36 protein-coding genes and 1 rRNA gene (1 of these 37 cut by a window edge) are annotated in these 43,832 nt (G+C 72.0%); 26 read left to right on the top strand and 11 right to left on the bottom strand.

Annotated features, from left to right (window positions below):
• The 9 genes from rrf to ACZ7LY_RS16000 form a co-directional block, all read left to right on the top strand.
• Positions 1 to 70: ribosomal RNA gene (gene rrf, locus ACZ7LY_RS16040) — 5S ribosomal RNA — on the top strand; the annotation flags it as partial.
• Positions 71 to 150: 80 nt separating this feature from the next.
• Positions 151 to 795, top strand: a complete 645-nt coding sequence (locus ACZ7LY_RS16035) for an HAD family hydrolase (protein WP_471625184.1) — start codon at positions 151 to 153, stop codon at positions 793 to 795.
• A 90-nt stretch (positions 796 to 885) separates the two neighbouring features.
• Positions 886 to 2,109 (top strand): MFS transporter, encoded by a 1,224-nt coding sequence (locus ACZ7LY_RS16030; protein ID WP_471625183.1) that lies wholly within the window; start codon positions 886 to 888, stop codon positions 2,107 to 2,109.
• Positions 2,060 to 3,235 carry an acetoin utilization protein AcuC gene (locus ACZ7LY_RS16025; protein ID WP_471625182.1) on the top strand — a complete coding sequence of 392 codons (1,176 nt, stop codon included), beginning with the start codon at positions 2,060 to 2,062 and terminating at the stop codon, positions 3,233 to 3,235. The genes ACZ7LY_RS16030 and ACZ7LY_RS16025 overlap by 50 nt, the downstream gene beginning before the upstream one ends.
• Positions 3,236 to 3,311: 76 nt before the next feature.
• Positions 3,312 to 4,127, top strand: a complete 816-nt coding sequence (locus ACZ7LY_RS16020; protein ID WP_471625181.1) for a phosphatase — start codon at positions 3,312 to 3,314, stop codon at positions 4,125 to 4,127.
• A 129-nt stretch (positions 4,128 to 4,256) separates the two neighbouring features.
• Complete coding sequence (locus tag ACZ7LY_RS16015) at positions 4,257 to 4,469, top strand: helix-turn-helix domain-containing protein (protein ID WP_471625180.1); 213 nt, start codon at positions 4,257 to 4,259, stop codon at positions 4,467 to 4,469.
• A 173-nt stretch (positions 4,470 to 4,642) separates the two neighbouring features.
• Positions 4,643 to 4,741, top strand: a complete 99-nt coding sequence (locus ACZ7LY_RS16010; protein ID WP_003948845.1) for a 30S ribosomal protein bS22 — start codon at positions 4,643 to 4,645, stop codon at positions 4,739 to 4,741.
• Between the two features lie 203 nt (positions 4,742 to 4,944).
• Positions 4,945 to 6,021 (top strand): NAD-dependent epimerase/dehydratase family protein, encoded by a 1,077-nt coding sequence (locus ACZ7LY_RS16005; protein ID WP_471625192.1) that lies wholly within the window; start codon positions 4,945 to 4,947, stop codon positions 6,019 to 6,021.
• 14 nt (positions 6,022 to 6,035) lie between these two features.
• On the top strand, positions 6,036 to 7,085 hold the full coding sequence (locus ACZ7LY_RS16000; protein ID WP_471625179.1) for a lysophospholipid acyltransferase family protein: 1,050 nt from the start codon (positions 6,036 to 6,038) through the stop codon (positions 7,083 to 7,085).
• Between the two features lie 145 nt (positions 7,086 to 7,230).
• On the opposite strand, the gene ACZ7LY_RS15995 is transcribed toward ACZ7LY_RS16000, so the two are convergent.
• The 3 genes from ACZ7LY_RS15995 to ACZ7LY_RS15985 form a co-directional block, all read right to left on the bottom strand.
• Positions 7,231 to 8,448: a DUF5667 domain-containing protein gene (locus tag ACZ7LY_RS15995; protein WP_471625178.1), complete on the bottom strand. Its 1,218-nt coding sequence runs from the start codon at positions 8,446 to 8,448 to the stop codon at positions 7,231 to 7,233.
• Positions 8,449 to 8,723: 275 nt separating this feature from the next.
• On the bottom strand, positions 8,724 to 9,524 hold the full coding sequence (locus ACZ7LY_RS15990) for an ECF subfamily RNA polymerase sigma factor, BldN family (protein WP_471625177.1): 801 nt from the start codon (positions 9,522 to 9,524) through the stop codon (positions 8,724 to 8,726).
• A gap of 301 nt (positions 9,525 to 9,825) precedes the next feature.
• Positions 9,826 to 10,761 carry an HAD family hydrolase gene (locus ACZ7LY_RS15985; RefSeq protein WP_471625176.1) on the bottom strand — a complete coding sequence of 312 codons (936 nt, stop codon included), beginning with the start codon at positions 10,759 to 10,761 and terminating at the stop codon, positions 9,826 to 9,828.
• 104 nt (positions 10,762 to 10,865) lie between these two features.
• Here ACZ7LY_RS15985 and ACZ7LY_RS15980 point away from each other — a divergent pair, with 104 nt between their 5' ends.
• The 6 genes from ACZ7LY_RS15980 (at position 10,866) to hemB (ending at position 17,718) form a co-directional block, all read left to right on the top strand.
• Positions 10,866 to 11,144 carry a glutaredoxin family protein gene (locus tag ACZ7LY_RS15980; RefSeq protein ID WP_471625175.1) on the top strand — a complete coding sequence of 93 codons (279 nt, stop codon included), beginning with the start codon at positions 10,866 to 10,868 and terminating at the stop codon, positions 11,142 to 11,144.
• 333 nt (positions 11,145 to 11,477) lie between these two features.
• A complete protein-coding gene (locus tag ACZ7LY_RS15975) occupies positions 11,478 to 12,284 on the top strand; it encodes a redox-sensing transcriptional repressor Rex (protein WP_471625174.1) in 807 nt (268 codons plus the stop codon).
• The gene (locus ACZ7LY_RS15970; RefSeq protein WP_471625173.1) at positions 12,281 to 13,933 is read left to right on the top strand and encodes a glutamyl-tRNA reductase; all 1,653 of its coding nucleotides are present in this window, start codon (positions 12,281 to 12,283) and stop codon (positions 13,931 to 13,933) included. The genes ACZ7LY_RS15975 and ACZ7LY_RS15970 overlap by 4 nt, the downstream gene beginning before the upstream one ends.
• Positions 13,930 to 14,892 carry a hydroxymethylbilane synthase gene (gene hemC / locus ACZ7LY_RS15965; RefSeq protein ID WP_471625172.1) on the top strand — a complete coding sequence of 321 codons (963 nt, stop codon included), beginning with the start codon at positions 13,930 to 13,932 and terminating at the stop codon, positions 14,890 to 14,892. Before ACZ7LY_RS15970 ends, hemC begins: the two co-directional genes overlap by 4 nt.
• Positions 14,889 to 16,568 (top strand): bifunctional uroporphyrinogen-III C-methyltransferase/uroporphyrinogen-III synthase, encoded by a 1,680-nt coding sequence (locus tag ACZ7LY_RS15960; protein WP_471625171.1) that lies wholly within the window; start codon positions 14,889 to 14,891, stop codon positions 16,566 to 16,568. Before hemC ends, ACZ7LY_RS15960 begins: the two co-directional genes overlap by 4 nt.
• Positions 16,569 to 16,725: 157 nt before the next feature.
• Entirely contained in the window at positions 16,726 to 17,718 is a 993-nt protein-coding gene (hemB, locus tag ACZ7LY_RS15955) for a porphobilinogen synthase (protein WP_471625170.1), read from the top strand.
• Between the two features lie 201 nt (positions 17,719 to 17,919).
• Here the strand turns inward: hemB and afsS are convergent, their stop codons facing one another.
• Together afsS and afsR are read right to left on the bottom strand one after the other, a co-directional pair.
• Entirely contained in the window at positions 17,920 to 18,099 is a 180-nt protein-coding gene (gene afsS / locus ACZ7LY_RS15950; protein ID WP_471625169.1) for a regulatory protein AfsS, read from the bottom strand.
• 193 nt (positions 18,100 to 18,292) lie between these two features.
• On the bottom strand, positions 18,293 to 21,283 hold the full coding sequence (gene afsR / locus ACZ7LY_RS15945; RefSeq protein ID WP_471625168.1) for an SARP-family global regulator AfsR: 2,991 nt from the start codon (positions 21,281 to 21,283) through the stop codon (positions 18,293 to 18,295).
• Between the two features lie 232 nt (positions 21,284 to 21,515).
• On the opposite strand from afsR, the gene ACZ7LY_RS15940 reads away from it, so the two are divergent.
• From ACZ7LY_RS15940 to ACZ7LY_RS15910, 7 genes are all read left to right on the top strand, one after another.
• The gene (locus ACZ7LY_RS15940; protein WP_471625167.1) at positions 21,516 to 22,775 is read left to right on the top strand and encodes an amidohydrolase family protein; all 1,260 of its coding nucleotides are present in this window, start codon (positions 21,516 to 21,518) and stop codon (positions 22,773 to 22,775) included.
• Between the two features lie 148 nt (positions 22,776 to 22,923).
• The gene (locus ACZ7LY_RS15935) at positions 22,924 to 23,850 is read left to right on the top strand and encodes a TIGR03619 family F420-dependent LLM class oxidoreductase (protein WP_471625166.1); all 927 of its coding nucleotides are present in this window, start codon (positions 22,924 to 22,926) and stop codon (positions 23,848 to 23,850) included.
• 12 nt (positions 23,851 to 23,862) lie between these two features.
• On the top strand, positions 23,863 to 24,645 hold the full coding sequence (locus tag ACZ7LY_RS15930; protein ID WP_471625165.1) for an SDR family NAD(P)-dependent oxidoreductase: 783 nt from the start codon (positions 23,863 to 23,865) through the stop codon (positions 24,643 to 24,645).
• 154 nt (positions 24,646 to 24,799) lie between these two features.
• On the top strand, positions 24,800 to 25,924 hold the full coding sequence (locus ACZ7LY_RS15925; protein ID WP_471625164.1) for an LLM class flavin-dependent oxidoreductase: 1,125 nt from the start codon (positions 24,800 to 24,802) through the stop codon (positions 25,922 to 25,924).
• Between the two features lie 206 nt (positions 25,925 to 26,130).
• The gene (locus ACZ7LY_RS15920) at positions 26,131 to 27,870 is read left to right on the top strand and encodes an N-acyl-D-amino-acid deacylase family protein (protein ID WP_471625163.1); all 1,740 of its coding nucleotides are present in this window, start codon (positions 26,131 to 26,133) and stop codon (positions 27,868 to 27,870) included.
• Entirely contained in the window at positions 27,867 to 29,348 is a 1,482-nt protein-coding gene (locus ACZ7LY_RS15915) for an aldehyde dehydrogenase family protein (RefSeq protein WP_471625162.1), read from the top strand. Before ACZ7LY_RS15920 ends, ACZ7LY_RS15915 begins: the two co-directional genes overlap by 4 nt.
• A 304-nt stretch (positions 29,349 to 29,652) precedes the next feature.
• Entirely contained in the window at positions 29,653 to 31,212 is a 1,560-nt protein-coding gene (locus tag ACZ7LY_RS15910; protein ID WP_471625161.1) for an APC family permease, read from the top strand.
• Between the two features lie 16 nt (positions 31,213 to 31,228).
• On the opposite strand, the gene ACZ7LY_RS15905 is transcribed toward ACZ7LY_RS15910, so the two are convergent.
• Entirely contained in the window at positions 31,229 to 32,761 is a 1,533-nt protein-coding gene (locus ACZ7LY_RS15905) for a CehA/McbA family metallohydrolase (protein ID WP_471625160.1), read from the bottom strand.
• Positions 32,762 to 32,997: 236 nt separating this feature from the next.
• On the opposite strand from ACZ7LY_RS15905, the gene ACZ7LY_RS15900 reads away from it, so the two are divergent.
• Complete coding sequence (locus tag ACZ7LY_RS15900; RefSeq protein ID WP_471625159.1) at positions 32,998 to 35,598, top strand: bifunctional FO biosynthesis protein CofGH; 2,601 nt, start codon at positions 32,998 to 33,000, stop codon at positions 35,596 to 35,598.
• 8 nt (positions 35,599 to 35,606) lie between these two features.
• Here ACZ7LY_RS15900 and ACZ7LY_RS15895 read toward each other — a convergent pair whose 3' ends face one another.
• Positions 35,607 to 36,728 carry a tyrosine-protein phosphatase gene (locus ACZ7LY_RS15895; protein WP_471625158.1) on the bottom strand — a complete coding sequence of 374 codons (1,122 nt, stop codon included), beginning with the start codon at positions 36,726 to 36,728 and terminating at the stop codon, positions 35,607 to 35,609.
• Between the two features lie 171 nt (positions 36,729 to 36,899).
• Between ACZ7LY_RS15895 and ACZ7LY_RS15890 the strand changes: the two genes are divergently transcribed.
• Entirely contained in the window at positions 36,900 to 38,018 is a 1,119-nt protein-coding gene (locus ACZ7LY_RS15890) for an ADP-ribosylglycohydrolase family protein (RefSeq protein ID WP_471625157.1), read from the top strand.
• Between the two features lie 326 nt (positions 38,019 to 38,344).
• On the opposite strand, the gene ACZ7LY_RS15885 is transcribed toward ACZ7LY_RS15890, so the two are convergent.
• Entirely contained in the window at positions 38,345 to 39,142 is a 798-nt protein-coding gene (locus tag ACZ7LY_RS15885) for an SDR family oxidoreductase (RefSeq protein WP_471625156.1), read from the bottom strand.
• A 123-nt stretch (positions 39,143 to 39,265) separates the two neighbouring features.
• On the opposite strand from ACZ7LY_RS15885, the gene ACZ7LY_RS15880 reads away from it, so the two are divergent.
• The gene (locus tag ACZ7LY_RS15880; protein WP_471625155.1) at positions 39,266 to 40,102 is read left to right on the top strand and encodes a hypothetical protein; all 837 of its coding nucleotides are present in this window, start codon (positions 39,266 to 39,268) and stop codon (positions 40,100 to 40,102) included.
• Positions 40,103 to 40,243: 141 nt separating this feature from the next.
• Here ACZ7LY_RS15880 and ACZ7LY_RS15875 read toward each other — a convergent pair whose 3' ends face one another.
• The 3 genes from ACZ7LY_RS15875 to ACZ7LY_RS15865 all read right to left on the bottom strand — a co-directional run bounded on the left by ACZ7LY_RS15875 (position 40,244) and on the right by ACZ7LY_RS15865 (position 42,637).
• Positions 40,244 to 40,444, bottom strand: coding sequence for a DUF397 domain-containing protein (locus tag ACZ7LY_RS15875; RefSeq protein WP_471625154.1), 201 nt, complete (start codon positions 40,442 to 40,444; stop codon positions 40,244 to 40,246).
• A gap of 272 nt (positions 40,445 to 40,716) precedes the next feature.
• Positions 40,717 to 41,574 carry a helix-turn-helix domain-containing protein gene (locus tag ACZ7LY_RS15870; protein ID WP_471625153.1) on the bottom strand — a complete coding sequence of 286 codons (858 nt, stop codon included), beginning with the start codon at positions 41,572 to 41,574 and terminating at the stop codon, positions 40,717 to 40,719.
• 325 nt (positions 41,575 to 41,899) lie between these two features.
• Positions 41,900 to 42,637, bottom strand: a complete 738-nt coding sequence (locus tag ACZ7LY_RS15865) for a GOLPH3/VPS74 family protein (RefSeq protein ID WP_471625152.1) — start codon at positions 42,635 to 42,637, stop codon at positions 41,900 to 41,902.
• Positions 42,638 to 43,500: 863 nt separating this feature from the next.
• Here ACZ7LY_RS15865 and ACZ7LY_RS15860 point away from each other — a divergent pair.
• Positions 43,501 to 43,832, top strand: the 5' end (the start) of a protein-coding gene (locus ACZ7LY_RS15860; protein ID WP_471625151.1) for a D-alanyl-D-alanine carboxypeptidase. The gene runs 1,486 nt beyond the window's last position; only the first 332 of its 1,818 coding nucleotides appear in the window; it begins with the start codon at positions 43,501 to 43,503; its stop codon lies beyond the right edge, outside the window.

The following is a 43,832-nucleotide window of genomic DNA, read 5'->3' as shown; positions in this document are numbered from 1 at the left end:
GGAAGCTAAGCCTCACAGCGCCGATGGTACTGCAGGGGGGACCCTGTGGGAGAGTAGGACGCCGCCGAACTATTGTTGAGAGAAAGCCCTGGACGAGTAACCCGTCCAGGGCTTTTTCGCGTTTACGGGACCTCCCGTAGGGTCCATTCCATGCGCTTTGACCTCGTCATCTTCGACAACGACGGTGTCCTCGTCGACAGCGAACCGCTGTCCAACACCCTCCTCGCCTGCTATCTCACCGAACTCGGCCACCCCACCACGTACGAGGAATCGCTGCGCGACTACATGGGCGCCGCCATGCACCGCGTCCACGACCTCGTGTACGAGCGGACCGGGGAGCGGCTGCCCGGCGACTTCGACGACGTGTTCCACCAGCGGGTGTTCGCCGCCTTCGAACGGGAGTTGAAGCCCGTCCCCGGCGCCGTCGACGTCCTCGAACAGCTCCGGGCGGCTCATGTGCCGTACTGCGTGGCGTCGTCCGGGAGCCATGAGCGGATTCGCGTCGGACACCGGACCACCGGGCTCGACGCCTACTTCGACGACGCGCGGATCTTCAGCTCGCAGGACGTCGGCCGTGGCAAGCCCGCCCCCGACCTCTTCCAGTACGCCGCCCGGCACATGGGTGTGCCACCGGAGAAGTGCGTCGTCGTCGAGGACAGCCCGCTCGGCGTCCAGGCCGCCCGCGCCGCCGGCATGACCGTCTACGGGTTCACCGCCATGACCCCCGCCGACCGCCTGACCGGCGCCGACGCCCTCTTCCACACCATGGACGAGCTGCCCGCGCTGCTGCGCTGAAAGCCCGTACGCACCCCGTCACTCAAAGTTGAGGAAAATTCATGTTTGGTGGATCTACCCACAGGTAGCCGGGGGCCCTACGCTCACGCCATGACAGATGCGCTGCGGCACGGCCGGGCCTCGCTGGCCTTCAGCTTCTTCGCCCAAGGAGCCGCCTTCGCCCTCCTCGTGACGCGTATTCCGGCCATCCAGGACCGGTACGGCATCTCCGACGGGCTGCTGCCCGTCTTCCTCGCCGCCGTGCCGATCCTCGCCGGTGTGGGCAGCGTGACCACCGAGCAGCTCGTGAAGCGGATACGCCCGAGCATGGTGCTGCGGTGGTCCCAGCCCGTCGTCCTGCTGGCGCTGCTCGGCGCGGGCGCCGGGGACTCGATGGTCGAGATCGCCGTGTGCCTCGGCGTCTTCGGCCTCGCCGTCGGCGCCCTGGACGCGTCCATGAACATGCTCGGGGTGAGCCTGCAACGCGCGTACGGGCGCAGCATCATGCTCGGCTTCCATGCCGCGTACAGCCTCGGCGGGATCGTCGGCGCCTCGCTCGCCTGGGTGGGGGCGCACTGGAGTCTGTCGCTGTTCGTGTCCTACCTGCCCGTCGTGGCCGTGCTGCTGCCGGCCACGCTGATCGGCAGCCGGTGGTACGTGGACGCGGGCGCCGGTGAGACGGGCGCGGAGGGCGCCGGGCAGGCGGCGGGCGGCGGCGGGCTCGTCTTCAAGATGCTGCTGCCGCTGTGCCTCGTGATGTCGTTCGCGTACATCGGCGACTCGACCGTCTCCAACTGGAGCGCCAAGTACCTCCAGGACGTGCTGGGCAGCTCCGAGCAGCTGTCGACCGTCCCGTACAACGTCTACATGGTCATGACGCTCATCGGGCGGGCCGTCGGGGACGTCGGGGTGCGGCGGCTCGGCGCGGTCGCCGTGGTGCGGCTCGGGACGCTGGTCGCGGCCGCCGGGTTCGGGGTCGTGGCGGTCGCTCCGGGGCCCTGGGTGGGCATGCTCGGATTCACGCTGCTCGGGCTCGGGCTCTGCGTGATCGTGCCGCAGACGTTCGCGGCGGCCGGGCGGCTGTTCCCGAAGGCGTCGGACGCGGCCATCGCGCGGCTCAATATCTTCAACTACGTTGGCTTTCTAGTCGGTTCGCCGCTTGTGGGCGCTTTGGGTGACGCGTGGAGCTACCGGGGCGCGATGCTCGTACCGATGGCGCTCGTCCTGGTGACGCTCGTGTACGCCCCTTCGTTCGGCGGGGGAGAGGACCGATACGGTGACACGCATGAGCGGGCGCGCACGGCTGATGTGGGACGAGGCAGTAACGGGGTATGACTTCGGGCCTGGCCACCCGATGGACCCGGTCCGGCTCGACCTGACCCGGCGGCTGGTCGCCGCCTTCGGCCTGGAACGGGACCTGGACGTGGTCGCGGCGAAGGCGGCGGGGGAGTCGACCCTGCGGCTCGTGCACCGCGAGGACTACGTGGCCGCCGTCAAGGCCGCCTCCCTCGACCCCGGCGCGGCCGACCAGGCGTACGGGCTCGGGACGCTCGACGATCCCGCGTTCGCCGGGATGCACGAGGTGTCCGCGCTGATCGCCGGGCAGTCGGTGGGCGCGGCCGAGGCGGTGTGGCGGGGCGAGGCCCTGCACGCCGTGAACTTCTCCGGCGGGCTGCACCACGCGATGCCGGGCGCCGCCGCCGGGTTCTGCGTGTACAACGACGCGGCGCTCGCCATCGCGCGGCTGCTCGAACTCGGCGTCGAGCGGGTCGCGTACGTGGACGTGGACGTGCACCACGGCGACGGCGTGCAGGCCGCGTTCTGGGAGGACCCCCGGGTGCTGACCGTGTCGCTGCACGAGCACCCCCGCACGCTGTTCCCGCAGACCGGATGGCCCGAGGAGACCGGCGCGGAGGGCCTCGCCGAGGGCACCGCGGTGAACGTGGCGCTGCCCGCGGGGACCGGTGACGCGGGCTGGCTGCGGGCCTTCCACGCGGTCGTGCCGGAACTGCTCGCCGAGTTCCGGCCCCAGGTCCTCGTCACCCAGCACGGCGCCGACACGCACTTCGAGGACCCCCTCGCCCATCTCGCGGTGTCGCTGGACGCGCAGCGGGCCGTACAGGTGGCCTGTCACGACCTGGCGCACGCGTACGCCGACGGCAAGTGGGTCGCCCTCGGCGGCGGCGGGTACGCCGTCGTGGACGTCGTGCCCCGGTCCTGGACGCACCTCGTGGCCGTCGCCGCGGGCCGGGAGATCGCGCCCGAGACGGTGATCCCGGAGAGCTGGCGGCAGGAAGCGTACGCCCGTACGCGGGAGTTGGCGCCGGCGCGGATGACGGACGGCCGCCGGCCCGTGGCCCACCAGGAGTGGGAGGCCGGGTACGACCCGGCGGACCGGCTCGACCAGGCGATCCTGGCGACCCGCAAGGCGGCGTTCCCGCTGCGGGGCCTGCTGCCATAGCGGCGCGTTACTCCGACTGTGGGGTGTTCGGGGGTTTTGCGGGCGCTTTCGGCGGCAATGGGCCAGCATCGCAAAGGTGTTGAGCACCGGCGCCCTGCGAGCGCACCTGTTGGCGGCTCGGCTGGCCGGGCCTGTGGCGACCTCCCGCGAGGAGAGTCTGCGCAGTTACCGGCTGTTCGAGGCGCGGGACCCGCGTGTGCTGCTGGGGCTCGACCCCGAGTGGCCGTGGCGGCAGCGGGAGTTGCTGGCGCTGATGGCGGACCGGTGCGGGGTCTCCGCCGACCCGGAGCACCGGTTCGGGCCTGACGTCATCGATCCGGAACGTACGCTGGTCGCGCTCGACGCCTTCGCGGACCGGATCGGCGCGGCCGCCGAGCGCCGCGAGCCGGTGCTGTTCGGCACCGGGCATCCGCATCGACTGCTGGGTTTCTACGCCGAGTTGGCCGACGCCCTGTCGGCGGCGGGCTGTGTTGTCCTCACCCCGGCGCAGGGTCGCAGTGTCGACATAACGACCCGGTTCGGTCTACGTACGTACAACCTCGACTACGTACGGGGAGTCGCGTTGGTGCGTGAACCCGGCGTGTGTGTGCCCGGGAGCGCGACCGGCGCGCACACCCACTCGCCGCTCCCGGTTCGCACGGTCCTCGGGGCGCTCGCGGACGCCGGCGGGCCGCTGCCGGAGCTGGTCGTCGGGGACCATGGATGGGTCTGCGGCGCAGGTCAGTTGGGGTTCGATGCGATCGGGCTGGCCGATACCGATGATCCCGCGCTGTTCGTCGGTGAGGCCGAGGGGCAGGTGTCCGTCGCCGTTCCGCTTGATGACGCTGTGCGGTCTGATTACTACCGACCGCTTACTCGCTATGTACTCAATCGAGCGTGTCTGTCACAGTAGGCGGCTGATCGCTGCTCCTCTTCCCCACTCGCATCACCCGCCCCTACATTGGGGAGTGAGCACGCAACGACGTTGAGTCACCGGAAGGGGAAGCCGGTGGCCGTCGAGTGCGGAAGGTTCAGGTGTGACATGGCTGCAGGAGAAGGTAGGCCTCTGAACGAGGTGCAGTTCCTGACCGTGGCGGAAGTCGCCGCGGTCATGCGAGTGTCCAAGATGACCGTGTACCGGCTGGTGCACAGCGGTCATCTGCCCGCGATCCGGGTCGGCCGCAGCTTCCGCGTCCCGGAGCAAGCGGTTCACGAGTACCTCCGCGAGTCCTATGTGGGGGTGGAAACGGCCTGATCGGGCCCGCCCCGGGGGCCTCGGCGGGGCCCCCGGGAACCCTCGATTTCCAGCCCGGCGCCCGGGCGGGGTAGGCTAGCCCCTCGTAGGTCGTGTGGGCCCCAATGCAGCCCCGCACCGAGTGATTGTCCCCGCGCTGCGGGGGTTGTCCGAGAAGTGAGCGAGGGTTAGTCGTGGGCTCTGTTATCAAGAAGCGGCGTAAGCGGATGGCGAAGAAGAAGCACCGCAAGCTGCTGAAGCGCACCCGCGTGCAGCGTCGCAACAAGAAGTAAGCGACCGCTGCGTCAAGCGCGTGTGCTGTGGCCCTTCCACCGTCCGGTGGGAGGGCCACAGTGCGTTGTGCGGGTGGACGCGGGTGCGGCTGCCGTCGCTTTTCACGTCGCGGGGTCATCACAGCGCAACATCGACCCGCTAACGTGACGGCAGGCGTGGTGTGCGCGGCGCGGCGGTCTTGGACGGAAGGCAGGCGCTGATCTTGGGCAAGGTCGTGCTCGTGACCGGGGTGGCCCGGCAGCTCGGCGGCAGGTTCGTCCGCCGCATCCAGCGGGACCCTGACGTGGACCGGGTGATCGCGGTGGACGTGGTGGCGCCCGAGCACGAACTGGGCGGCGCCGACTTCCTCCAGGCCGACATCCGGCAGCCGGCCATCGCCCGCGTGCTCGCCGAGTACGCCGTCGACACCGTCGTGCACCTCGACGTCACCGGGACCCCGCTGGCCAGCGGCGGACGCGGCTCCGTCAAGGAGACCAACGTCATCGGCACGATGCAGCTCCTCGGCGCCTGCCAGAAGGCGCCGCACGTGAAGCGGCTCGTGGTGAAGTCCAGTACGAACGTGTACGGCTCGGCGCCCCGCGACCCGGCCGTCTTCACCGAGACGACCCCGCCGAAGTCGCTGCCCAGCGGCGGCTTCGCCAAGGACACCGTCGAGGTCGAGGGGTACGTACGCGGGTTCGCCCGGCGCCGGCCCGATGTCGCGGTGTGCGTACTGCGGTTCGCCAACATCCTCGGCCCGACCACCGGCACCCCGCTCGCCCAGTACTTCGGGCTGCCGGTGCTGCCCACGGTGTTCGGCTACGACCCGCGCCTGCAGTTCGTGCACGAGGACGACGTGATCGACGTGCTGCGCATCGCCTCCCGCGAACCCCGGCGCGCCACCCTCAACAGCGGCACCTTCAACATCGCCGGTGACGGGGTGCTGCTCCTGTCCCAGTGCTCGCGGCGGCTCGGGCGGCCGACGGTGCCGGTGGCGCTGCCCGCGGTCACCTGGCTCGGCGGGGCGCTGCGTACGCTGGGGGTGACGGACTTCTCCCCCGAGCAGATCAGGCTGCTCACGCACGGCCGGGTCGTCTCCACGGCCCAGATGCGCGACACCCTCGGCTTCCGGCCCGCGTACACGACCGCGGAGACCTTCGCGGACTTCGTACGCGGCCGGGGCCACGGGCTGCTGCCGCCGCGGACGGTCGCGGCGGCCGTGGACCGGATCGCGGCGCTCGCCCCGGCGGCCGCCGCCGAGCACAGCCCCAGCCACTCCCCGACGCAGAGCGCCAACTGAGGAGCGCGTGAACGATGGCGGACGCCAAGGTCATTCCGTTCGACGACGACAGGTCGCGGGGGTCGGCCGGCAAGGGCGCGTCCCGCCGCAGAAGCGCCCGGCGCGGCGGCGAGAGCGGTCCCGTACGCGAGGTGCAGCCGCTCACGGCGACCGCCGGGGCCGAGCCGGGCCAGGAGGCCGGACCGGGCCAGGAGGCCGCGGAGGCGCCCGAGGAGCGCCCGGGCGGCGGCTGGGACCGGAAGCTCGCGGGCGGCCTCGCGTTCCTGCGGCGGCGGCTCACCGGGGACTACGAGGTCGACGAGTTCGGCTACGACGAGGAACTCACCGACCAGGTCCTCATGTCGATGCTGCGCCCCCTCGCGGAGAAGTACTTCCGCGTCGAGGTGAAGGGCGTGGAGAACATCCCCGCGAAGGGCGGGGCGCTGATCGTCTCCAACCACTCCGGGACGCTGCCGCTGGACGGCCTGATGATGCAGGTCGCCGTCCACGACCACCATCCGGCGGGCCGTCACCTCAGGCTGCTCGCGGCGGACCTGGTGTTCATGCTGCCCGTGGTCAACGAGCTGGCGCGCAAGGCCGGGCACACCCTGGCCTGCGCCGAGGACGCGCAGCGCCTGCTGGAGGGCGGCGAGCTGGTCGGGGTGATGCCGGAGGGGTTCAAGGGCATCGGGAAGCCGTTCAGCGAGCGGTACAAGCTCCAGCGGTTCGGCCGGGGCGGCTTCGTGTCGACGGCGCTGCGGGCCGGGACGCCGATCGTGCCGTGCTCGATCGTCGGCGCGGAGGAGATCTACCCGATGGTGGGCAACGCGAAGACGCTGGCCCGCGTGCTGGGCTTTCCGTACTTCCCGCTGACGCCGACGTTCCCGTGGCTGGGGCCGCTGGGGGCGGTGCCGCTGCCGACGAAGTGGACCATCCAGTTCGGTGAGCCGATCCCGACGGACGGGTATCCGCCGGAGGCCGCCGAGGATCCGATGCTGATGTTCAACCTGACGGACCAGGTGCGCGAGCAGATCCAGCACACGCTGTACAAGCTGCTCGTCCAGCGCCGCTCGGTGTTCTTCTGAGTCTGCGCGCGGGGCCCGCACGACGGCGTACGGGGCCCTGAGGGGCGTACGGGCGTCTGAGCAGGCAGCAGGCATGCGGAAGGGCCCGGGGCGCGCCGCCGCCCCGGGCCCTTCTCGCGCGTACGTACGGACGTGCCTTGCCGCGCTACTCCTTGGCGTCCTCGCCGCTGATGCCGAGGCCGGGCAGGACGCCCGGGAGCAGCGGCGGGAGGGTGACGTCGGGCTTGGCGGGGCCGTTGTTCCCCGAGCCGGTCCTGCCCTCGGACGGGGTGGGCGTGGCCGGGGACTGCTTCGGCGGGTCGAGCAGGCCGCCGGTGGTCTCGCCGAGGAGGCCGTCGTCGCGCTTGCTCGCGCCGGAGCTGGACGGCTTCGGCTTCGTCGACGCGCTGCCGTGGTGCCCGGTGTCCGCGGAGCCGGAGGGCGCCGAGTGGTCGGTGCCGGTGGCGCCCGGTGTCGTACCGCTGGTGTCGCGGGCCGGGGCGGAGCCGCCGCTCTTGTCCGGGGTCTGCGGCAGCAGCGAGCGCAGCGGGTCGACTTCCTGGTCTATGGCGGCGAAGACCGAGCTGACCTCGTCCCGGACGTCGCCGAGCTGGACCGGGAGGCTGTCGCTGAGCGCGGTCCAGCTCTTGCGGTGCGACTCGGAGAACGCGGAGAGCGCCTGGATCGGGCCGAGCGAGCCGTCCCGCTTGTACGCCTCGCTGAGCAGGCGGTGGCCCTCGGACGCGTCGTAGCGCATGCCGGACAGGGCCCTGCGGACCTCGCCGACCGACTCGTGGTCGAGGGGGCCGCTGCGGCCCCGGTCCATGAGCCTGCGGGCCTCGTTGAGCCGGGTGGACGCCTGGTCCAGATAGATCCGGCCCTTGTCGGTGTCCGTGTCGGCCATGCCGAGCTTCAGGTCTTCCATGCCGCGCTTCAGCCCGTAGAGCGAGTCACCGGGCAGGGCGCTGGAGCTGGCCGCGGCCACTCCGCCGAACGCGCCCGCGGCGACACCGACCGTGAGGCCGCCCGCCGCGATGCCCTTGGTCAGGCGGGAGCGGGGGCGGAGCTTGCGCAGCGGGGTGGCCCGGTGGGCGCCCTTGCCGCGCTGCTCGGGCACGGACGGTGCCGTGCCCTCCTTGAACATGGCCTCCATCGCGGCCACGAGCTGCGCCCGCTGCACCACCTTGACCTCGGGGTCCAGCTCCGGTCTCGGCAGCTCGCCGAGGCCCGAGGCCACGGACAGCAATCTGCCCTGCTCGGCCTGGTCGCTCTGCTGAGCCGCCGGTTCGTCCGGCTGCCGCGCCGCCGCGTCCCGGTCGGACTGGTCCTCCAGGGCCTGGGCGAAGGCGTTCGCCCGCCGGTGTGCCGAAACATTTGCGATCACTGGCGGCACCTCCTCTCATCATGACGGTCGACTCGCGTGTGTCGACTCCCCAGGGGGTCCTGAGGGTTGCACGCCCGGACCGCATGCACACGATCGAGTGAGCGAAGCCGGTCAGGGAGCGACCACAGGGAGCCTGCATCCCGCACAACGAGCGGCGCGGCACTTGGGTTACGGACGAAAGATGATCCGACCGCGAACACATCTCCCTTTCACAGAAGGTGAGTTGAGAATCGCGGTGGGTGACGGTCCGGTGTGGGGCCCGGCGGGGACGGGGTTCAGCGGGCGTCGTCCGGCAGCAGCCGGGCCAGCGTCCGTACCGCCCGGTACTGGAGGGTCTTGATCGCTCCCTCGTTCTTGCCCATGACGCGGGCGGTCTCGGCGACCGAGAGCCCTTGCAGGAAGCGGAGCGTGACGCACTCCTGCTGCTGCGGGTTCAGCCGTCGTACGGCGTCCAGCAGTGCCGCGTTCGACAGGGACTCCAGGACCGAGTCCTCGGGGGAACGCTCCACCTCGTTGGCGTCGAGCATCTCGCCGGTGGTGACTTCCAGGCGGAAGCGGCTCGACTTGAAGTGGTCGGCGACCAGATTGCGGGCGATCGTGACCAGCCAGGCGCCGAAGTCGCGGCCCTGCCAGGTGAACGTGCCGATCCGGCGCAGGGCGCGCAGGAAGGTCTCGCTGGTCAGGTCCTCGGCTGTCGCCTTCCCGCCGACGCGGTAGTAGATATAGCGGTAGACGGTGTCGCTGTACTGGTCGTAGAGCCGGCCGAAGGCGTCGGCCTCACCGGCCTGGGCTCGCTCGACCAGTTCCATCATGCGGGCGCTGTCGCTGTCCGCCGCGGGCCGGCGGGCCGTCGTGCCGGACGCGCCGGCGGCACCCGAGCGCGCCCGTCTGCCGACGGTGGCCGCGCTGGAGTCGGCCATGGCGAAGCACGGGCCGGCAGGGCCGGTCACGGCTGTCGCTGCGACGGCGAGGGCGGGGACGGCGTACGCGGTGGGGACGAAGCCGCGCAAGCGGTCCGCGACCGTTGCGCGCAGCGTAGCCAGGCCCGAGGCGTCAACCCCGACGTGTGGGTACACGGGACTCCCAGAGGCAGAGCTTCCATCACGTGCAGTGCCGGTTTGTTCACCCGTCGTACTGACGCGTGGGTACCGGAATGCGTCTGAGGAGAATAACGCTTCGTGCAGGGAGCGCTACACCCAGTTGCTCAAATCGTCGATTCCGTCACTTCTGTAGTCGTTCAGCGATGGTTCGAGCACCAGAGAGTGACCACTTGTTGATCGGATTAGGTCATCTTCCGGTCATGGCTGTGTCGCGTTGTGGTCGAGTGGTATCCGCGTGAGTGACCGTCGCAGGGCCCGGGTAAGACGTCCGGAAGGTTCAGCGGCGGCGGCGGTGCAGGGCGATGGCCGCGGCCGTGCCGCCCGCGACCGCGCCGACGCCGGCCGCCGCGGGGATGCCGACCTTCGCGGCCTTGCGGCCCGTGCGGTAGTCGCGCAGCCGCCAGTCACGCTCGCGCGCGTACTTGCGCAGTTTCGCGTCCGGATTGATCGCGTACGGATGCCCGACGAGCGAGAGCATCGGGATGTCGTTGTGCGAGTCGCTGTAGGCCGCGCAGCGGTCCAGGTCCAGGCCCTCCGCCGACGCGAGCGCCCGTACCGCCTCCGCCTTCGCGGGCCCGTGCAGCGGCTCGCCGACCAGGCGGCCCGTGTAGACGCCGCCGATGGACTCCGCGACCGTGCCGAGGGCGCCGGTCAGGCCGAGGCGGCGGGCGATCACCGTGGCGATCTCCACCGGCGCCGCCGTCACCAGCCACACCTTCTGCCCGGCGTCCAGATGCGCCTGCGCCAGCGCGCGCGTGCCGGGCCAGATGCGCTCGGCCATGTACTCGTCGTAGATCTCCTCGCCGATCGACATGAGTTCGGCGACGCGATGGCCCTTGACGATGGACAGCGCGCTGTTCTGCGCGTCCTGCATGTGCTCGGGGTCCTCGACGCCCGCGATCCTGAACCACGCCTGCTGCCAGGCGAACCGGGTCAGCTCGCGGCGCTGGAAGAACTTCCGCTTGTACAGGCCCCGCCCGAAGTGGAAGATCGCGGCGCCCTGCATCACCGTGTTGTCCAGGTCGAAGAAGGCGGCGGCCTTGTCGTCGCCGACGACCGGGAACTCCGGTTCCGCGGGCGGCTGATCGAGCGCCTGCTGCTCCTCCAGCTCCTGCGAGGTCTTCCGGGCGGCCTCCGCCGAGGCCTCGCCGGCCAGCACGCTGCGCGCCGTGGCGGAGCGCCTACGAGGGGTGAGCCATCCAAGAGCGGCCATGCGGCGAGCATAGCCACGACTCGGGCCGCGGCGGAGTCGGGCGGATTTCGGGAAGCTGTCCGCGGGTGGAATCCCGGCCCGCGGCGGGGGCCAGAATGGGCGGTATGAGCCCCCTGTTTCGCCGCGGCGAGAAGAAGAGTCCCGAGGAGCGCGTCGTCACCCTGGTCGGCAAGCCCGGCTGTCATCTGTGCGACGACGCCGAGGCCGTGATCGTGAAGGTCTGCGCGGAGGTCGGCGCCTCCTGGGAGAAGAAGGACATCACCGAGGACGAGGAGCTGTACCGCAAGTACTGGGAGCAGATCCCGGTGATCCTCGTCGACGGTGAGCAGCACGACTTCTGGCGCGTGAAGGAGGAGCGGCTGCGGCGGGCGCTCACGCAGTAGCACAGCGCGCACGAGGGCCCCCGCGCGGTCACGCACGTCACTGACCGGGCAGTCCAACTGGTCCGGTTTTTCGCTTAGGATCGAGGGCGGTTTTGGTCTCGGGGGCGTAGATCGTAAGGAAGGTGTGCGGTTTTGCCCCCCACAGGTGAGCAACGAAGCTGCCTGCGCGCCGGTTCCAGGAACGTGCGCGGGGGGCGCGTGACCCCGGTCACGTTGGCCGGGCAAATCGGACACCATCTTTGTGCACGCGTTCACAAAGACATAGCCTGCATTCGACGGGGCGGTCATGGAACGCTGAGCCGCCCGCAGCCCCGCTCTACCCGCAGGAGCACCGTGGCAACTGGCCGAACTCACCGACCGGCGACCCGCAGCCGAGGCATTCCCGAGGCCACCGTCGCCCGGCTTCCGCTGTACCTCCGCGCTCTCACCGCACTGTCGGAGCGCTCGGTGCCCACGGTCTCCTCCGAGGAGCTGGCGGCCGCCGCGGGGGTCAACTCCGCGAAGCTGCGCAAGGACTTCTCCTACCTCGGCTCGTACGGCACCCGCGGTGTGGGCTACGACGTCGAGTACCTCGTCTACCAGATCTCCCGCGAGCTGGGCCTCACCCAGGACTGGCCGATCGTCATGGTCGGTATCGGTAACCTCGGTGCGGCGCTGGCCAATTACGGCGGGTTCGCCTCGCGCGGCTTCCGGGTCGCGGCCCTGATCGACGCCGACCCGGCGATGACCGGCAAGTCCGTCGCGGGCATGGCCGTGCAGCACACCGACGACCTGGAGAAGATCGTCGACGAGAACGGCGTCTCCATCGGCGTCATCGCCACCCCCGCCGGTGCCGCGCAGCAGGTCTGCGACCGCCTCGTGGCCGCCGGTGTCACCTCCATCCTGAACTTCGCGCCGACCGTCCTGTCCGTGCCGGACGGCGTCGACGTGCGCAAGGTCGATCTCTCCATCGAGCTGCAGATCCTCGCGTTCCACGAGCAGCGCAAGGCCGGCGAGGGCGTCGCCGACGGCCCCGAGGGCGCCGGTGTGGGCGTCGAGGGCCCGGCCGCCAAGGTCACCAAGCCGGTGACCGCCCCGGCCGAGAGCGCCGACGACCGCAAGGGACCCGACGGGGACGTGCCCGCCGTGATGCCGGCATGAGCCTCCTCGTCGTAGGACTGAGCCACCGCAGTGCCCCCGTCAGCGTCCTGGAGCGCGCCGCGCTGAACGCGGACACCCAGGCCAAGCTCGTCCAGGACGTCCTCGCCGCCGAACCGGCCGCCGAGGCCGCCGTCCTGTCCACCTGCAACCGCATCGAGCTGTACGCCGACGTCGACAAGTTCCACGCCGGTGTCGCCGAGGTCTCCACGCTGCTCGCCCAGCACAGCGGCGTCGGCCTCGACGAGCTGACCCCTTATCTCTACGTGCACTACGAGGACCGGGCGGTCAACCACCTGTTCTCCGTGGCGTGCGGGCTCGACTCCATGGTCGTCGGCGAGGGCCAGATCCTCGGCCAGATCAAGGACACCCTCGCGCGGGCGCAGGAACTGCACTCGGCGGGCAAGCTCCTCAACGACCTGTTCCAGCAGGCCCTCAGGGTCGGCAAGCGCGCCCACTCCGAGACCGGCATCGACCGCGCCGGACAGTCGCTCGTCACCTTCGGCCTCGAACAGCTCGCCGCCGGGCAGCCCGTCGGGGCGTGGGCCGCGGGCAAGCGCGCCCTCGTCATCGGCGCCGGCTCGATGTCCTCGCTCGCCGCGGCCACCCTCGCGCGGGCGGGCGTCGGCGAGATCGTCGTCGCCAACCGCACCCCCGAGCGCGCCGACCGGCTCGTCGCCCTGCTCCAGGAGAACTACGGGCACGGCGTCACCGCCCGCGCCGTCGCCATGGACGCCGTACCCGGCGAACTGACACGTGCCGACGTCGCCGTCTCCTGCACCGGCGCGACCGGGCTCGTCCTGACCGGGGACGCCGTGCGCGCCGCCGTCGCGGGCCGCACCCCGACCGCGGGCGCCGAGGTGCCCGCGCCGGCCGTCGCCGCCGCCAGGTCCGGCGTGGAGGCGCCCGTGGTGGAGAGCGTGCGCGGCGGGTTCTCCGTCGAGGGCGAGGCCGCCGTCGCCGGGTTCGACGCGGCGGCCCTGGAGCAGCACGGCGCCTGGGTGGACAACGCGCCGGGCACCCGCGCCCCGGCCCCGCAGCCGTCCGAGGCCGCGGCCATCGCCGCGCTCGCCGCCGCGGGCCGGGTCCCCGAGATGCGCCGCGAGCGCGTCCCCGAGCCGGCCCGGCCGGTCGCGCTCGCCCTGCTCGACCTCGCCATGCCGCGCGACATCGACGCCGCCGCCCACCGCCTCGACGGGGTGCGCCTCGTCGACATCGAGTCCCTCGCCGACGCCTCCGCCGACGCGCCGATGGCCGCCGACGTGGACCAGGTGCGGGAGATCGTCGCCGACGAGGTCACCGCGTTCGGCGCCGCCCAGCGCGCCGCGCGGATCACACCGACCGTCGTCGCGCTGCGCTCGCGGGCCGCGGACGTCGTCGCCGGTGAGATCGCCCGGCTCGACGGCCGGCTGCCCGGCCTCGACGACCGGCAGCGCGCCGAGATCACCCAGACCGTGCGGCGCGTCGTGGACAAGCTCCTGCACGCGCCGACCGTACGGGTCAAGCAGCTCGCCGCCGAGCCCGGCGGCGCCGGGTACGCGGACGCGCTGCGCACCCTGTTCGACCTGGACCCGGAGACGGTCGCGTCCGTCTCGCAGGCCACCCCCCAAGACCGTGATGAAGCGGTAGGCAAGAATCGAGGCCCGGCATGACTGCCGAGAAAGCGCTGAGGCTCGGGACGCGGCGCAGCAAGCTGGCCATGGCCCAGTCCGGGCATGTCGCCGAAGCCGTGCGCCGGATCACCGGCCGTGACGTCGAGCTGGTGGAGATCACCACGTACGGCGACACCTCGCGGGAGCACCTGGCACAGATCGGCGGCACCGGTGTGTTCGTCGCCGCTCTGCGCGAGGCGCTGGCGCGCGGTGAGGTCGATTTCGCGGTGCACTCCCTGAAGGACCTGCCGACCGCGCAGCCGGACGAGCTGGCGCTGGCCGCCGTGCCGGTGCGCGAGGACCCGCGGGACGTGCTGATCGCCCGCGACGGGCTGACCTTCGCCGAGCTGCCGGACGGCGCCCGCGTGGGCACCGGCTCGCCGCGCCGCATGGCCCAGCTCAACGCGTACGCCAGGAGCCACGGCATGCGCGTGGAGACCGTGCCGATCCGGGGGAACATCGACACCCGTATCGGATACGTCGAGAAGGGGGAGCTGGACGCCGTGGTCCTCGCGGCGGCCGGGCTCAACCGCATCGGCCGGAGCGCGGAAGTGACCGACTTCCTCTCCACCGACCTCGTCCTGCCCGCCCCCGGCCAGGGGGCCCTGGCGGTCGAGTGCGCCGCCACGAACGGTGAACTCGTCGCCGCGCTCGGTGAGTTGGACGACCCGTTCTCGCGGGTCGCCGTGACCGCCGAGCGAGCCCTGCTCGCCGCCCTCGAGGCCGGCTGCAGCGCGCCCGTGGGCGCGCTGGCCGACTTGCTGGCCGACGGGCAGATTGTCAAGGAAATGCGCCTGCGCGGCGTCGTCGGGAACACCGACGGCTCCGAGCTGGTGCAGCTGTCCACCACCGGTTCCGTGCCCTCGTCCGAGGACGAGGCGCTGGCGCTCGGGCGGGAACTCGCCGCCGAGATGCTGGCCAAGGGCGCGGCCGGTCTGATGGGGGAGCGAGCACATTGAGCCCCACCACCGCTGAATCGACCGCCTGTGCACCTGGGCACGTCACCTTCCTGGGTGCCGGACCCGGTGACCCGGGACTGCTGACCCTGCGGGCCGTGGAGGCCCTGACCCGAGCGGATGTGCTGATCGCCGAGCCCGAAGTGCTCGACGTCGTCCGCGCGCATGCCGGGGCAGGCGTCACCGTGCTCGACTCCACGGGCGCGCAGGGGCAGCCGGGCACCTCTGACGAGGCGTCAACTGCCGTCGCCGTACCGGCTCTGCGGGACTGGGCCAATCTTGTCATGGAGGCCGCGCGGGGCGGCAAGCGGGTCGTGCGTGCGGTGTCCGGGGACCCCGGGCTCGACACGTACGCGGCCGAGGAGATGCTCGCCTGCGCCTCCGCCGGGATCGACTTCGAGGTCGTGCCCGGTATCGCGGCGGCCGTCGGCGTGCCCGCCTACGCGGGTGTCCCGCTGCGGGACGAGGACGGCACCGACGTACGGTTCGTCGACGCCCGTACCGCCTCCGACCGCTGCTGGAGCGAGGTCGGCGCCTCCGACGGGACCGTCGTCGTCTCCACGACGCTGGACGCGGTCGCCTCGGCGGCCGGCGAGCTGGTCTCGGCGGGCCGCAAGCCCGACACCCCGCTGTCGGTGACGATCGCGGGCACGACGACGCGCCAGAAGACGTGGACGGCGACGCTCGGCACGATCGCGCAGACGCTCAAGCAGGCCAAGGTGCTGCCCTCGCCCGAGGGCAACCGGCCGGTGATAGCCGTCGTCGGCGAGCGGAGCACGGCCGCGCGGCGCGAGCAGTTGTCGTGGTTCGAGTCGAAGCCGCTGTTCGGCTGGCGGGTCCTCGTGCCGCGCACCAAGGAGCAGTCGGCGGCGCTCTCCGAGCAGCTCACCTCGTACGGCGCGGTGCCGCACGAGGTGCCGACGATCGCCGTCGAGCCGCCGCGCACCCCGCAGCAGATGGAGCGCGCGGTCAAGGGCCTGGTCACCGGGCGCTACGAGTGGATCGCCTTCACGTCGGTCAACGCGGTGAAGGCGGTGCGCGAGAAGTTCGAGGAGTACGGGCTCGACGCGCGGGCGTTCGCCGGGATCAAGGTCGCGGCGGTCGGCGAGCAGACGGCGAACGCGCTGATCGCGTTCGGCGTCAAGCCCGACCTCGTGCCGAGCGGTGAGCAGAGCGCCGCCGGTCTCCTGGAGGACTGGCCGCCCTACGACCCGGTGTTCGACCCGATCGACCGGGTCTTCCTGCCGCGCGCCGACATCGCCACGGAGACGCTGGTCGCCGGGCTGATCGAGCTGGGCTGGGAGGTCGACGACGTCACGGCGTACCGGACCGTACGGGCCTCGCCGCCGCCCGCGGAGACGCGGGAGGCGATCAAGGGCGGCGGATTCGACGCGGTGCTCTTCACGTCGTCCTCGACCGTGCGCAACCTCGTCGGCATCGCCGGCAAGCCGCACAACGTGACGGTCATCGCCTGCATCGGCCCGGCCACGGCGAAGACCGCCGAGGAGCACGGGCTGCGGGTGGACGTGATGGCTCCGGAGCCGTCCGTGCAGAAGCTGGCCGCCGCGCTCGCCGACTTCGGCGCGAAGCGCCGGGACGCCGCGCTGGCGGCCGGTGACCCGGTGACGCGGCCGAGCGAGCGCAGGCCGGGGGCGCGGCGGAGGCGGGCGGCGCCGTAGCGCTGGGCGCTGGGCCGGGGGCCGGGTGGCGTGTTGTACGGGGGCCTCGGGTCCCCGGGTCCCTTCTGGTGCCTGCCCCTCTTCGTGCTGGGGCGCGGTGCCGGGGGGCTCGGGGGCCTGGGGGTCGTGAGGTGGACGTGTTCGTGAGGAGTTTTCGGTGAGTAAGTACGGCTCTTTCCCCGGTACGCGGCCTCGGCGGCTGCGCACCACGCCCGTCATGCGGCGCATGGTCGCCGAGACGCGGCTGCACCCGTCGGACCTGATCCTGCCCGCGTTCGTGCGCGAGGGCATCGACAGCCCCGTCGAGATCGGCTCCATGCCGGGCGTCTACCAGCACACCCGGGACTCCCTGAAGAAGGCCGCCGCCGAGGCTGTCGAAGCGGGCGTCTCCGCGATCATGCTGTTCGGTGTGCCGCTGGACGAGAAGAAGGACAACGCCGGGACGGTCGGCACCGACGCCGACGGCGTCCTCCAGGTGGCGCTGCGCGACGTACGGGCCGAGGTGGGCGACGACCTCCTCGTCATGTCCGACCTGTGCCTGGACGAGTTCACCGACCACGGGCACTGCGGCGTCCTCGACGAGAACGGTGTCGTCGACAACGACGCGACGCTCGAACGGTACGCGGAGATGGCGCAGGTCCAGGCCGACGCGGGCGCCCATGTCGTGGGGCCGAGCGGCATGATGGACGGTCAGATCGGCGTCATCCGCGACGCGTTGGACCAGATCGGGCGCGAGGACGTGGGCGTGCTCGCCTACACCGTGAAGTACTCCTCGGCGTTCTACGGGCCCTTCCGTGAGGCCGTCGGTTCCTCCCTGCGGGGGGATCGCAAGACGTACCAGCAGGATCCGGCGAACGTACGGGAGTCGCTGCGCGAGCTTGCGCTGGATCTGGAGGAGGGGGCCGACATGGTGATGGTCAAGCCGGCCGGGCCCTATCTGGATGTGCTGGCGAAGGTCGCCGAGGCGAGTGCGGTGCCGGTTGCGGCGTATCAGATCAGCGGGGAGTACTCGATGATCGAGGCGGCTGCCGCGCGCGGGTGGATCGATCGGGATGCGGCGATTTTTGAATCTCTGACCGGGATCAAGCGGGCGGGGGCGCATGCGATTCTGACGTACTGGGCCACCGAAGTCGCCCGCAAACTGGGCTGAGTTCTTTAGCACGTGCGGCGCCGTCGTGGCTGATCGCGCAGTTCCCCGCGCCCCTTAGGGAGTTGGCCTGAGCGCCTGCTCCCAGCTTCTCCGGCTCAGCGGATATTCCCTAGCCCCTCCGGCGATTGAGGAGGGGGATTAGTCGGCCGCGGTGGCTCCCCCTCCGCGCCACCGCGGCCGATCCCCGTCGGGAAAGAAGGCTCAGTCGTTCACACCGATGGCCGGCGGAGCCGGAGCGTGCTGGTCGAGCGTCGTGATCGAGTCGTCCGCGGGCGGCGCCGGCGCGTGCTGGTCCAGCGTCGTGATCTTCTCGTCGGCCGGCGGCGCGGGCGCGTGCTGGTCGAACGTGGTGATCTCTTCGGCCTTCTTCTTGTCGCTCATGCCTGAACCCCGATACGTAGAAGCGCTGATGGAAGTCAGCGCCCGTTCGGCGGCTCCCCCGAGGGCCGCCGAACGGGCGTCGTAAGAGCCTCAGCGTAACGGCGAGGCCCCGCGGACCCGGCTGCCCCCCGCTGCGTGGGTCCGGGGGCCAACACTGGCAGCGGGCCATAAACGTTCGATGAACGCGCAGGTGTCAGGCGGCCGCGAGGGGCGCGAGCAGCATCCGTACGTCGGCGGCCTCCGCCGCGCCCTCGCTCTCGTAGACGGCGAGGGCGTCGCGCCAGCAGGCGCGGGCGCGGTCGGGCTGGCCGAGCGCGTCGAGGGCGCGGCCGAGCAGCGTGAGGGCGTTGGCCTTCATCCAGTCGCCGCCGATGCAGCCGATGGCCAGGGCCTGTTCGGCGTGGAGGGCGGCCTGCGGGTGGCGGTGGGCGGCGAGGTGGACCTGGGCGATGCGGTAGTGCGTGGTGCCCTCCCACAGCCGCTGGCGGCTCTCGGTGAAGATGCCGAGGGCCTTGCCGAGCTGGTCGAGCGCCTCGGGGAGCCGGCCGGCCTGGGTGAGCACGATGCCCGAGGCGTAACGGGCGTTGGCCAGGCGTACGGACAGGCCGAGTTCGTCGTAGATGTCGATGCCGAGCTGCGCCAGTTCGACCGCTTGGGCGCCCCGGCCCATGGAGGCCATCGTGCGGGAGAGGTTGCACACGGCGCTGGCCTCGCCCGGCTTGTTGTGGTCGGCGCGGAAGGCGTCCACCGCGCGCAGCAGATGGCCTTCGGCCTCCGCGTACTGGGAGGTGCAGATGGCGATGATGCCGAGCTGGTTGGCGGCGGCGCCGTGCGCCCACGGGTCGGCGGCGGCGTCGCGCAGGGCGTGCGCCCGCTCGGCCTCCTCGCGGGCCTCCTCGAAGCGTCCTGCCTGGCTGAGCGCCTGGGCGAGGATGACGCGGGCGCGGGCCTCGGCGTGGGTGTCGCCGAGGGCGACGGCGGCGGTGCGGGCGGCGTCCGCCGTCGACTGGTAGCGGCGGGAGCCGGCGCCGGACTCGGACAGGTCGATGGAGGCGAGGAGCAGGTCGACGGCCCGTCGCACGGTGGGCGCGTGCAGGGACTGCTGGACGCAGGCGAGCAGCGGTTCGGCCTCGGCGTGCAGCCAGTCGAGCGCTTCGGAGGCGGTGGCGAACGACAGGGGCGTGGCCGTGGCGGGCTTCTCCAGGTGGGCGACGGTGCGGTCGCCGGGGCGCTCGATGGCGTACACCCCGGAGGCGGTCGCCAGGTAGAAGTCGAGGAGCCGGGCGAGGGCCGCTTCCCGCTCGGCGGGCGGGAGTTCGTCGCGTTCGGCGCAGGCACGGGCGTAGAGGCGTACGAGGTCGTGGTACCGGTAGCGGCCGGGCGCCGCCGACTCCAGGAGGGAGGTGTCGACCAGGGACTCCAGGAGGTCTTCCGTGTCGTCGGCGGGCAGGTCGAGGACGGCGGCCGCGGCGGCGAGGGAGATGTCGGGCCCGTCGGCGAGGCCGAGGAGGCGGAAGGCGCGGGCCTGCGCGGGCTCCAACTGGCCGTAGCCCAGCTCGAAGGTGGCCTTGACGGCGAGGTCACCGGCTTGCAGCTCGTCGAGGCGGCGCCGCTCGTCGGCGAGCTTCGCGGCGAGGACGGACACGGTCCAGGTGCGGCGCGAGGCGAGCCGGGACGCGGCGATGCGGATGGCGAGCGGCAGGAACCCGCAGGCGGCGACGACGTCGAGGGCGGCCTCCCGCTCGGACGCCACGCGCTCCTCGCCGACGATGCGGGTGAACAGCAGCAGCGCCTCCTCGGGCGACATGACGTCGAGGTCGACGAGGTGGGCGCCGGCGAGGTCGACCATGCGGACGCGGCCGGTGACGAGCGCGGCGCAGCCCTCGGTGCCGGGCAGCAGGGGGCGGACCTGGGCGGCGTCGCGGGCGTTGTCGAGGAGGACGAGGACGCGGCGGCCGTCGAGCGTGGAGCGGTACAGGGCCGCACGCTCCTCCAGCGAGTCCGGCACGGCCGAGTCCGGGGTGCCGAGGGCGCGCAGGAACGAGCCGAGGACCGTCTCGGGTTCGGCGGCGCGGGCCCCGGCACCCTGGAGGTCGACGTACAACTGGCCGTCGGGGAAGGCCGCGCGGGCCGCGTGGGCGACGTGCACGGCGAGGGTGGTCTTGCCGACGCCTCCGATGCCGGCGACGGCGGAGACGGCCATGACGGAGCCCGTGCCGTCCTGACCGGAGGCGGCGGTGAGTACGTCGCTGAGTTCGCGTACGAAGGCGGCGCGGCCGGTGAAGTCGGGCACGGTCGCCGGGAGTTGGGCGGGCCGTACCGGGTTGGCGGCGGCGCGGGCGGCGGGCGCGGACGGCTCGGTGAGCGCGGGGTCGGCCTGGAGGATGCGCTGTTGCAGCTCGGACAGGCCCGGGCGCGGGTCCACCCCGAGTTCGTCGGCGAGCAGGCGGCGGGTGTCCGCGTACACGGCGAGTGCTTCGGCCTGGCGTCCGCTGCGGTACAGGGCGAGCATCAGCAGTTCGCGCAGGCGCTCGCGCAGGGGGTGGGCGGCGGTGAGCGCGGTCAGTTCGGAGACGGACTCGGCGTGCCTGCCCTGCTCCAGGTCCATGTCGAGGCGCGCTTCGAGGAGTTGGAGGCGCCACTCCTCCAGGCGGGCGCGCTGGGCCTGGGCGTAGGGGCCCGGCACGTTGGCCAGGGCCTCGCCGTCCCAGAGGCCGAGCGCCTTGCCGACCAGGGCGCGGGCCTGGCCGGCGTCACCTTCGCGGCGGGCCTTCTCGGCGTCCGCGTACAGGGTCTCGGCGGCGGCCAGGTCGAGGGCGTCGGGGCTGAGCGAGCGGATCGCGTAGCCGCCGGCCTCGCTGACGAGGACGCCCGGGTCGAGGATCTTGCGCAGCCGGGAGGCGTAGGTGCGCAGCGCGGCGAGGGCCTGCTGCGGGGACTCCTCGCCCCAGACGGCGTCGATGAGTTCGGCGGCGGTCGCGGTGCGGCCCTCGCGCAGCAGGAGCGCCGCGAGCAGGGCGCGCTGCTGCGGGGAGCCGGTGGCGAGCGCTTCGCCGCCGCGCCAGGCGCGCACGGGTCCGAGCACGCTGAAGCGCAGGCCGGAGCCGGGCTCCGGCTCCGGGTCACAGGTGTCCCCGGGTGCGCCGGCCCGCCATTGCTCCGGTACCCGTGGTGCACCTTCCATCGTCGCTGCCCCCTGCCGCCGCATCAGCACCGGTCTCTTTCCTGTCGCCCGCGGGTCGCTCGGCGCGCCGGTTGGCGCCGCGGTCGCGGACGACTCCGCCAGTTTGCCTTGTTCACGGCGGATACGTCAGCCACGGGAGACAGCCATCACAGTCACCTCACGAGGCGGGCGCCCGATATCCGGCACCACCGCCCTAGCTGACGGGTCGTCAGATCGGCGCTACCGTGAGCGCATGGAGACCACGGAGAGCGAAACCACCCACAACGCCCCGATATCCGATGACTTCCCGCGCATCATCTCCGTCGACGACCACACCGTCGAACCCCCGACCGTCTGGAGCGAGCGCCTGCCGCGGAAGTACGCCGACACCGGGCCGCGCGTCGTGCGGGCGCCGCTGAAGGAGATGACGTTCCTCGGCGGGAAGTTCGCGCCGGTCATGGGCGCCCCCGGCGACGACGGCCCGGTCGGCGACTGGTGGGTCTACGAGGACCTGCACCGCCCGCTGACCCGCCTCGACACCGCCGTCGGCTACGACCGGGACGAGATCCGCCTGGAGGTCATCACCTACGAGCAGATGCGGCCGGGGTCCTTCAGCGTCCCCGAGCGCCTCGCCGACATGGACGTCAACCACGTCCAGTCCGCCCTGTGCTTTCCCACCTTCCCGCGCTTCTGCGGCCAGACCTTCACCGAGGCCGCCGACCGGGAACTCGGGCTGCTCGGCGTCAAGGCGTACAACGACTGGATGGTGGAGGAGTGGTGCGGCCCCGACGCGGACGGTCGGCTCATCCCGCTCACCCTGATCCCGCTGTGGGACGCCGAACTGGCCGCCGCCGAGGTGCGCAGGAACGCGGCGCGCGGGGTGCGGGCGGTCGCGTTCTCCGAGATCCCGCCGCACCTCGGGCTGCCGTCGATCCACACGGACGCCTGGGACCCGTTCCTCGCGGCCTGCGACGAGACCGGGACCGTCATCGCCATGCACATCGGCAGCTCCAGCAGGATGCCCTCGACCTCGCCTGACGCGCCGCCCGCCGTCGGGTCCACCATCACCTTCGCCAACTGCTGCTTCTCGATGGTGGACTGGCTGATGAGCGGCAAGTTCGAGCGCTTCCCGAACCTGCGGATCATGTACGCGGAGGGCCAGATCGGCTGGATCCCCTACATCCTGGAGCGCGCCGACGTGGTGTGGGAGGAGAACCGGGGCTGGGGCGGGGTCGCCGACAAGGTCCGCAAGCGCCCCTCGGAGTACTTCGCCGACCACGTCTTCGGCTGCTTCTTCGACGACGCCTTCGGGCTGCGCAACCTCGACGCCATCGGGGTCGCCAACGTCCTGTACGAGACCGACTACCCGCACTCCGACTCCACCTGGCCGAAGTCCAAGGTGGTCGGGCAGGCGCAGATGGGGCATCTGGAGCCGGCCCTCGTGGAGCGGATCGTGCGCGGCAACGCCATCGACCTGCTCGGGCTCACCCCGGACGGGCTCTGGCGGCCGTGAGGCGGACGGGCTTCGGTGTCAGGGGCTCCTGTCTGCCGAGCCCTTGTCCGGGGGGCCTCTTGTCCGACGCGGCTCTTGTCTGACGGGGCGTCAGGTATCAGGATGGCCCGCGTCCACAGTTGACGGACCGTCAGACAGGGGTCAGGGCATGACGGCACTCGCGTACGGCATCCAGCTCCCGGTCCAGTCGCAGAGCACCCTGTACGCCGAGCCGTGGGAGGCGGGCGCGGGCCCGGAGGATCTGCTCGCCGTCGCCCGCGCCGCCGACCGCGGCGGCTTCGATTACGTGGCGTGCTGCGACCACGTCGCCATCCCGCGCCGCCTCGCCGACGCCATGTCCACCACCTGGTACGACCCGGTCGCCACGCTCGCCTACCTCGCCGCCGCCACCGAACGCGTCCGGCTGCTCAGCCACGTCGCCGTGCTCGGCCTGCGCCATCCGCTCGTCACCGCCAAGCAGTACGCGACCCTCGACCACCTCAGCGGCGGGCGGCTGATCCTCGGCGTCGGCGCCGGACACGTACCCGAGGAGTTCGCGGCGGTCGGCGCCGACTTCGAGCGGCGCGGCGCCGTCCTCGACGAGTCCATCGACGCGCTGCGCGCCGCGCTCGGCGAGGACGAGTTCCCCACGCACAAAGGGGAGTTCTACGCCTTCGAAGGGCTCGGCCAGCGCCCGCGGCCCGCCCAGGCGCGGGTGCCCGTGTGGGTCGGCGGCTCGTCCGCGCCCGCCGTGCGCCGCGCCGCACTCAAGGGCGACGGCTGGCTGCCGCAGGGCGACCCGCGCGACAAGCTGCCCGGCCAGATCGAGAAGGTGCGGCGGCTGCGCGCCGAGGCCGGGCTCGCCGGGCCGTTCACCTTTGGCGCCCTCACCGAACCGCTGTACGTGGGCGTGCCCGGCTGGGACGTGGGGCGGCGCACCGTGCACGGCTCGCCGGACGCCCTCGCCGCCTCGCTGCGCGCGTACGCACGGATGGGCGTGGACCAGATCCAGGTCCGCTTCCGCAGTCGCGGGCGGACCGAACTCGTGGACCAGATCGCCGCGTTCGCCGCCGACGTGGCACCCCGACTCACCTGAGGAGCAAGGGACATGGGCAAGCTGGACGGACGCGTCGTACTCATCACCGGGGCGGCGCGCGGGCAAGGGGAGCAGGAGGCGCGGCTGTTCGCCGCCGAGGGCGCGAAGGTCGTCGTCGCCGACGTGCTCGACGACCAGGGCGAGGCCGTCGCCAAGGACATCGGCGGCGCGCGCTACGTCCACCTCGACGTCAGCAGCGAGGAGGACTGGCAGGCGGCCGCCGACGCCGCCGTCGACGCCTTCGGGAAGATCGACGGGCTGGTCAACAACGCGGGCATCCTGCGCTTCAACGAGCTGACGGCGACCCCGCTGGAGGAGTTCCAGCAGATCGTGAACGTCAACCAGGTGGGCGCCTTCCTCGGCATCAAGACCGTCGCCCCGCGCATCGCGGAGGCGGGCGGCGGCTCCATCGTCAACACCGCGTCCTACACGGGCGTCACGGGCATGGCGTACGTGGGTGCCTACACCGCCACCAAGCACGCCATCGTGGGCCTGACCCGGGTCGCCGCGCTCGAACTCGCCGACAAGGGCATCCGGGTCAACGCCGTGTGCCCCGGCGCCATCGACACCGCCATGTCCAACCCGGCGCAGCTCGATCCGCAGGCGGACACCGAGGAGGCGGCGCGGGCGCTGGCGGAGCTGTACCGGGGGCTCGTGCCGCTCGGGCGGGTCGGGCGGCCGGAGGAGGTGGCGCGGCTCGCGCTGTTCCTCACGGCCGAGGAGGACTCCTCGTACATCACCGGGCAGCCGTTCGTCGTGGACGGGGGGTGGCTGGCGGGGGTGAGTGTGTTGTGAGCCGGGGGGCGGGGTCCGGTGGGATTCGGTGGGCTTCGGCGGGGCTTCGTCTAGCTGACGGTGCGTCAGGTATTGACGCGTGCGGGTGCCGGTGGAACAGTCTGGGCATACGATCTGACGGTTCGTCAGAAACTGATGAGGACGGTGAACCTCCTTGGAATTCGGGCTCTTTGTACAGGGATACGTGGGCAAGCAGGCGCTGACCGACCCGAGTGCCGAGCACCGCGCGCTCATGAACGAGACCGAGTACGTCATCCAGGCCGACAAGTCCGGCTTCAAGTACGCCTGGGCGTCCGAGCACCACTTCCTGGAGGAGTACTCGCACCTCTCCGCCAACGACGTCTTCCTCGGCTACCTCGCGCACGCCACCGAGCGCATCCACCTCGGCTCCGGCATCTTCAACCCCCTCGCGCAGGTCAACCACCCGGTCAAGGTCGCCGAGAAGGTCGCCATGCTCGACCATCTCAGCGAGGGGCGCTTCGAGTTCGGCAGCGGGCGCGGCGCAGGCTCCCACGAGATCCTCGGGTTCATACCCGGGGTGACCGACATGAACTACACCAAGGAGATCTGGGAAGAGACCATCGCCGAGTTCCCCAAGATGTGGCTCCAGGACGAGTACCAGGGGTTCGAGGGGAAGCACTGGTCGCTGCCGCCGCGCAAGATCTTTCCCAAGCCGTACGGGAAGTCGCACCCCGCCATGTGGTACGCGGCCGGGTCGCCGCCCTCGTACGCGATGGCCGCCCGCAAGGGGCTCGGGGTGCTCGGGTTCTCCGTGCAGAAGGTCTCCGACATGGAGTGGGTCCTTGAGCAGTACAAGACCGCCATCCAGGACGCCGAGCCCGTCGGGGACTTCGTCAACGACAACGTCATGGTGACGTCCACGGCGATCTGTGCGGAGACGCACGACAAGGCCGTCGACATCGCGGTCGGCGGGGGGCTGAACTATCTGCAGTCGCTGGTGTTCCGGTACCACGACACGTTTCCTCGGCCTGAGGGGATTCCGGAGTGGCCGGAGGTGCTGCCCGAGTACAACCGGGAGATCATCGAGCTGCTCATCGCCGAGGAGCTGATGATCTGCGGGGATCCCGGGGAGGTGCTTCAGCAGTGCCGGCGGTGGGAGCGGGCCGGGGCCGATCAGTTGTCCTTCGGACTGCCCATCGGGGTGTCGCATGAGGACACGTTGAATTCGATTCGGCTCATCGGGGAGCACGTGATTCCTGCGATCGATACGGATCCTGTGCATCGCACTACGCGGTTTCGGGGGGCCCGGGGGGTTTGAGTTCGGGGTGATGTGAGTGCGGGGTGTTTTTGGGTGCGGGGTGTTGGGCTCCACGCCACGGGGCTCCGCCCCGGAACCCCGCTCCTCAATCGCCGGAGGGGCTTGATCAGGGGCGCTGGGCTCGACGACTCGGGGCTCTGCCCCGGACCCCGCTCCTCAATCGCCGGAGGGGCTTGATTTGGGGGCTTGAGCAGGGAGGAATTGGGATGCTTGATCACCTTATTCTTGGGGTCAACGTTGTTGATGGGAGCGGGGGGCCCGGCTTTTTGGGGGACGTGGGGATTCGGGAGGGGCGGATCGCTGTCGTCGGGCCCGCGGGGAGCGTCACCGAAGCGGCGCGGACCCGGGAGGACGCCTCCGGGCTCGTGCTCGCTCCCGGGTTCGTCGATCCGCATACGCACTACGACGCGCAGTTGTTCTGGGACCCGTACGCCACCCCCTCCCTCAACCACGGCGTGACGACCGTCGCCGGCGGGAACTGCGGGTTCACGCTCGCCCCGCTGCATCCGGAGCGGCCCGAGGACGCCGACTACACGCGGCGCATGATGTCCAAGGTCGAGGGGATGTCGCTGGTCGCCCTTGAGGAAGGGGCGCCCTGGACGTGGAGTTCGTTCGGGGAGTACCTCGACGCCCTTGAGGGACGGATCGCCGTCAACGCCGGGTTCATGGTGGGGCACTGCGCGCTGCGGCGGTATGTGATGGGGCCCGATGCCGTGGGTGGGCAGCCTAGTGCGGAACAACTCCGTTCCATGGTCGCGCTTTTGAAGGAGGCCATGGTCGCCGGGGCCTGGGGGCTGTCCACCACGCAGTCCTCCACGCACTCCGACGGGGACGGCGAGCCCGTCGCCTCCCGGCACGCGCGGCCCGAGGAGCTGATCGCGCTGTGCGAGGCGGTCGGGGAGCACGAGGGGACGCAGATCGAGGCCATCGTCGCCGGGTGCCTCGACCAGTTCGGGGACGACGAGATCGATCTGCTCGTGGAGATGAGCGCCGCCGCCGGACGCCCCCTGAACTGGAACGTGCTCACCATCGACGCCGCCGTGCCCGAGCGCGTCCCACGGCAGCTCGTGCCGAGCGAGCGGGCCCGTGAGGCGGGCGGCCGGATCGTCGCGCTGACCATGCCCATCCTCACGCCCATGAACATGTCGCTCGGCACGTTCTGCGCCCTGAACCTCATCCCCGGCTGGGGCGAGATCCTGGCGCTTCCCGTGGACGAGCGGATCGCGAAGCTGCGCGACCCGGACGTGCGCGCCGAGATGCTGCGCCGCGCCGACAGCAAGGAAGCCGGCGTCTTCCGGCGGCTCGCCGACTTCGGCCGGTACGTCATCGGCGACACCTGGTCCGAGGCCAACGCCGGCCTGTCCGGGCGCGTCGTGCGCGACATCGCCGCCGAGCGCGGGCAGGAACCCTTCCAGTGCCTCGTCGAGATCTGCGCCAACGACCGGCTGCGGACCGTGCTGTGGCCCATGCCCACCGACAACGACCCCGACTCGTGGGCGCTGCGCGCCGAGACCTGGCAGCACGAGGACGTCCTCCTCGGCGGCTCCGACGCCGGCGCGCACCTGGACCGCATGTGCGGCGCCCCGTACACCACGCGGTTCCTCGGGGACTGTCTGCGCGGGCGGAAACTCGTCGGGCTCGAACAGGCCGTCAAGATGCTGACCGACGACCCGGCGCGGCTGTTCGGGCTGCGCGAGCGCGGGCGGATCGCGGAAGGCTGGCACGCCGACCTCGTCCTGTTCGACCCCGAGACCGTCGGCGCCGGACCCGCGACCCTCGTGCACGACCTGCCGGGCGACAGCCCCCGCCTCGACTCCAAGGCCCTCGGCGTCAAGGCCGTGTGGGTCAACGGCGTCGAGGCCATCCGCGACGACGTGGTCAGCGGTGCCGTACCCGGCCGGGTGCTGCGCTCGGGCCGTGACACCAGGACGGTGAGCACGAAGTGACCGACGGGCAGCGCCTGTTGATCGGCGGCGAGTGGGTCGAACCGGACGGCGGCCACTACGAGGTGACCGACCCCGCGAGCGAGGGCGTCGTCGGACTCGCCCCCGAGGCGTCCCGCGCCCAGGTCCACGACGCGGCACGGGCCGCAGCCGACGCCCTCGGCGCCTGGTCCAGGACCCGGCCCGAGGAGCGCGCCGCGATCCTCGACCGCGCCGCCGACCTCATGGGCCGGGACTTCGCCGCGCACGCCGAGATCGCGCAGGCCGAGAGCGGCGCCACCCTCTCCACCGCGCGGGGCATGCAGGTCGGCGTCGGCGTCGCCCGCTTCCGGCGGTACGCGCGCGGCGCCCTGGAGCCCGTCGAGCAGGCGCTGCCCCCGCAGATCAACGACGCCGGGCCGATGGGCCCCGCCGCCGTCCTCGGGGCGCTCGCCGTGCGCCGCCCGGTCGGCGTCGTGAGCTGCGTCACCTCGTACAACAACCCGTGGGCCAACCCGGCCGGCAAGATCGCGCCCGCGCTCGCCATGGGCAACACGGTCGTGGTCAAGCCCGCGCCGCAGGACCCGCTTTCGGTGTTCCGGATGGCGGCGGCGCTGACGGAGGCGGGCGCGCCGCCCGGTGTGGTGAACGTCGTCGCGGGCCGGTCCGTCGCCGTCGGGGAGGCGGCCGTGGACGCGCCCGAGGTCGACATGGTCTCCTTCACCGGCTCCACCGCCGTCGGGCAGCGGATCGGCGAGGTCTGCGGGCGGACCATGAAGCGCCAGCTCATGGAGTTGGGCGGCAAGGGCGCCGCCGTCGTCCTCGCGGACGCGGACCTGGACGCGGCCGTCGCCGGGATCGGCACGACCTTCGCCTTCTACAGCGGGCAGATCTGCACCGCGCCGACCCGCGCGCTCGTGCACCGGTCGGTGTACGACGCGTTCGTCACGAAGCTGGCCGCGTACGCCGGGATGCTGCCGGTGGGCGACCCGCGCGCGCGGGGGACCGTCGTCGGGCCCGTCATCTCCGCCGCGCACCGCGATCGCGTCGAGTCGTACGTGGAACTGGGCCGCAAGGAAGGCGCCACCGTCGTCGCGGGCGGGCGGCGGCCCGAGACGGAGCGCGGTTTCTATGTCGCGCCGACCGTCCTCGCGGACTGCACCAACGACATGCGGGTGGTGCGCGAGGAGATCTTCGGGCCCGTCGTCACCGTCGTGCCGTTCGGCGGGGCGGGCGCGGACGACGCCGGGGACGACGACGAGGCGGTCGCCCTCGCCAACGACTCGGAGTACGGGCTCATCGACTACGTGTGGTCCGGGGACGTCGCCCGCGCTTTCCGTGTCGCGCACCGGCTGCGGGCGGGCGGCGTCGGCGTGAACACGGTCGGGCGGAACATGGAGGCGCCGTTCGGCGGGTTCAAGCGGAGCGGGGTCGGCCGGGACGTCGGCTCGTACGCGCTGCACGCCTACAGCGAGCTTCAGTCGCTGGTCTGGCCGGGCTGAGGCAGGCCTGAGACCTCCCTCGGGCGAAGCCGGGCGAACCGGGTGGAAGCGGTCCGAGCCGGGCCCGGCCGCTCAGCGGAGTGACGCATTCCGCACGGGAAAATTTAGAATCCGTCCAAATCGGACCGCGCTGCGATTACCGAATACCGGACACCGCGCCCTTCGCCTTGCAAACTATGGGTGTAGCCTGCAATCGTCCCGCTGAGTCGAAAGTCGTTGTCCCGGATTGCCCATCGATTGCCAACCGGTGAAGTCCTGACGTATCCCGGAAGATGTGGAAACCGCAGGATTTAACGTCCTGTTCATGACTAGCCTGGACGCACGGCCCTCGACGGAGCGGGCCGCAGACACCACCGCCGGCAGCGGCGGCGGCAAGGGGCTCGGCGGGAACTCCGTGGGCCTGCTCGGCAGCGCCGTCATCGGCGTCTCCACCGTCGCTCCCGTCTACTGCCTGACCTCGACCCTCGGCTCCACCGCCGGGGAGGTCGGCCTCCAGATGCCGGCCGTCTTCCTCGCCGGTTTCCTGCCCATGCTCCTGGTCGCCTTCGCGTACCGGGAGCTGAACAAGGTGATGCCGGACTGCGGCACCTCGTTCACCTGGACCGTGAAGGCCTTCGGGCCGCGCGTCGGCTGGATGTGCGGCTGGGGCCTGGTGATCGCCACGATCATCGTCCTGTCCAACCTCGCGGGCGTGGCCACCTCGTACTTCTGGCTGCTCGCGGGCGAGATCACCGGCAGCGACTCGATCGCCGCGCTCGACGGCGACAAGGCCGTCCACATCCTGACCTGCCTGGCCCTGATCGCCGCCGCCACCGCCATCAGCTACCGGGGCATGACCGCCACCAAGGGCGTCCAGTACACGCTGGTCGGCCTCCAGCTCGTCGTGCTCGCCCTGTTCGTCGTGATGGCCGTCGCCAAGGCCGGCTCCGCCGACTTCGCCGCGACCTCCGTGCACTTCTCCTGGTCGTGGCTGAACCCGTTCTCGGTCAAGTCCTTCGGCGCGTTCACCGCCGGACTCTCCCTGTCGATCTTCATGTACTGGGGCTGGGACACCTGCCTGACCGCCAACGAGGAGACCATCGGCAGCGACAGGACGCCCGGCCGCGCCGCGCTCATCGCCATGGTCGTCCTCGTCGGCTCCTACCTCGCCACCGGCGTCGCCGCCCAGATGATCGTCGGCTCCGGCGGCAAGGGCCTCGGCCTCGCCAACCCCGAGACCTCCGACAACGTCTTCGCCGCGCTCGCCGGACCCGTCATGGGCCCCGCGCTCGGCGTGCTGCTGTTCCTCGCGGTCCTCGCCTCGGCGGCGGCCAGCCTCCAGACCACGTTCATCCCCGTCGCCCGCACGGTCCTCGCCATGTCCACGTACGAGGCGCTGCCCGCGTCCTACGCGCGCGTGCACCCCCGGTTCCGCACGCCGGGCCGGGCGACCGTCACCGCCGGTGTCGCCACCGCCGTCTTCTACACGGTCATGACGCTGGTCTCCGAGCACGTCCTCGTCGACACGATCTACGCCCTCGGCCTCATGATCTGCTTCTACTACGCGCTCACGGCCTTCGCCTGCGCCTGGTACTTCCGCGCCGAGCTGACCCGTTCCGTACGGGACCTCGCCTTCAAGGGGATCTTCCCGGTGCTCGGCGGCGTCCTGCTGTCCGCCGTCTTCGCCAAGACCCTCGTCGACATGTGGAACCCCGCCTACGGCAGCGGCTCCTCCGTCCTCGGCATCGGCTCCGTCTTCGTCATCGGGGTCGGGCTGCTGCTCCTCGGCGTCGTCATCATGCTCGTCATGAACCGCCGCAGCCCCGCCTTCTTCCGGGGCCGGACCCTCAACCGCGACACCGAGATCCTCGTCGTCGCGGAGTAGTCGCGCGGACGGCGGTTCACGCGCCCAGGAACACCGGGTTCGTGAACGCCCGCAGCGCCCCCGGCAGCTCCGGCACCCCCGGGGCGTGCCGGACCTCCGCCCGTACGTACGCCGCGTACGAGGGCGTCGTACGCCACGACAGGGCGCCCGCGCCCGACGCGGGGAGCGGGGGCGAGGTCAGGACGGTGCCCTCGTCGGTGACCAGGTGCAGCGTGCAGCCCGGCGCGCCCTCCACGGCGAGTTCCACGGTCACCGGCGCGTCCGTCGGGACCGCCAGCCGCTCCCCGATCCCGGCGGCCTCGCCCCGGCCGCCGCCCGCGGTGAACGTGACGTGCACGTCCTTGTCCTCCGCGACGTACGAGCGGCCCGCGCGCAGGCCGCGCAGGATCTCCGTACGGGACAGGTCGTCGGCCAGGACGACCGTCTGCGGGCCGCCCACCCGGTCCGGGTCGCGGTGCGCGTCGCTGTTGCCCATCGCCGGGAGCCAGCGGGCCGGGCGGCCGCGCCCGCGCGCGTGGGCGACGAGCGTGTTGTCCCACTCCTGGAGCGAGACCTCGTCGTCGGGCGTGTACGGGCCGTTCCACACCTCCACCGCGTCCGCCTCGCCGAAGCCGAACTTCCAGCCGCAGCCCACACAGGTCGCGTGCGGATGCGCCGGTACGACGAGGCCGCCCGTCCGCCGGATCTCGCCCGCGTACCGCGCCCAGCGGTTGTCGCGGGCCCGGTAGCGCCAGTCGACGAACGTGCCCGGGTCGGTGCCGAGCGCGAGGACGTGCCCGTTGCGCGTGGTGATCTCCTCGCCCAGCAGCACCAGCAGATCGTCGCCCGCCACGTCCGCCCAGTGCGCGTGGGAGGCGTGCGTGTTGTGGTCGGAGGTGTTGACGAAGTCCAGGCCCGCCGCCCGCGCCAGCGCGCCGATCTCCCGCGGGGTGCGCCGCCCGTCGGAGTACCAGGAGTGCAGATGGCAGTCGCCCCGGTACCAGGCGCGGCCCCGCCCCCGCGCCCGCTCCGGCGGATACACCGGGCGCGGCGCGCCGCCCGCCGCGCCGGACGTCAGCGTGACCGTCACCTCGTAGGGCAGGCCGCCGGGCGCCACCGTGTACGGGCCGAGCGCGATGTGCCAGGTCCCCGGGCGGACCGGGCCGGGGAGGTAGCCGGGGGCCGCGTCGTCGGCGCGGACGAAGAACTCGCTGCGCGCACCGCCCGACCAGCCCCGGAACCCGGCGCCGCCGAGCGCCGTGCCGCGCTCGTCGAACAGGCCGATGTCCAGCGCGTTGTCCGGCGTCCCGGCGGGCGTGCCGGCCTTGGCGTACGTATAGGCCACGCGTAGCTCGCGGATCCCGGCCGGCACCTCGACGGGCAGGTACACGAAGTCCGGTGAGCCCGGCGGCAGCGTGCCCTTCAGCGTGCGGGTGCGGACCCCGGACGCGTCGGCGGCGGCGAAGCGCACGGGGGCGAGGGTGAGCGCGGCGGCGGCCCCGGACGCGAACAACGCGCGTCTGCCGAAGCCGCCTTCACGGGGCGCGGTCGGAACGTCGTCGGTGCACATGGGCGGCTCCCCAGCTCGATGCGGCGGCGGTACGGGGCGGTCGGGTCCTCGGTCACGGTTCGGGGTCACGGTTCGCGGGTACGAGGCCGCGGTTCAGGGCGACCATGGCAGCAGGCCATGAACGCCCGCCCACGGCAAGGGGATCGGCGGATGACGGCCCCGCTCGGCCGGAAACCGCCGGTGAGGGGCCCGCTCCCGCCCGGCGCGGGAGCCCGGTCCGCTCGTATGCTCGATCCATGAGTGATCCGGACGCCGTACCCACGCCCCAGGCCGACCGTCCCACCGCCAACTCCATGCGCCGCGCGCTCAAGCGGGCCCGCGACGGAGTCGCCCTCGACGTCACCGAGGCCGCCGTGCTCCTCCAGGCGCGCGGCGACGACCTCACGGACCTGACCGCGTCCGCCGCCCGCGTCCGCGACGCGGGCCTCGAAGCCGCCGGGCGCCCAGGCGTGATCACGTACAGCAAGAGCGTGTTCGTGCCGCTGACCCGGCTGTGCCGCGACAAGTGCCACTACTGCACGTTCGTCACCGTCCCCGGCAAGCTGCGCCGCGCCGGACACGGCATGTTCCTGTCCCCGGACGAGGTACTGGACATCGCGCGCGAGGGCGCCGCGCTCGGCTGCAAGGAAGCCCTCATCACCCTCGGCGACAAGCCCGAGGACCGCTGGCCCGAGGCCCGCGAATGGCTCGACGCGCACGGCTACGACGACACCCTCGCCTATGTACGGGCCGTCTCCGTCCGCATCCTGGAGGAGACGGGCCTGCTGCCGCACCTGAACCCCGGGGTGCTGTCGTGGAGCGACTTCCAGCGGCTCAAGCCCGTCGCGCCCTCCATGGGCATGATGCTGGAGACGACCGCGACCCGCCTGTGGTCCGAACCGGGCGGCCCGCACTTCGGCTCCCCGGACAAGGAACCGGCCGTGCGGCTGCGGGTCCTGGAGGACGCGGGCCGCTCGTCGGTGCCGTTCACCTCGGGGCTGCTCATCGGCATCGGGGAGACGTACGAGGAGCGCGCCGACGCGCTGTTCGCGCTGCGCCGCGTGGCCCGCTCGTACCACGGCATCCAGGAACTGATCATCCAGAACTTCCGCGCCAAGCCGGACACGGCGATGCGCGGCATGCCGGACGCCGACCTCGACGACCTCGTCGCCACCGTCGCCGTCGCCCGGCACATCATGGGCCCGGCCGCCAACCTCCAGGCGCCGCCCAACCTCGTCGACGGCGAGTACGCGCGCCTGATCGGCGCCGGCATCGACGACTGGGGCGGTGTCTCCCCGGTCACCATCGACCACGTCAACCCGGAGAAGCCCTGGCCGGCCCTCGACGACCTGGCCCGGCACTCGGCGGCGGCCGGCTTCGAGCTGCGCGAACGGCTGTGCGTGTACCCGGAGTTCGTCACGCGCGGCGAGCCCTGGCTCGACCCCCGGCTGCTGCCGCACGTCACCGCGCTCGCCGACCCCGCCACCGGGCTCGCGGTGCCGGAGGCGCCGGTCGTCGGCCGCCCCTGGCAGGAGCCCGACGAGGGGTTCACCGCGACCGGCCGCACCGACCTGCACCGCACGATCGACACTGAGGGCCGCACCGGCGACCGCCGCGCCGACTTCGACGCCGTGTACGGCGACTGGGAGGCGCTGCGCGAGCAGGCGGCGCCCGGCATGGCGCCCGAGCGCATCGACGGCGACGTACGGGCCGCGCTGCGGCAGGCCGCCGACGACCCGACCCGGCTCACCGACGACGAGGCCCTCGCCCTGTTGCACGCCGACGGGCCCGCGCTCGACGCGCTGTGCGGCATCGCCGACGACATCCGCAAGGCGGCGGTCGGCGACGACGTCACGTACATCGTCACGCGGAACATCAACTTCACCAACGTCTGCTACACCGGCTGCCGCTTCTGCGCGTTCGCCCAGCGCCGCACCGACGCCGACGCCTACACCCTCTCCCTCGACCAGGTCGCGGACCGGGCGCAGCAGGCGTGGGAGGTCGGCGCCGTCGAGGTGTGCATGCAGGGCGGCATCCACCCCGACCTGCCCGGCACCGCGTACTTCGACATCGCGCGCGCCGTGAAGGAACGCGTGCCCGGCATGCACGTCCACGCCTTCTCCCCGATGGAGGTCGTCAACGGCGCGAGCCGCACCGGCCTGTCCGTGCGCGAGTGGCTGACGGCGGCGAAGGAGGCGGGCCTCGACTCGATCCCCGGCACGGCCGCCGAGATCCTCGACGACGAGGTCCGCTGGATCCTCACCAAGGGCAAACTGCCCGCCGCCACCTGGATCGAGGTCGTCAAGACGGCCCACGAACTGGGCCTGCGCTCCTCGTCCACGATGATGTACGGGCATGTGGACCAGCCCCGCCACTGGCTCGGGCACCTGCGCACGCTGGCCGCGATCCAGCAGGAGACCGGCGGCTTCACGGAGTTCGTGACGCTGCCCTTCATCCACACCAACGCGCCGGTCTACCTCGCCGGCATCGCCCGCCCCGGCCCCACCACCCGCGACAACCGCGCGGTCACGGCGATGGCCCGCGTCCTGCTCCACCCGCACATCCGCAACATCCAGACGAGCTGGGTCAAGCTCGGCACCGAGGGCGCCGCCGAGATGCTGCGCTCCGGCGCGAACGATCTGGGCGGCACGCTCATGGAGGAGACCATCTCCCGGATGGCGGGCTCGTCCTACGGCTCGTACAAGTCGGTCAAGGACCTGATCGCCGTCGCGGACGCGGCCGGCCGCCCGGCCCGCCCCCGTACGACGCTGTACGGGGAGGTGCCGGCGGAGCGGGTGGCCGCCGCCCGCGCCTCCGACGGCCACCTCCCGGAACTCCTTCCCGTCCTGGAGAACTGAGCCGGCACCTATCCGAGCAGCAACGCCCTTCGCAGCGTACGGAGTTGACGTGACGTCAGGCCGAGTGCCTGGCGTTCGTACACGCGGAACGAGCCGTAGCGGGCGCCGAGTTCGGCGTAGCCCGCGTCGAGGTAGTCGTCGCGGACGTCGAGGAGCGGACGGTAGACGGCCGCCCGCTCCGGGGGCAGCGAGGCGAGGACACGGGCGTTGGCCTCGGCGCGGTAGGTGTTGGAGGCGAGGTAGTCGGCGCGGACCGTGGCGGGCGGGACGCCGAGCGCGGTGAGCAGCGCGACGGCGGCCCAGCCCGTACGGTCCTTGCCGGCCGTGCAGTGGAAGAGGACACCGCCGCGCGGCGCGAGGGCGGCGAGCGAGGCGTAGGCCCGGCGGGCGGGGGCGCCGGAGACCATGAACCGCTCGGCGTCCCGCATCAGCGCCTCGGCCGCGCCGGCGCCGGTGGGCATCGTGTGGAAGAGGCCGGAGTCGCCGAAGACGTCCGCGACGGTGTACGTGATGCCGGGCGGGAGGCGGTCGGGGGCGGCGGCGCGTTCGCCCGCGTCGCGCAGGTCGACGGCGGTGGTGATGCCGAGGCGGCGCAGTTTCGCCTGGTCGGCGGGGGTCAGCCGGTCGAGCGAGTCGGAACGGTAGAGGGCGCCCATGCGGACCCAGCGGCCGTCGCGGGTGCGGTAGCCGCCGGCGTCGCGGAGGTTGTCGGTGCCGGTGAGGCGGATCAGGCGGTCGGCCAGGCGCAGGGAGCCGCCGTGGTCGGGCACGAGGCCGAACCACTGCCGGTCCGCGTCCGCGGGCAGCCCGGTGAGGGTGACGGTGCCGGTGGGGCCGCCCCGGGCGAGCGTGCGGCCGTCCGCGGTCACGGCGACGTGCCGGGTGCCGGGGGCGCGCCAGCGGATCGTGTACGTGCCCGGGGTGGGCGCGGCGGTGACGGTGGCTTCCGTGAACGGGATGCGGGGGGCGGCGCGGGTGTGGTGGGGTGCTGCCACGGCCGCGGGGGCGGCGGTGCCCGTCAGGGCGGTGAGGGCGGTGGCGAGGGCGGCCGCCGCCGCGAGCGGGAGGCGGAGGCGGCGTGGACGGTTCGGGGGACGTATACGGCTTGCGGGACGTATGTCGGGCGTCACCTGGCGACCCTTTCCGGTGAAACGGTCAGTAATGGTCGGATGCGTTCCGAAGTGCGCCTCTGGGGATCTTGTGAGGATCCGAAGAGGTAACGGAGAAGTAGCAGCGCGGGCTACAAGGCGACAGGTCCGGTCGTCTACAGTTCCCGCTGAGCGGGAGGAGTGAGGAGAGGCATGAACACGGCCTCCGGCGCCGCGGCCGTCTGGGGCCGGGCCGAGCAGCAGGACTTCCGCAGCCGGGTGCGTGGCACCCTGTTGGGCGGCGCGCTCGGTGACACCCTCGGGGCCCCGCTCGACCTCACCTCCGACAAGGACGCCCCGCCCGCCGCCTCCGCCGAGCTGGTCCTCGGCACCGCGTACGGGCGCACCGGCGCGATCACCGCCGCCACCCAGCTCTCCCTGTTCACCGTGGACGGGCTCATCCGCGCCCAGGTCCGCCGCGACACCGGCGCCTGGCATCCGCCGACCGACGTGCACCGCGCGTACCTGCGCTGGATCGCCACGCAGCGGGACTGGGGGCCCGACGAGCGGCGCAAGGAGGACGGCTGGCTCGCCCGCGAGGAGTGGCTGTACTCCCGGCGCGGAGCCCCCGCGGCCTGTCTGCTCGGGCTCGGCAACGACGTCATGGGCACCCTGGACCGGCCCAAGAACCCCGACGAGAAGGGCGCCGACGCGGCCGCCCGCTCCGCGCCGTTCGGACTCCTCGTCGGCTGGGAGCCGCAGCTCGTGCTCCAGCTCGCCGTCGAGTGCGCCGTCCATACGCACGGGGCGCCGGAGGCGTATCTGAGCGCCGGGGCGTACGCGGTCCTCGTCCACGCGCTGGCGCGGGGCGACTCCCTGGACACGGCCGTGCAGAAGGCGCTGGCGCTGCTCGCCGTCCGCCCCGGGCACCAGGCCGTCACGGACGCGTTGCAGCAGGCGCTCGGCGGGGTGCGGCAGGGGCTGCCCGGGGCGGCGCGGGTCGAGGAACTCCTCGGGGAGGGCGAGGCGCCGGGGGTGCTGGCGGCGGCGGTGTACTGCGCGCTGGTCGGCGAGGACATCCGGCACGGGCTGGGGCTCGCCGTGCGGCACGGGGGGCCTTCGGCGCTGGTGGGGGCGTTGTGCGGGGGGTTGTTGGGGGCGGTGCACGGGGAGACGGCGTTGCCTCCGGCGTGGGTGGTGGAGCTTGAGGGGCGGGCGACGGTGCTTGAACTGGCGGATGATTTCGCCATGGAGATGACGCAGGGGGCGGCCCTGCACAACCCGGCTACGCCGGCGTCAGCGGCGTGGCTCTCCCGGTATCCCCGAGCTTGAGGTTCCCCTGGGGCGGGTTTGTGCTGCGGGGGTTGGCCGGGCGCCGGGGCTGTAGGGGGGTACCTCGCCTGCGGGTGGGTGGTGGGCTGGTCGCGCAGTTCCCCGCGCCCCTGGGGGGTGGGGCTGCCCGTGGTTCGTTGTCTGACGGTGGGTGGGGCTTCTCGCGCAGTTCCCCGCGCCCCTTCGGTGCGCACTTCGTGCGCTACCTCCATCGGGGGAGGGTGCGGCGAAGCCGCCCCTCCAGGGGCGCGGGGAACTGCGCGAGCGGCCACGACGAGAGTCGGAGGGTGTCCACCGGCGGGAGCCACCGGAGGATCGGACTCGGGTCACCTCATTAGTTCGCCCGCGTTCACCAAGAGTTGTTGGCCGGTGATCGCGCGGGCGCGGGGGGACGCGAAGAAGATGGCCGCGTCGGCGACGTCCCCGTCCGTCGCCAGCTCCGGCAACGCCATCCGCGAGGTGAGCCGCGCCAGCACCTCCCCCTCCGACACCCCCTCCGCATCCGCGGAGAACCGCACGAACGCCCGCACCGGCGGCCCCCACATCCACCCCGGCAACACGGTGTTGACCCGTATCCGATACGGCCCGAGCTCCCGCGCCAGCGAGTACATCGCACTGGTCAGCGCCCCTTTGGACGCCGCGTACGCGGCCTGCTGCACCTGCGTCGGCGCGGCGACGGCCGACTGCGTGCCGATGATGACGACCGACCCGCCCCCGCGCTCCTTGAGGGCGGGCAGAGCGGCCCGCGTCATCCGCAGCGTGCCGAGCAGGTTCACGTCGAGCACGGAGCGCCACGTGCCGAAGTCCGCGTCCTCAAGCCCCCCGAAGTAGCTGTCCCACGCGGCGACATGGACCACCGCGTCGACCCCGCCGAACCGCTTTCTGGCCAGCGCCACGAGCGCCCCGCACTGCTCCTCGTCGCCGATGTCGGTGGAGCGGTACGCGGTCCGGCCGCCGCCGGGGTCGAGTTCGGCGGCGGCCTTGGCGAGCTGCGCCTCGGTCCGCGCCCCGAGCACCGCGTTGCCCCCGTCGCGCAGCACGGCCGCCGCGACCTGGTACCCGAGCCCGGCGCCCACCCCGGAGACGATCACGGTCTTGTCGGCGAGCAGTTCACCCTGGCTCATCGGACGCCTCCCGGCACTGGCCTTCTGTCTGACGGGGCGTCAGAGTATGGGCCTCGGACGGAGGTTGGAAGAGGCGGAGTCGGAAGAGGCAGGTTCGGCAGAGGCAGGGAAGGGACGGTACGGATGGACACACACAGCGAGACGTACGCGGAACTGGCGGCGGTCGGCCCCTACGGCGTACGCCCCGGGCACGCCCTGATCACCATGGTGGAACCGCACCCGGGGCACGAGTACGCGTACAACCGCTGGTACGAGGACGATCACTACTACGCCGGCGCGATGGCCATGCCGTGGATGTTCGCCGGGCGCCGCTGGGTCGCCACCCGCGATCTCCAACTGCTGCGCCTGCCCGAGAAGTCGGCGGTCGCCGAGCCCGTCACCGCGGGCTGCTACCTGTCCACGTACTGGGTCACCGAGGGCCGCTACGACGAGCACATGAAGTGGACCGTCGGCATCAACAAGCGGCTCAACCGCGACGGCCGCGTCCATCAGAACCGTACGCACGTCTTCACCGCGTTCCAGGACCACGAGGCGACCGTCTACCGCGACGGCGCGTCCGGACCCCGCGACTTCCACGCCCTCGACCACCCGTACGCGGGCCTGGTCCTCGAGGTGATCGACGTGGCGGAGCCGGAGCGGCGCCCGGACCTGCTGGAGTGGCTGTGCGCGCGGCGCCTGCCGCGGGCGCTCGCCGGATCGCCGGCCGCGATGGTCACGGTGTTCCGCCCGACACCGCTGCCGGGGGACCGGATGACGTACGTGAAGCAGGTCGAGGGCGTCGACACGCGGCTGACGCTGCTGTGGTTCCTGGAGGCGGATCCCCGGGCCTGTTGGCAGGAGCACTTCGCGGGCCTCGGGGAGCAGGTCGCGCAGGCCGGGTTCGGGGCGCGTACGGAGTTGCTGGCGCCGTTCGTGCCGACCGTGCCGGGCACCGACCGGTACGTGGATCAGCTTCGCTGACGCGGGGAGGGGCGCGGGGAGGGACGCGGGGAGAAAAGGCCGAGCCCCCTCGGCCAGGACGGCGAACCGGTCGAGAGGGCTCCTTCAGTGGTGCTCTGTGGTGCTAAGTGGTGCATATGTGGTTGTTGTGCCGTTCTGCGCTCAGATGGAACCCGTGCTGACCTTGTGCACGAACGCGTTCCACGAGGCGGGGGTGAAGCCGATGGAGGGGCCTTCCGTGACCTTCGAGTCCCGTACCGCGATGGCGTGCACGACGGGGGACTTGACCTCGACGCACGCGCCGTTGCCCGTGGAATACGAGGACTTGGTCCAGGAATTCGTGGCGCCCTGCTGAATAGCCATGTCTGCTCCGGTTTTGCCAGTGGTCGAATTGCATCCCCGCCTGGAGGCCCAGAGCGGTTCTCGCCAACGGTGCTGTCTTGATGGCGTGATCGACGCTACTCGCCAACTGGCGGCCGTGAAGCGGCCATTCACCCGACCGGATGGCATATTCCATGGGGGTCTTCCGTTTCTCCGAGGTGAGGGTGTACCGTGCGGCGCTTTTGCCTCGGAGGCGGGAAATCCGGTGCGGAACCAGGGATTCCGGAAAACGTCCGGAGATCGCCCGGAGATCGTCAGGGGGCGTAGGTCTTGGCGATCTCGGAGATGAAGTGTCGGGATTGTTCCACATTCAGCGCCTGTGCCCGCAGATGCTCGTACATGACGCTGTACTTGCCCACGTCGTTGGCCTTCTCCAGATAGAGGTCGCTGGTGACGCCCTCGATGTAGACCACGCTGGAATCCGCCGCGTCGGGGAACTCCAGGATCGCGTACTGCCCGTTCAGTCCGGGGTGCGCGCCCATGTGGAACGGGATCACCTGGACCGTCACGTGCGGGAGCTGCGACTGCTCCACCAGGTGCTCCAACTGCTCGCGCATGATGTCCTTGCTGCCCACCACCCGGTGCAGCGCGGCCTCGTCGAGCACGGTCCACAGCCGCAGCGGGTTCTCCGGCGCCTGGATGCGCTCCTGGCGGCGCATACGCACCTGCACACGCTTCTCGATGTCCTGCTGCGTCGTCTCCGGCAGCGCGCCGTGGATCAGCGCCTCCGCGTAGCCGCGCGTCTGGAGCAGCCCCGGCACGACCTGCGGATCGTAGACGCGCAGCGACGCCGCGTCCGTCTCCAGACCGATGTACACGCTGTACGGGATGTCGCCGAAGGAGTGCCACCAGCCCTGCTGCCTGCTGTCCTTGGCCATCTGCATAAGCGAGTCGACGATCCGGTGGTCCTCCACCTCGTAGACCCCGCACAGGTCGCGGACGTCGCGCTGGCTGATGCTGCGCCGCCCGTTCTCCAAGCGGCTGATCTTCGACTGGGAGACCAGAAGGCGCTCGGCGACCTCCTCGGCCGTCATGCCCTTGAGCTCGCGGAGCCGGCGCAGCTCCTGGCCCAACCGGCGTCGCCTGACAGTGGGATTGACGTTGGACGCCACGGGACGTGCACCTCCGGCTACGTGCATTTTCTTGTTCTGCCGCGGCGCGCCGCGGCCCCTGCGTATCTGCTGTTGAGCAGATTGCCACTCCGGTGCGGCCCAGCGCTGGCAAACGGCGGATATACGTGCGATACGCAGCGCAAACGCCGACGCGCGGGGCGGGACCGCGGCCGTCGTCCGGCCGTACGGTCCCGCCCCGCGCGCTGTCGCGGCTCCCGGACCGGGTCTGGGGACTGCGGTGCGGGTGGTGCGGGTGGTGCTTGTGGTGCTCGTCTTGCCTGTGGTGCGGGTCGTGGTTGTGGTGCCGGTGTCCGTCGGGCGCCGGCTAGTGGGCCACGGCCCTGGCCATCTGGCCGCGGTGCGGCTGCATCGGTACGCCCCTGGCCGGCTCCGGCGCGCCTCGGCCCGCCGGGGCGGCGGGCGAACGGCGTGGCTGCGCGGCCACCCCGTTCTGGACGTCCATCACGGCGTGCGCCACGAGTCCGCCCATCGGGTCGTGCCGGATCAGGTCCCGCAGCCGGGAACGCGACGAGCGGCCCTCGTTGCCCGGGTACAGGTGCTTGCCGAGACCGACCGCGTGGGCCAGTGCGGCGAGCGCCGCGGTCCGGGGGTCCGGTGGGACCCCGGTGCGGATCGCGCTGTCCAGCCGGGCCCTGATCTCCCGGCTGATCGCCGTGTCCGTCGCCTGGTAGCGAGTCGTCGGCAGCACCCCGCACATCTGGCCGGCCACGGCATGCACCATGCCGCACCTCTCCAGATGCGAGAGGTAGGTCTGGCGGAGCCCCAGCCGGGGTCCGCCGATCCAGTGGACCGCCCGTACGGGAGCGCCACGCCTTCGCAGCAACTCCAGTGCGCAGTCCAGTGTCGGATCTCCAGTCGGCCGTGGCACCACCACGGCGATACGATCCCCGTCTGGGGCTATCCGTCCGGCCAGCGCCAGCTCCACTAGCTGTGCACCGGCCAGACCGAGGTCGAGCGACTGCGGCTGCGCTGTGGTACCCGTGGCCGGGTCCAGAGCGAGCAGCAGAAGCTCCTCCGGAAGTGTTCTGCGGCTCCTGCCCATCCATGCCTCCCCGCGTGGATGTCTGACAGGGTGACCCCTCTCACATTGGTCTGTCGAGAGCGCGTGGGGGCTTTGGGAGGGAACCGGTAGGTATGTCGTTCTCGTCTACCACGGGGGCCGAGGGGTCCACACAGGACACTGGTAGATGGTTCGGACAGCACCGGCTGTACGGCACAGTGGTTTTTCAGCGGTTGAGCGGTTGAGCGGTCGAGGAGGCATCGGTGGCGGGGACCCCCGACAGGTCGGACAAGCGGAAGGCGTCGGGCGGACCGGCACCCCAGGAGGGGGATCCGCGGGTCGCCATGACCTCCGGTACGGGTGCCTCCGGCTCGGGTACGGAGTCTGAGGCTCAGGGCGCCTTGGGTGCGGGGGCGGCGCCTGAGGGGGCGCGGGACGAGCGGCTTCGGGCTGCCGTCGCGGCCTGGGTCGCCGGGGGTGAGGGTTCTGGTGACGCCGGGGGCGACGCCGGTTCCCCGCCCACCCGCCCAAAAAAGGGCACGGGGGGCTCCGCCCCCCAGCCCCCCCGGGAGGGTGAGGATGAGCCCCGGGGGGCTGGGACCAGCCCCGACGAGCCCGTTGCGGACGGCGGCGATGACGAGCCTGCCGGTGACGCGGCCGGCGATGAGCCCGTTGCCTCCGAGGGCGCGGACAAGCCTGCCGAGGATGCGGCTGACGATGAGCCCGCCCGCTCCGGCGGCGATGACAAGCCTGCTGGCGATGCGGCTGACGATGAGCCCGTTGCCTCCGAGGGCGAGGACAAGCCTGCCCGGGATGCGGCTGACGGCGAGGCCGCCCGCTCCGGCGGCGATGACAAGGCTGCGGACGATGCGGCTGATGAGAAGCCCGTTGATCAGCCGACCGCTGTGTTCAAGGCGCCAGTCGTAGCGCCCGCCAAGGGCGACGACAAGGCCAAGCCCGCCGCCGACGCCAAGCCCGCCAAGGGCGACGACAAGGCCGAGGCCGACACTGGCGCCAAGGACGACGACAAGGCCGCCGACGCCAAGCCCGCCAAGGATGACGACAAGGCCAAGGGCGACGACAAGGCCACCGACGCCAAGCCCGCCGAGGCCGGCACCGGCGACAAGCCCGCCAAGGGTGATGGCAAGCCCGTTGATCAGCCCACCGCCGTGTTCAAGGCCGTCGCGCCGCCCGTCGACCAGCCGACGACCACGCTGAAGGCGCCGGAGACCGACGC

Source organism: Streptomyces sp. NPDC107550, from assembly GCF_055639095.1.
Note: the sequence above shows the minus strand (reverse complement) of the source record. Positions and strands in the feature narration are given on the sequence as shown.

Excerpts from the sequence above, each read along its gene's own strand:
- ACZ7LY_RS16035 (WP_471625184.1), top strand. The coding sequence starts at position 151 with ATGCGCTTTGACCTCGTCATCTTCGACAACGACGGTGTCCTCGTCGAC.
- ACZ7LY_RS16030 (WP_471625183.1), top strand. The coding sequence starts at position 886 with ATGACAGATGCGCTGCGGCACGGCCGGGCCTCGCTGGCCTTCAGCTTC.
- ACZ7LY_RS16025 (WP_471625182.1), top strand. The coding sequence starts at position 2,060 with ATGAGCGGGCGCGCACGGCTGATGTGGGACGAGGCAGTAACGGGGTAT.
- ACZ7LY_RS16015 (WP_471625180.1), top strand. The coding sequence starts at position 4,257 with ATGGCTGCAGGAGAAGGTAGGCCTCTGAACGAGGTGCAGTTCCTGACC.
- ACZ7LY_RS16000 (WP_471625179.1), top strand. The coding sequence starts at position 6,036 with ATGGCGGACGCCAAGGTCATTCCGTTCGACGACGACAGGTCGCGGGGG.
- ACZ7LY_RS15985 (WP_471625176.1), bottom strand. The coding sequence starts at position 10,761 with ATGGCCGCTCTTGGATGGCTCACCCCTCGTAGGCGCTCCGCCACGGCG.
- ACZ7LY_RS15980 (WP_471625175.1), top strand. The coding sequence starts at position 10,866 with ATGAGCCCCCTGTTTCGCCGCGGCGAGAAGAAGAGTCCCGAGGAGCGC.
- ACZ7LY_RS15970 (WP_471625173.1), top strand. The coding sequence starts at position 12,281 with ATGAGCCTCCTCGTCGTAGGACTGAGCCACCGCAGTGCCCCCGTCAGC.
- hemC (WP_471625172.1), top strand. The coding sequence starts at position 13,930 with ATGACTGCCGAGAAAGCGCTGAGGCTCGGGACGCGGCGCAGCAAGCTG.
- afsS (WP_471625169.1), bottom strand. The coding sequence starts at position 18,099 with ATGAGCGACAAGAAGAAGGCCGAAGAGATCACCACGTTCGACCAGCAC.
- afsR (WP_471625168.1), bottom strand. The coding sequence starts at position 21,283 with ATGGAAGGTGCACCACGGGTACCGGAGCAATGGCGGGCCGGCGCACCC.
- ACZ7LY_RS15940 (WP_471625167.1), top strand. The coding sequence starts at position 21,516 with ATGGAGACCACGGAGAGCGAAACCACCCACAACGCCCCGATATCCGAT.
- ACZ7LY_RS15935 (WP_471625166.1), top strand. The coding sequence starts at position 22,924 with ATGACGGCACTCGCGTACGGCATCCAGCTCCCGGTCCAGTCGCAGAGC.
- ACZ7LY_RS15930 (WP_471625165.1), top strand. The coding sequence starts at position 23,863 with ATGGGCAAGCTGGACGGACGCGTCGTACTCATCACCGGGGCGGCGCGC.
- ACZ7LY_RS15920 (WP_471625163.1), top strand. The coding sequence starts at position 26,131 with ATGCTTGATCACCTTATTCTTGGGGTCAACGTTGTTGATGGGAGCGGG.
- ACZ7LY_RS15910 (WP_471625161.1), top strand. The coding sequence starts at position 29,653 with ATGACTAGCCTGGACGCACGGCCCTCGACGGAGCGGGCCGCAGACACC.
- ACZ7LY_RS15905 (WP_471625160.1), bottom strand. The coding sequence starts at position 32,761 with ATGTGCACCGACGACGTTCCGACCGCGCCCCGTGAAGGCGGCTTCGGC.
- ACZ7LY_RS15900 (WP_471625159.1), top strand. The coding sequence starts at position 32,998 with ATGAGTGATCCGGACGCCGTACCCACGCCCCAGGCCGACCGTCCCACC.
- ACZ7LY_RS15890 (WP_471625157.1), top strand. The coding sequence starts at position 36,900 with ATGAACACGGCCTCCGGCGCCGCGGCCGTCTGGGGCCGGGCCGAGCAG.
- ACZ7LY_RS15885 (WP_471625156.1), bottom strand. The coding sequence starts at position 39,142 with ATGAGCCAGGGTGAACTGCTCGCCGACAAGACCGTGATCGTCTCCGGG.
- ACZ7LY_RS15880 (WP_471625155.1), top strand. The coding sequence starts at position 39,266 with ATGGACACACACAGCGAGACGTACGCGGAACTGGCGGCGGTCGGCCCC.
- ACZ7LY_RS15875 (WP_471625154.1), bottom strand. The coding sequence starts at position 40,444 with ATGGCTATTCAGCAGGGCGCCACGAATTCCTGGACCAAGTCCTCGTAT.
- ACZ7LY_RS15865 (WP_471625152.1), bottom strand. The coding sequence starts at position 42,637 with ATGGGCAGGAGCCGCAGAACACTTCCGGAGGAGCTTCTGCTGCTCGCT.